This is a genomic window from Croceicoccus bisphenolivorans, from assembly GCF_001634625.1.
Lineage (GTDB): Bacteria > Pseudomonadota > Alphaproteobacteria > Sphingomonadales > Sphingomonadaceae > Croceicoccus > Croceicoccus bisphenolivorans.
In genome coordinates, this window is sequence record NZ_LRSE01000006.1 from 1 (window position 1) to 56532 (window position 56532).

At 62.0% G+C, this 56532-nt stretch carries 54 protein-coding genes and 1 tRNA gene (1 of these 55 only partly in view); 39 read left to right on the forward strand and 16 right to left on the reverse strand.

Annotation, left to right across the window (positions count from 1 at the left end; all coding sequences use genetic code 11):
• Positions 1-167 precede the first annotated feature (167 nt).
• From A7A77_RS07895 to A7A77_RS07910, 4 genes are all read left to right on the forward strand, one after another.
• A complete protein-coding gene (locus A7A77_RS07895; RefSeq protein WP_066556103.1) occupies positions 168-2189 on the forward strand; it encodes a hydantoinase/oxoprolinase family protein in 2022 nt (673 codons plus the stop codon).
• 11 nt (positions 2190-2200) lie between these two features.
• Complete coding sequence (locus A7A77_RS07900) at positions 2201-4003, forward strand: hydantoinase B/oxoprolinase family protein (protein ID WP_066556105.1); 1803 nt, start codon at positions 2201-2203, stop codon at positions 4001-4003.
• Positions 4004-4119: 116 nt separating this feature from the next.
• Complete coding sequence (locus tag A7A77_RS07905; protein WP_066556107.1) at positions 4120-4560, forward strand: GNAT family N-acetyltransferase; 441 nt, start codon at positions 4120-4122, stop codon at positions 4558-4560.
• A gap of 64 nt (positions 4561-4624) precedes the next feature.
• On the forward strand, positions 4625-6826 hold the full coding sequence (locus tag A7A77_RS07910; protein ID WP_082836003.1) for a molybdopterin-containing oxidoreductase family protein: 2202 nt from the start codon (positions 4625-4627) through the stop codon (positions 6824-6826).
• Between the two features lie 38 nt (positions 6827-6864).
• Here the strand turns inward: A7A77_RS07910 and A7A77_RS07915 are convergent, their stop codons facing one another.
• Positions 6865-7518, reverse strand: a complete 654-nt coding sequence (locus tag A7A77_RS07915) for a hypothetical protein (protein WP_245638426.1) — start codon at positions 7516-7518, stop codon at positions 6865-6867.
• A gap of 268 nt (positions 7519-7786) precedes the next feature.
• Between A7A77_RS07915 and A7A77_RS07920 the strand changes: the two genes are divergently transcribed.
• Entirely contained in the window at positions 7787-8143 is a 357-nt protein-coding gene (locus tag A7A77_RS07920) for an AraC family ligand binding domain-containing protein (protein WP_066556111.1), read from the forward strand.
• The gene (locus A7A77_RS07925) at positions 8140-10098 is read left to right on the forward strand and encodes an oxidoreductase (protein ID WP_066556118.1); all 1959 of its coding nucleotides are present in this window, start codon (positions 8140-8142) and stop codon (positions 10096-10098) included. The genes A7A77_RS07920 and A7A77_RS07925 overlap by 4 nt, the downstream gene beginning before the upstream one ends.
• A 29-nt stretch (positions 10099-10127) precedes the next feature.
• On the opposite strand, the gene A7A77_RS07930 is transcribed toward A7A77_RS07925, so the two are convergent.
• On the reverse strand, positions 10128-11126 hold the full coding sequence (locus A7A77_RS07930) for a GlxA family transcriptional regulator (protein ID WP_245638435.1): 999 nt from the start codon (positions 11124-11126) through the stop codon (positions 10128-10130).
• 77 nt (positions 11127-11203) lie between these two features.
• Here A7A77_RS07930 and A7A77_RS07935 point away from each other — a divergent pair, with 77 nt between their 5' ends.
• From A7A77_RS07935 to A7A77_RS07985, 11 genes are all read left to right on the forward strand, one after another.
• Complete coding sequence (locus tag A7A77_RS07935; protein WP_066556120.1) at positions 11204-12457, forward strand: sarcosine oxidase subunit beta family protein; 1254 nt, start codon at positions 11204-11206, stop codon at positions 12455-12457.
• 13 nt (positions 12458-12470) lie between these two features.
• The gene (locus A7A77_RS07940; protein WP_066556122.1) at positions 12471-12722 is read left to right on the forward strand and encodes a sarcosine oxidase subunit delta; all 252 of its coding nucleotides are present in this window, start codon (positions 12471-12473) and stop codon (positions 12720-12722) included.
• On the forward strand, positions 12719-15676 hold the full coding sequence (locus A7A77_RS07945) for a sarcosine oxidase subunit alpha family protein (RefSeq protein WP_066556124.1): 2958 nt from the start codon (positions 12719-12721) through the stop codon (positions 15674-15676). The genes A7A77_RS07940 and A7A77_RS07945 overlap by 4 nt, the downstream gene beginning before the upstream one ends.
• On the forward strand, positions 15669-16172 hold the full coding sequence (locus tag A7A77_RS07950) for a sarcosine oxidase subunit gamma (protein WP_066556127.1): 504 nt from the start codon (positions 15669-15671) through the stop codon (positions 16170-16172). Before A7A77_RS07945 ends, A7A77_RS07950 begins: the two co-directional genes overlap by 8 nt.
• A gap of 21 nt (positions 16173-16193) precedes the next feature.
• Positions 16194-17051, forward strand: coding sequence for a formyltetrahydrofolate deformylase (gene purU, locus A7A77_RS07955; protein WP_066556129.1), 858 nt, complete (start codon positions 16194-16196; stop codon positions 17049-17051).
• Positions 17052-17054: 3 nt separating this feature from the next.
• The gene (folD, locus tag A7A77_RS07960; protein ID WP_066556131.1) at positions 17055-17954 is read left to right on the forward strand and encodes a bifunctional methylenetetrahydrofolate dehydrogenase/methenyltetrahydrofolate cyclohydrolase FolD; all 900 of its coding nucleotides are present in this window, start codon (positions 17055-17057) and stop codon (positions 17952-17954) included.
• Between the two features lie 559 nt (positions 17955-18513).
• Positions 18514-19305 (forward strand): class II glutamine amidotransferase domain-containing protein, encoded by a 792-nt coding sequence (locus A7A77_RS07965; protein ID WP_245638427.1) that lies wholly within the window; start codon positions 18514-18516, stop codon positions 19303-19305.
• Positions 19305-19994, forward strand: a complete 690-nt coding sequence (locus A7A77_RS07970) for a GltB/FmdC/FwdC-like GXGXG domain-containing protein (RefSeq protein ID WP_066556136.1) — start codon at positions 19305-19307, stop codon at positions 19992-19994. Before A7A77_RS07965 ends, A7A77_RS07970 begins: the two co-directional genes overlap by 1 nt.
• Positions 19995-20004: 10 nt before the next feature.
• Positions 20005-21336 carry an FMN-binding glutamate synthase family protein gene (locus A7A77_RS07975; protein ID WP_066556137.1) on the forward strand — a complete coding sequence of 444 codons (1332 nt, stop codon included), beginning with the start codon at positions 20005-20007 and terminating at the stop codon, positions 21334-21336.
• Between the two features lie 104 nt (positions 21337-21440).
• Entirely contained in the window at positions 21441-22739 is a 1299-nt protein-coding gene (gene glnT / locus A7A77_RS07980) for a type III glutamate--ammonia ligase (protein WP_066556138.1), read from the forward strand.
• Positions 22740-22882: 143 nt separating this feature from the next.
• Positions 22883-24415 carry a thioredoxin family protein gene (locus A7A77_RS07985; RefSeq protein WP_066556139.1) on the forward strand — a complete coding sequence of 511 codons (1533 nt, stop codon included), beginning with the start codon at positions 22883-22885 and terminating at the stop codon, positions 24413-24415.
• A 152-nt stretch (positions 24416-24567) separates the two neighbouring features.
• On the opposite strand, the gene A7A77_RS17790 is transcribed toward A7A77_RS07985, so the two are convergent.
• Positions 24568-24954, reverse strand: a complete 387-nt coding sequence (locus A7A77_RS17790; RefSeq protein WP_156500479.1) for a hypothetical protein — start codon at positions 24952-24954, stop codon at positions 24568-24570.
• 406 nt (positions 24955-25360) lie between these two features.
• Here A7A77_RS17790 and A7A77_RS07995 point away from each other — a divergent pair, with 406 nt between their 5' ends.
• The gene (locus A7A77_RS07995) at positions 25361-25594 is read left to right on the forward strand and encodes a hypothetical protein (RefSeq protein ID WP_066556142.1); all 234 of its coding nucleotides are present in this window, start codon (positions 25361-25363) and stop codon (positions 25592-25594) included.
• Positions 25595-25672: 78 nt separating this feature from the next.
• On the opposite strand, the gene A7A77_RS08000 is transcribed toward A7A77_RS07995, so the two are convergent.
• The gene (locus A7A77_RS08000) at positions 25673-26857 is read right to left on the reverse strand and encodes an acetyl-CoA C-acyltransferase family protein (RefSeq protein ID WP_066556144.1); all 1185 of its coding nucleotides are present in this window, start codon (positions 26855-26857) and stop codon (positions 25673-25675) included.
• Between the two features lie 296 nt (positions 26858-27153).
• Here A7A77_RS08000 and nadB point away from each other — a divergent pair, with 296 nt between their 5' ends.
• Entirely contained in the window at positions 27154-28764 is a 1611-nt protein-coding gene (gene nadB / locus A7A77_RS08005) for an L-aspartate oxidase (protein ID WP_156500480.1), read from the forward strand.
• Between the two features lie 147 nt (positions 28765-28911).
• Positions 28912-29751: a GGDEF domain-containing protein gene (locus tag A7A77_RS08010; RefSeq protein ID WP_066556146.1), complete on the forward strand. Its 840-nt coding sequence runs from the start codon at positions 28912-28914 to the stop codon at positions 29749-29751.
• Positions 29752-29773: 22 nt separating this feature from the next.
• Here A7A77_RS08010 and A7A77_RS08015 read toward each other — a convergent pair whose 3' ends face one another.
• On the reverse strand, positions 29774-30013 hold the full coding sequence (locus A7A77_RS08015; RefSeq protein WP_066556478.1) for a GlsB/YeaQ/YmgE family stress response membrane protein: 240 nt from the start codon (positions 30011-30013) through the stop codon (positions 29774-29776).
• Between the two features lie 828 nt (positions 30014-30841).
• Between A7A77_RS08015 and A7A77_RS08020 the strand changes: the two genes are divergently transcribed.
• On the forward strand, positions 30842-32713 hold the full coding sequence (locus A7A77_RS08020) for a ribonucleoside-diphosphate reductase subunit alpha (protein ID WP_425388557.1): 1872 nt from the start codon (positions 30842-30844) through the stop codon (positions 32711-32713).
• Between the two features lie 80 nt (positions 32714-32793).
• Here the strand turns inward: A7A77_RS08020 and A7A77_RS08025 are convergent, their stop codons facing one another.
• Entirely contained in the window at positions 32794-33492 is a 699-nt protein-coding gene (locus tag A7A77_RS08025) for an SDR family NAD(P)-dependent oxidoreductase (protein ID WP_066556148.1), read from the reverse strand.
• A gap of 230 nt (positions 33493-33722) precedes the next feature.
• Here A7A77_RS08025 and A7A77_RS08030 point away from each other — a divergent pair, with 230 nt between their 5' ends.
• From A7A77_RS08030 to A7A77_RS08040, 3 genes are all read left to right on the forward strand, one after another.
• On the forward strand, positions 33723-34247 hold the full coding sequence (locus A7A77_RS08030) for a PAS domain-containing protein (RefSeq protein ID WP_172799869.1): 525 nt from the start codon (positions 33723-33725) through the stop codon (positions 34245-34247).
• Positions 34248-34275: 28 nt separating this feature from the next.
• Entirely contained in the window at positions 34276-35034 is a 759-nt protein-coding gene (locus A7A77_RS08035) for a Crp/Fnr family transcriptional regulator (protein ID WP_066556150.1), read from the forward strand.
• 90 nt (positions 35035-35124) lie between these two features.
• Complete coding sequence (locus tag A7A77_RS08040; protein ID WP_066556151.1) at positions 35125-38577, forward strand: CheR family methyltransferase; 3453 nt, start codon at positions 35125-35127, stop codon at positions 38575-38577.
• Positions 38578-38718: 141 nt separating this feature from the next.
• On the opposite strand, the gene A7A77_RS08045 is transcribed toward A7A77_RS08040, so the two are convergent.
• Together A7A77_RS08045 and A7A77_RS17795 are read right to left on the reverse strand one after the other, a co-directional pair.
• Complete coding sequence (locus tag A7A77_RS08045; protein ID WP_066556156.1) at positions 38719-38940, reverse strand: DUF2171 domain-containing protein; 222 nt, start codon at positions 38938-38940, stop codon at positions 38719-38721.
• A gap of 212 nt (positions 38941-39152) precedes the next feature.
• On the reverse strand, positions 39153-39326 hold the full coding sequence (locus A7A77_RS17795) for a hypothetical protein (RefSeq protein WP_156500481.1): 174 nt from the start codon (positions 39324-39326) through the stop codon (positions 39153-39155).
• Between the two features lie 230 nt (positions 39327-39556).
• Between A7A77_RS17795 and A7A77_RS08050 the strand changes: the two genes are divergently transcribed.
• Positions 39557-39946, forward strand: a complete 390-nt coding sequence (locus A7A77_RS08050; RefSeq protein WP_066556157.1) for a PepSY domain-containing protein — start codon at positions 39557-39559, stop codon at positions 39944-39946.
• A 65-nt stretch (positions 39947-40011) separates the two neighbouring features.
• Here A7A77_RS08050 and A7A77_RS08055 read toward each other — a convergent pair whose 3' ends face one another.
• Positions 40012-40272: a DUF2171 domain-containing protein gene (locus A7A77_RS08055; protein ID WP_066556159.1), complete on the reverse strand. Its 261-nt coding sequence runs from the start codon at positions 40270-40272 to the stop codon at positions 40012-40014.
• Positions 40273-40673: 401 nt separating this feature from the next.
• Here A7A77_RS08055 and A7A77_RS08060 point away from each other — a divergent pair, with 401 nt between their 5' ends.
• The 5 genes from A7A77_RS08060 to A7A77_RS08075 all read left to right on the forward strand — a co-directional run bounded on the left by A7A77_RS08060 (position 40674) and on the right by A7A77_RS08075 (position 44269).
• Positions 40674-41723, forward strand: a complete 1050-nt coding sequence (locus A7A77_RS08060) for a ribonucleotide-diphosphate reductase subunit beta (protein ID WP_066556164.1) — start codon at positions 40674-40676, stop codon at positions 41721-41723.
• Between the two features lie 96 nt (positions 41724-41819).
• Positions 41820-42323, forward strand: coding sequence for a Panacea domain-containing protein (locus A7A77_RS17450; RefSeq protein WP_082836006.1), 504 nt, complete (start codon positions 41820-41822; stop codon positions 42321-42323).
• A gap of 12 nt (positions 42324-42335) precedes the next feature.
• Complete coding sequence (locus A7A77_RS17800) at positions 42336-43019, forward strand: hypothetical protein (protein ID WP_156500482.1); 684 nt, start codon at positions 42336-42338, stop codon at positions 43017-43019.
• 35 nt (positions 43020-43054) lie between these two features.
• Complete coding sequence (locus A7A77_RS08070; protein WP_066556170.1) at positions 43055-43345, forward strand: excalibur calcium-binding domain-containing protein; 291 nt, start codon at positions 43055-43057, stop codon at positions 43343-43345.
• An 87-nt stretch (positions 43346-43432) separates the two neighbouring features.
• Positions 43433-44269 (forward strand): class I SAM-dependent methyltransferase, encoded by an 837-nt coding sequence (locus A7A77_RS08075; RefSeq protein ID WP_066556172.1) that lies wholly within the window; start codon positions 43433-43435, stop codon positions 44267-44269.
• Positions 44270-44468: 199 nt separating this feature from the next.
• Here the strand turns inward: A7A77_RS08075 and ppk2 are convergent, their stop codons facing one another.
• Together ppk2 and A7A77_RS08085 are read right to left on the reverse strand one after the other, a co-directional pair.
• Positions 44469-45242, reverse strand: coding sequence for a polyphosphate kinase 2 (gene ppk2, locus A7A77_RS08080; RefSeq protein WP_066556174.1), 774 nt, complete (start codon positions 45240-45242; stop codon positions 44469-44471).
• A 12-nt stretch (positions 45243-45254) separates the two neighbouring features.
• Positions 45255-45662: a hypothetical protein gene (locus A7A77_RS08085; RefSeq protein WP_066556176.1), complete on the reverse strand. Its 408-nt coding sequence runs from the start codon at positions 45660-45662 to the stop codon at positions 45255-45257.
• 157 nt (positions 45663-45819) lie between these two features.
• Between A7A77_RS08085 and A7A77_RS08090 the strand changes: the two genes are divergently transcribed.
• The 4 genes from A7A77_RS08090 to A7A77_RS08105 all read left to right on the forward strand — a co-directional run bounded on the left by A7A77_RS08090 (position 45820) and on the right by A7A77_RS08105 (position 48600).
• Complete coding sequence (locus tag A7A77_RS08090) at positions 45820-47472, forward strand: lysine--tRNA ligase (protein ID WP_082836007.1); 1653 nt, start codon at positions 45820-45822, stop codon at positions 47470-47472.
• A 2-nt stretch (positions 47473-47474) separates the two neighbouring features.
• The gene (locus A7A77_RS08095) at positions 47475-47867 is read left to right on the forward strand and encodes a metallopeptidase family protein (RefSeq protein WP_425388551.1); all 393 of its coding nucleotides are present in this window, start codon (positions 47475-47477) and stop codon (positions 47865-47867) included.
• 57 nt (positions 47868-47924) lie between these two features.
• The gene (locus tag A7A77_RS08100; RefSeq protein WP_066556179.1) at positions 47925-48380 is read left to right on the forward strand and encodes a MaoC family dehydratase; all 456 of its coding nucleotides are present in this window, start codon (positions 47925-47927) and stop codon (positions 48378-48380) included.
• Between the two features lie 143 nt (positions 48381-48523).
• Positions 48524-48600, forward strand: a tRNA-Asp gene (locus A7A77_RS08105).
• A 67-nt stretch (positions 48601-48667) separates the two neighbouring features.
• On the opposite strand, the gene A7A77_RS08110 is transcribed toward A7A77_RS08105, so the two are convergent.
• The 4 genes from A7A77_RS08110 to A7A77_RS08125 form a co-directional block, all read right to left on the reverse strand.
• A complete protein-coding gene (locus tag A7A77_RS08110; RefSeq protein ID WP_066556181.1) occupies positions 48668-48895 on the reverse strand; it encodes a DUF2842 domain-containing protein in 228 nt (75 codons plus the stop codon).
• Positions 48895-49479 carry a 5-formyltetrahydrofolate cyclo-ligase gene (locus tag A7A77_RS08115; RefSeq protein WP_245638428.1) on the reverse strand — a complete coding sequence of 195 codons (585 nt, stop codon included), beginning with the start codon at positions 49477-49479 and terminating at the stop codon, positions 48895-48897. The genes A7A77_RS08110 and A7A77_RS08115 overlap by 1 nt, the downstream gene beginning before the upstream one ends.
• Positions 49480-49823: 344 nt before the next feature.
• Positions 49824-50144: a cell division protein ZapA gene (locus tag A7A77_RS08120; RefSeq protein ID WP_066556183.1), complete on the reverse strand. Its 321-nt coding sequence runs from the start codon at positions 50142-50144 to the stop codon at positions 49824-49826.
• Positions 50144-50353 carry a hypothetical protein gene (locus tag A7A77_RS08125; RefSeq protein WP_216635563.1) on the reverse strand — a complete coding sequence of 70 codons (210 nt, stop codon included), beginning with the start codon at positions 50351-50353 and terminating at the stop codon, positions 50144-50146. Before A7A77_RS08125 ends, A7A77_RS08120 begins: the two co-directional genes overlap by 1 nt.
• A 273-nt stretch (positions 50354-50626) precedes the next feature.
• Here A7A77_RS08125 and tkt point away from each other — a divergent pair, with 273 nt between their 5' ends.
• The 5 genes from tkt to A7A77_RS08150 are packed head-to-tail and all read left to right on the forward strand — an operon-like array spanning position 50627 to position 56270.
• On the forward strand, positions 50627-52648 hold the full coding sequence (tkt, locus tag A7A77_RS08130; protein WP_066556490.1) for a transketolase: 2022 nt from the start codon (positions 50627-50629) through the stop codon (positions 52646-52648).
• A 17-nt stretch (positions 52649-52665) separates the two neighbouring features.
• A complete protein-coding gene (gene gap, locus A7A77_RS08135) occupies positions 52666-53673 on the forward strand; it encodes a type I glyceraldehyde-3-phosphate dehydrogenase (protein WP_066556189.1) in 1008 nt (335 codons plus the stop codon).
• Between the two features lie 19 nt (positions 53674-53692).
• Positions 53693-54166 (forward strand): MOSC domain-containing protein, encoded by a 474-nt coding sequence (locus A7A77_RS08140; RefSeq protein ID WP_082836009.1) that lies wholly within the window; start codon positions 53693-53695, stop codon positions 54164-54166.
• Entirely contained in the window at positions 54163-55362 is a 1200-nt protein-coding gene (locus A7A77_RS08145; protein ID WP_066556192.1) for a phosphoglycerate kinase, read from the forward strand. Before A7A77_RS08140 ends, A7A77_RS08145 begins: the two co-directional genes overlap by 4 nt.
• A 35-nt stretch (positions 55363-55397) precedes the next feature.
• Complete coding sequence (locus A7A77_RS08150) at positions 55398-56270, forward strand: fructose bisphosphate aldolase (RefSeq protein WP_066556194.1); 873 nt, start codon at positions 55398-55400, stop codon at positions 56268-56270.
• 56 nt (positions 56271-56326) lie between these two features.
• On the opposite strand, the gene A7A77_RS08155 is transcribed toward A7A77_RS08150, so the two are convergent.
• A protein-coding gene (locus A7A77_RS08155) for a hypothetical protein (protein ID WP_066556196.1) crosses the window boundary here: on the reverse strand, positions 56327-56532 show its end. It continues 211 nt past the right edge of the window; 206 of the gene's 417 nt are visible here — the last part of the coding sequence; the start codon falls outside the window, past its right edge — the gene reads right to left on this strand; its stop codon occupies positions 56327-56329.

Genomic DNA, 56532 nt, shown 5'->3' on the forward strand with positions numbered 1-56532 from the left:
GGAATGCGGTGGCTTGCGGTTTGTGATTGTTGTCCGCTGCCTTGTTGTGAACGGATATGGAGGGGTGCAATCATTGTCAATAGTTTTTCGTGTGAGGAAAAAAATGATTGCACGGGGGATGCAACTGTGAAAGTCTGAATGGAGACGTTGTGTATGGAGTTGATACGATGTGGCGAGTTGGGGTTGATGTTGGTGGCACGTTTACGGATCTCTTTGCGTGGGAAGATGGCGGGGAGCAGCGGACGGCCAAGGTCCTGACCACCAAGCCGGACCGTTCCATCGGTGTGCTGGAGGCGATTGCGAAGGCGGAGATTCCCATCGCTCAGATCTCGCATCTGATCCATGGCACGACGACGGGCACCAATGCGCTGATCGAGCGATCCTATCCGGACGCGGGATTGATCACGACCGAGGGGTTTCGCGATACGATCGAGATCGGACGCCAGCACCGCGAGCATCTTTACGATCCCTATCAGGCCAAGCCGCGCCCGATCATCCGTCGCCGCTTTCGTTTCACGGTTCCCGAACGGACCAATGCCCAGGGCGAGTCGGAACGGCCGCTCGACGTTGAAGCGGCAAGGGCGGTGGCGCTCCGGATCAAGGAGGCCGGCCTCAAGGCCGTCGGCATCGGCTTCATCAATTCCTACAAGGACGGCTCGCACGAAGAGCAGATGCGCGACATTCTCAAGGAGGTCTGTCCGGACATCTATATCGTCCTGTCGAGCGAGACCCGGCCGATCTTCCGCGAGCACGGCCGCTTCGTGACCACCGCGGTGCGCGCTGCGCTGATGCCGGTGATGGGCCAGTATTACGACCAGCTTGAGGATCGGCTGCGCCAGTACGAGTTCAGCGGGACCACGCTCATCCTGAAGAGCAGCGGCGGGGTCATGACGCTGGATCTGGCGCGCGAGCACCCCGAAGAGCAGCTGGAATCCGGGCCTGCGGGCGGGGTTGCCTATGCCAGCTATCTTGCGGGCCAGGAAGGGTACGACCGGATCATCCATTCCGACGTCGGCGGCACCAGCTTCGACGTGTCCATCGTGGAGGACGGCAAAGGCCTGGTTACCCGCAGTCACGAACTGGAATGGGAAGTGCCGATCATCGTGCCGATGCTCGACATCCACAGCGTCGGTGCCGGTGGCGGTTCCATAGGATGGGTCGATGCCGGCGGTTCCCTGCGCGTCGGCCCGCACAGTGCCGGGTCGCTGCCCGGCCCTGCCTGTTATGGACGGGGCGGCACCGAACCGACCATCACGGACGCCAACCTGCTTCTGGGCCGGCTCGAGCCGACCTTGAGCGGCAAGATGCAGCTTGATGTCGAAGCGGCGCAGAAGGCCATGGAAGGGCTGGCCGAGAAGATCGGGCTGAGCGTGCTGGAAACGGCCGAGGGCATGATCGCGATCGGCAGCGAGAACATGGCTGCGGCGGTGAAGCGCGTCCTGATCTCCCGCGGACGCGACCCGCGCGATTTCGTTTATGCCGCCTTTGGCGGCGCGGGCGGGCTCCATGCCGCTTTTGTCGCCGAATCGCTGAACATTCCCAAGGTCATCGTGCCGCCCAACGCCGGCGTCGCGTCGGCGTGCGGCGCCGTCACCATGAACTTGCGCCAGGACCTCGAGGCATTCCTCTACAGCCCGGTCGAGACAGCGGACCTCGATGCGGTCAATGCCGTGCTGGCCTCGCTTGAGGAACGGGGCCGCGAACTGCTGGCGCGTCAGGGCGTGACGGATCCTGCCAAGATCCAGGTCATCCGCAGCGCCCAGATGCGCTATGTCGGCCAGTCCTACGAGGTCGAGACGCCGATCCCGAACGGCAAGATCGAACAGGAGCACCTGGCGAGCATCATCCAGGCTTTCCATCACGCGCACGAACAGGAGTTCGGCGTTTCCTCCGACGATTTCGCCCCGGCTTTCGTGTCGCTCAGCGCGGCTCTGGTCGGCGAACTGCCGCAACCCTCGTCCTTGCGCCCGCCGGAACTGAGCGGACAGGCCGTGGCGGGCAGCCGCAAAGTCTATTTCGGCGGCAACTGGCTGGAATGCAAAGTATACAACGGCGATGTCCTGCCCAACGGCTACGGCATCTCCGGCCCGGCCATCATCGACTACGAACACGCCTGCACGGTCATGCCGGCAGGCAGCAAGGCCGAAGTCAGCGACACAGGCGCACTCGTCATCGACCTTGCAGCATAAGGAGAAGAGCAATGGGTATCGCAGAAGTAACCGCCGCAAACCAGGCTCGTCAGGCCGGCATCGATCCGGTCACCTTCGAGGTTTTGCGCAGCGTTTTCGAATATGCTTGCGACCGGATGGCCACCGGCCTGCAGAAGGCTTCGTTCTCGCCGATCCTGGCGGACATGGTGGATTTTTCGAACGCCATCTACGATTCCGAACTGCGCCTGCTGGCACAGGCCGCGAACTGTCCGGTGCACCTGGCGGCCATGAAGTTTTCCGCCGAGGCAGCGGTCGAGAAGTACGGGTTCGACGGCATCAGCGAAGGTGACGTGCTGGTCGTCAACGACCCCTACAAGGGCGGCACGCACATCCCCGACATCTCGTTTATCATGCCGATCTACTACGAAGGCGAACTGATCGGGTTCGGCGTCAGCCGCGGGCACTGGATGGACCTTGGCGGCGGTGCCGGCGGCGGCCTGACTTTCGGTACGCATATCGCGTCCGAAGGGCTGCGCATCCCGCCGCTCAAGATCTATCAGAACTACGAGGTCAACCAGGACCTTCTGGCGATCATTCTCAACAACACGCGCACACCCCATTTCGTTCGCGGCGACCTGCAGGCCCACTTCGGGGCGCTGCGCGCCGCCGAACAGGAACTGCAGAACGCCTGCACCCGCTATGGCCCGCGCGTGGTGAAGGAAGCCATGAAGGAACTGCAGGCCTATACCGAACGCATGGTGCGCAAGGCGATCCGGACCATTCCCAACGGCGTCTACGAAGGCGAGGATTACGCCGATACCGACGGCATCGGCGATGCCCCGCTCAAGATCAAGGTCCGGCTCGAGGTCAATGACGAGGATATCCTCGTCGACTTCACCGGGACCGATCCGATCTGTCCGGGCGCGATCAACTCGCCCAAGGCCAATACCATGTCGGCGACGCTCTATTCGCTGCAGTTCTTCCTGTCGCCCGATGCACCGCAGAACCAGGGCATGTTCAATCCCATCTCCGTGAACCTGCCCAAGGGATGCTGGCTCAACGCCGAATGGCCCGCGCCGACGATCGGTTGCACGACGCTCACGTCATCCAAGATCACCAGCGCGATCTGGCAGGCGCTGGCCAAGGCCATTCCGGACCGCATCACCGGATCGACCTCGGCCGACTGCAACTGGTTCGTGGCCAGCTGCTTCTCGCTCGACGGCGCAGCCGACGTCTTTTCGGATCTGCCCGCGGGCGGTTGGGGCGGCACGCCCTATGGCGATGGCATGCATGTCACCGAAGATCCGCTCGGCAACTGCATGAACATGCCTGCCGAAGTGGCGGAACTGATGTTCCCGATCGCCTACGAGGCTTTCGATATTCGCCAGGATTCCGCCGGTGCCGGTCGTTATCGCGGCGGTGCGGGCGCGAACTTCAAGGTCCGCTTCCTTGGCGGCGGCGAACTGGGCATGGAAACCTCGCGGACGCTTGCCGGAAGCCCCGGCGTCAACGGCGGCAGCCACAGCGCGGTCCAGCGCTCCACCCACGTGTTCCCCGACGGCCGGGCCGAAGTCATCGGCGGCTACGGCCCCGACGGCACCTGGAAGAACCCGCTGCTGGCCGGCCACCGCTTCCGCCAGAACGAAACCTTCTGGTTCGAAAGCACCGGTGGCGGCGGTTGGGGCAACCCGATCGATCGCCCCGTCGCCGAAGTGCTCGACGACGTCCTCGATGAATACATCAGCGTCGAAGCCGCAAGGCGCGACTACAAGGTCGTCATCGATCCCGACACCCTGAAAGTCGACGAACAGGCAACCGCAACCCTGCGCGAACAGGCCATGCAAACCGCCTGACAAAACAACAAGAGGCGGGGCAACGCCCCGCCTCATACAAACAAAATACAATCATGGCGTAAGATGGGATATCCCGGTTCATGGAAAATATATAATGGAGGAACAGGATTGACATCATGATACGACAAGCTTGCTTGAATGATCTTGATGCAGTTGTCCCGCTTTTTGACGCATACCGCGTATTTTATGGGCAGGAATCCGACCCGCAATTGGCGCGCGCATTTCTGCTGGATCGATTTAGAAACCGGCAATCCGTAATATTCATTGCCGGGGCGGATGAGGTTCTGCTCGGTTTCACCCAGCTTTATCCGTCATACTCTTCGGTGCGTTGCGCGCAAAAGCTTATCCTGAATGACCTGTTCGTGGCCGTTGATGCACGCGGCAAAGGGGTGGCGCAAGAATTGATAAAGGCTGCGGCCAATTACGCGAAAAGCATCGGGGCCATTGGCTTGTCGTTGATTACGGCGAATGAAAACCTTGAGGCGCAGCGTCTCTATGAAAAAACCGGTTGGATCCGGGAAACCATATTCCAGTCATATAATCTTGAAGTGAAATGATTTCACTCATGTCGATGGAAAATTGAGGGTTACATCGTTCGATATTTAAGATCGGATATTGCACATGTCTGACACCGTGGAGAAACGTGCGATCTGCTTTACGTGCGCACAACAATGCGGACACGTCGCGACTGTGCGTGATGGCATGGTTGTTCGATTGCACGGAGATCGGGACCACCCCCGTACAGCCGGCTTTATCTGTCCGAAAGGTGCGCAAGCGCACGACCTGCACCATTCCCCGGATCGCCTGCATTCGCCGATGAAACGCCGCGGTGCGCGGGGAAGCGGCGACTGGGAACCGATCTCGTGGGATCAGGCACTGGACGAGATTGCCGACCGCCTTCAACAGCTGGCAAAGGCGCATGGGGCGGAAACGGTTGCCTATACGTTCGGAACGATCCGCGGTTCGGATTATTCGATCGGCACCCGGTTCATGAACCTGTTCGGCAGCCCCAACAGTGTGGGACAGGACAAAATTTGTCTTGGTCCGATCACGCTGGGCGAATTTCTGACATATGGTTTCGGACCGTCGTCCCCCGATTTGCAACCCGGAGTCACACGGTCACTCGTATTGTGGGGCGCACGACCTTCTCAATCCGCGCGCCCGGCGTGGCATACCATGGAAAAGGTGCTCGACGCCGGTGCGAAATGCATTGTGATCGATCCGGCACGTACGGAAGAAGCGGGCAGGGTAGACATCTGGTTGCGACCGCGGCCGGGGACCGATGCTGCGCTTGGCCTGGCGTTGCTGCACGAGGTGATTGCCGCACGCCCTGACGACAGCGACTTCATTTCGCGCCATACGGTGGGCTTTGAAGAGCTGAAAGAGCGTGCCGCGAATTATGCGGCAGATCGGGTGGCATCGATAACCGGTTGTGCCGCAGAGGATATTCGCGCAGCCGGGAAAATACTGTGCGAGGACGGGCCAACAGCTTTCGTCGCAGGCAACGGACTATGCCAGACCGGTGTCCGCACGGTGCAGCACGGCCGGATACTGGCCTGCCTCGTCGCCCTCACCGGCAATCTCGAAAGAAAGGGCGGGCAGGCTTTGCTTGGGCCGCCGCGCGACATTCTCGCAAACGGCGATTTTATGGCAAGGGATGCGCTGGACATCGCGCAACGTGCAAAGGCACTGGGGGCCGAACATTTTGCAAGCATTGCGCATTATGACCAGATCGACGAGACGGTGGCACGCGCATGGTACGGCAAGCGCGGAATTCCGCACTGGCTTTCCACCGCGCATGAACCGACGCTGTGGCAGGCGATCCTCGATGGACGGCCCTATCCGGTAAAGGCTCTGATCATTCAGGGTCATAACCCCGTTGGCGGCAGCGCGAACACCGGGGAAGTACGCGAAGCGCTTCTCGGCGACGGGCTTGAACTGCTCGTTGCGCACGATCTCTTCCTCAATGCCACATCATGCCTTGCCGACTATGTACTGCCTGCGGCCCACTGGCTGGAAAAGCCGCACTTTTCGATGGGGGCGGCGTCGCTGGCGTGGAGCGGCGATTATGTCGAGGCAGGCACTGCCGTAATCCCTCCGCAGTACGAACATCGCAGCGATTACGATCTGTTCAAGGGGCTGGGGGAGCGTTGCGGACAAGCCGAACACTGGCCTGAGCGGGTGGAAGATTTCTATGACATGATGTTGGCGCCGGCCGGCATGACATTTGCGGAACTTGCCCGAAATAACGGGCCGCTAAGCGGGGATGCCGCGCGCAAGCCGGCCAGCGAAGCCGCCGCCATGCCGCGCGGCGAGGTTTTTGGAACCCTTTCCGGCAAGATCGAACTGCGCAGCGATATGCTGGCGGCATGGGGGCTGGATCCACTGCCGGATTTCCGCCTGTCGGGAATTTTCGCCCGGCAAGATGAATTCCCCCTCGTGCTCGTAACAGGCGGGCGCAAGATCGAAGGGTTTCACCAAAGCTCACAGCAGACCCCGGCGTTCCGCCGCAAGAACCCCGATCCTGTCGTGACACTGCATCATGACCTTGCCGCATCCGCCGGTATTGCCGAAGGCCAGTGGATCGCCATCGAAACACCCGTGGGAACGGTGCGGCAAAGGGCGCACATCGACGATATCTACCCGTCGAAGGTCGTCCACGCCGATCGGTGGTGGTATCCGGAACGGGCCGGCCCGTCCTCCGATCCGTTCGGCGTGGCGGAAACCAACATCAATATGTGCACCAGCAATTCACTGGAAGATTCCGACCCGATCATGGGATCATGGCTGATGCGCGGACTGCCATGTCGAATAGTGCCGTGACCTGAGACGGGGCGACGGGCGATCCGCGGATAATCGCGCTACCGCCCGCCATCCCCGCCGCGCAGATCCCCTTGCGCCATCCGGTCCGCCGCCTCCATCCTCTCCCGCATCAGGTCCAGCTTGCGGTTGATGGAGGCAATGATCGCATCCTCGTCATGCTCTTCCTCCACCCGCCGCTCCGTTTCGGAGCCATAGCGGTGCGCGCGGCGGTGGCGCAGCATGAACATCGTCAGCGCGTCGTTGTGGCGGCGATAGTGGGCCACGACCTTGCCGCCGCTGACGACGGGGCGCAGCTCGCCCTCTATCGCGCGGATAAGCGCGGCATCCTCCAGCCTTGCCATGCCCAGATCGACCGCCTTGTCCCACGCCGCCGCAAACCCTTGCGCCCCGCCACGCCCGCGCAGGCGATAGAGCGCCTCCAGACTGGCCCCGATCTCGCGCGCGGCCTGCGTGACAGAGCCTGTGGCCGCCAGCGCCGCGATGAAGGCGCGCTGGCGCACCGGCGTTATCGAGTTCCGGCGCGGCGCCGCGTGGATATAGGGCGCAAAGCCCAGCAGCGGATCGTCCTCGTCCGGCGGATCGGAATAGAAGGCGAGATAGGACGTCCGCCGCGAAGGGCGCGGGGAAGCACAGGTGAGGGGAGGGGGAGGGCACCTGTTTTCCGATCCGGAGAAATTTCCGGATCGGGTCACCTCATCCGGGCGGAAAACCGGTTCCCACTTTTCCTGATGAGGTTCCGGCCTACCCCGCAACCGCCGGTTTTTCCGCGCCGCTTGCGCCCGGGGAGAGCGCCGCGCCGCATCCCACGCCGCGCGAAACCCTTCCGCCCCTTTCGCATAACGCAGCTTCTCCAGCGCCGCGACCGAAACCCCGACCCGCAGCGCCGCNTACTAACATGGCGTAAGATGGAATTCATCGCGTGCGCCCAAAAAATCCAATCATAATAATGGGAATTGCCGCATGTCCGGTGTGAAACTGTATCGCAAGGGGGAGATGACATTCGAACCCTATGGTGATGTGATCGAACGATCCGCCATCAGCCGTCTGGCCGGAACAGAGGTCAGCAATACGATGGGCGCTGGCATCGTGCGTCTCGACGGCGCTTCTATTTCCTGGACCGTGCTTTATGACGAATTCATCGTCACTCTCGAAGGCAACTTTCGTCTTCGCGTAGGGGACACGGTGTACGACACGGGTCCGGGCGATGTTCTATGGATACCAGAGAATACCGCGCTGCATTATGAAGGCGACGGCGCGACAGTATTCTATGTGCTGTATCCGGTTGACTGGAAAGAGCGTTCGGGAGGTAGTAAATGACTTCCAGTCTTTTTCCGCGCCTTTTCACACCCATCACTATCCGCGGCAAGACAATCCGCAACCGCATACTTTCCACCGGGCACGATACGACGATCCCGACCGACGGAACGGTGAACGATGCACTGATCGCCTATCACCGCGCACGCGCCAGGGGTGGTGTAGGCCTCATCGTTTCTCAAGTTGCGGGCGTCCATCACACGGCACACTATTCGTCGCACATGCTCGATGCGACGGATGATCGCTGCATCGAGGGCTATCGACGCCTGGCCGAGGCGGTTCATGCCGAGGGCGCCGTGCTTTGCTCGCAATTGTTTCATCCCGGGCGCGAGATAATGGAATCGGCAGACGGGCTGCTGGCGGTGGCTTATGCCCCTTCGGTGACGCCCAACGGCCGGTTCCACGTCATGCCGCGTGAATTGGACAAGGCGATGATCGCCGAGATTGTCGCGGGCTACGCGGCGGCGGCGCTAAGGATGCGCAAAGCCGGGCTCGATGGTGTCGAGTTCGTCGCCAGTCACGGTTACTTGCCTGCCCAGTTCGCGAACCCGCTCGTCAATCGCCGCACCGATGAATATGGCGGTAGCCTGGAGAACCGGCTGCGCTTTTCGCGCGAGGCGCTTACGGCTATTCGAAGCGCATGCGGCGAGGACTTCATCGTTGGCGCCCGCATCAGCGCGGATGAGCGTGACGATACGGGACTGGAAGCAGAGGATACCCTTGAATACGTCAGGCATCTGGAGCCCTGTCTGGACTATGTCAACGTAACGGTCGGCACGTCATCCACCTACCGCGGGGCAATCCATATTGCGCCGCCTATGGCGCTGGATAGCGCCTATACCGCCGGTGATGCCAAAGCCGTCAAGGATGTCGTGTCCATCCCCGTGTTCGTTGCCGGCCGGATTAACCAGCCGCATGAGGCCGAGGCGATCATTGCCAGCGGCGCTGCCGACATGTGCGGCATGACGCGTGCGATGATCTGCGATCCGGAAATGCCGAACAAGGCAAATACCGACCGACCGGACGACATTCGCGCCTGCATTGGTTGCAACCAGGCCTGTATCGGCCACTTCCATCGCGGTTTTCCGATCTCGTGCATACAATACCCGGAATCAGGGCGGGAATTGCAGTATGGTTCGCCTACGCCCGCGGCAAAGGCGAAACGCGTAATGGTCGTGGGTGGCGGCCCCGCCGGGATGAAGGCCGCTGTTACCGCTGCCCGCAGGGGGCATGTGGTAGAGCTGTACGAAGCCGAGAGGCAGTTGGGCGGGCAAGCGAAACTCGCACAGCTCCTGCCAAGAAGGAGCGAATTCGGCGGCATCGTTACCAACCTCGCCCGCGAGCTTGAGCTGCTGCAGGTAACATTGCATCTCGGCACGAGGGTCGATCGCGCCCTGGTGGAAAAGCTGCAACCGGATGTGGTTATCGTGACGACAGGGGCAGCCCCCTATATCCCCGAGATCCCTTCCGACGGTTCGGTGCAGATCGTTGACTGCTGGCAAATACTCACTGGCGCGGCGCGGGCTGGCGGCAAGGTGCTCATCGCCGATTGGCGTAGTGACTGGATCGCGGGCGGAATCGCAGAAAAGCTGGCCAAGGAGGGTAGCAGCGTAACCGTGGCAATCGACGGTCCCCATATCGCCGAAACCCTGCCGTTCTATGTGAGAGACAACCTGGTCGGGGAACTGCACAAGCTGGAGGTTCAGATCATGCCGAACGCGCGGCTGTTCGGGGTCGATGAAGGAACCGTCTACATGCAGCATGGCACGAATGGCGAGCCGATCGTATTTGAAGATGTCGATACGCTGGTGCTGAGCATGGGCCATCGCCCGATCGACGAGCTGTCCCGATCGCTGCAGGGCCTGCCGGTTGAAATCCACATGGCCGGTGATTGCCTTGCCCCCCGCACGGCCGAGGAAGCAGTCTTCGAGGGTCTCAAGGCCGGTGTGAGCGTGTAGGAGGCAAAGCCGGGATACGGATCGTCGTATTACGCTGGTGAAAATGGTGGTCGGCGCCTGGCATCGTTGGGGCACATGTCGAAATGCTGCTTGTATATCCGCGAGAAATGACTGGCGCTGGCAAAGCCGCAAGCGAGGCCCGCTTCGGTGACGCTGAGGCCGGTCGTGCGCAGTAGTTGCTCCGCCTTTTCAAGCCGGATACGCAAATAGGCGCGCGTGGCGGATTGGTTGAGAGCCGATTGGAAAAGGCGGTCCAGTTGCCGGGGAGAAACGCCGACCATGCGCGCGAGCAATTCGCGGGGCACGGGCGCTTCGATCTCCGCCTCCATGACAGCGAGCGCGCGCAGTACCGTATCGTCGTTGACCCGATAACGGTCGCGAAGGCTCAGCCGTTGTGGCCGTTCTGCCGTCCGCGTTTCCGTGCGGATGAACCATTCGCTGACTTGGGTGGCAAGCCCAGAGCCCTGATCACGCTCGATCAGGTCGACCGCGAGGTCGAGCCCGGCCACGCCGCCCGCGCAAGTCAACCGCCGCCGGTCGATCACATAGAGGCTGGATTCCAGCACCAGCAGGGGAAACTCGTCCGCCAGTCGCGCTTCGTGTTCCCAGTGGATCGTTGCGCGATATCCGGATAGCAGGCCCGCCCGCGCCAGCAGGTAAGGGCCGCCGGAAATACCGGCGATCCTGACGTCTTCGCGGGCAAGCTTGCGCAACCATGCGAAAGTGCGGTCGTCCCTGAAGGCGGCGGGATCGCCAGCCGCGAAAACGAACAGTGTGTCGCAGGCAAGGGGATCTCCGACCTTGCGATCCGCCAGGATGGTTGCGCCGTTCGATGCGGCGACCGGGGCTCCGTCGACGGAGATGTGGACCCAGTCGTAAAGGTCTTCACCGGACAGGTCGTTGGCCGCGCGAAAGGGTTCGATCAGCGAGGCATAGGACATTAATGCAAAGCCATCGATCAGCAGAAGGCCCAGCGTGCGGCGCGGCTTTTTCGACATGTCGTCCATATTGGTCATGACAATGACCATATCAGACAAGCGAACCTCTTAAAGAAAAAATATTTCGTAAAGGGCAATTTGATTCGACGGAGGCTGCGGGAAGGCTCATGCGCTTTTCCATTTTCAACTTGGCGCTCAACGCCTTGTCCGGCCACCGGCACTGGGGCCGCAACTGGCGCGATGCATCGCCGAAGGACGGCTACGATATCGTCATCGTAGGCGGGGGCGGGCATGGCCTGGCAGCGGCCTACTATCTGGCCCGGGTCCACGGCATCACCAATGTTGCGGTATTGGAACGCGGCTGGATCGGCGGGGGCAACGCCGGGCGGAACACAACGATCATCCGCTCCAACTATGGCCTTCCGGGTAACGAGCCGTTCTACGAATGGTCCATGAAGCTGTGGGAAGGGCTGGAGCAGGAGCTGAACTACAATGTGATGGTCAGCCAGCGGGGCATCCTGAACCTTTATCACAGCGATGGCCAGCGCGATGCTTATGTCCGGCGCGGCAATGCCATGATCATGCATGGCGCAGGTGCGGAACTGCTGGATCAGGATGCGGTTCGCCGGATGGCGCCGTTTCTGAACTTCGATTCCGCGCGCTTCCCAATTCAGGGCGGCCTGTTGCACCGGCGCGGCGGCACGGCTCGCCATGACGCGGTTGTCTGGGGTTATGCCCGCGCGGCGTCGGCACTGGGTGTCGACATCATCCAGAACTGCGAGGTGACGGGTTTTCTGCGCGACGCCAGCGGTGCCGTTACCGGCGTGGAAACCAGCCGGGGGGCGATCCGGGCCGAGAAGGTGGGTATGTCCGTGGCCGGTCATACATCGGTCGTAGGTGCAATGGCCGGATTGCGCCTGCCCATCGAAAGCCACGTCCTTCAGGCCTTCGTCACCGAAGGGCTCAAGCCTGTCATACCGGGCGTGATCACTTTCGGCGCAGGGCATTTCTATATCAGCCAGTCGGACAAGGGCGGGCTGGTCTTTGGCGGTGATATCGACGGTTACAACACTTATGCCCAGCGCGGGAACATGCCCGTGGTGGAGGACGTGTGCGAAGGCGGCATGGCGATCATGCCCATGATTGGCCGCGCCCGGGTGCTTCGTTCGTGGGGCGGCATCGTCGACATGAGCATGGACGGTTCGCCGATCATCGATCGCACGGATGTGCCGGGCCTCTATCTGAACGGAGGGTGGTGCTATGGCGGCTTCAAGGCGACGCCCGCTGCCGGCTGGTGCTTTGCCCACCTTCTTGCCACCGATTCCGCGCACGAAACTGCCAGCGCCTATCGTCTCGACCGGTTCGAACAGGGCTGGCTGATCGACGAAAAGGGCGTTGGCGCCCAACCCAACCTGCATTGAGGACAAGCAGACGATGCGTATCCCCTGTCCCTATTGCGGCGAGCGTGACGCACAGGAGTTCGTCTATCGCGGCGATGCATCGCCGCGCCGCCCGGACGACGATGCCGAATTCCACGCCTATGTCTATCTGCGCGACAATCCGGCAGGCCCGATGCGCGAACACTGGTATCACGCGCAGGGCTGTCGTAACTGGATCGAGCTGATCCGCGACACCCGCACGCACCGTATCGATGGTGCCGTGCTCGCCAAGGGGGCAGGGCAGTGAGCCGCGCACCGTCAGGCGGTTTGATCGACCGCACGCGCCCGCTCGGCTTCACTTTCGATGGCCGCGCCTATTGCGGTTTTGAAGGGGATACGCTGGCTTCGGCCCTGATTGCGAACGACGTGCGGCTGGTGGCTCGTTCGTTCAAATATCACCGCCCACGCGGCATATTGACCGCAGGCAGCGAGGAGCCGAACGCGCTGGTCACGTTGCGCACCGGCGCCCGTGCAGAGCCGAACACCCGCGCGACCACTGTTTCGCTTTACGAAGGTCTGGAGGCGACCAGCCAGAACCGCTGGCCCGGCCTGCGTTTCGATGCGCTGGCGATCAACCAGCTGGCCGCGCCGATTTTCGTCGCCGGGTTCTATTACAAGACTTTCATGTGGCCCCGCGCCTTTTGGGAAAAGGTCTACGAACCGCTGATCCGGCGCGCAGCCGGCCTTGGCAGTCTGTCGATGCTGCCCGATCCCGATACTTACGATCGCGACCACGGTTTTTGCGACCTGCTGGTGATCGGTGGCGGTGCAGCCGGGTTGGCAGCCGCGCTGACGGCCGGTCGTACAGGCCTGCGCGTTATCCTTGCCGACGAGGATGCGCAGCCGGGCGGACGCTTGCTGAGCGAGCGGCACGAGATCGACGGGATCGATTGTGTCAGTTGGGCAGAACAGGCGGCGGCCGAACTGGCAGCGCTGCCCAATGTTCGCATCCTGCGGCGCACGGCGGTTTTCGGTGTTTACGACGGCCACGAATATGTCGCGGTCGAACGTGTCAGCGATCATCTGGCGACAAGTCCGCATGGCCAGCCCCGACAGCGCCTTTGGAAGATCGTGGCCCGCCACGCCGTTCTGGCGACAGGCGCGACAGAGCAGCCGGTGGTGTTCGGCGGGAACGACCGTCCCGGCGTGATGACGGCATCCGCGGTATCGACATACGTCAATCGCTATGCCGCGCTGCCCGGGCAAAGGGCGGTCGTCTTCACGTCCGGCGACAGCGGCTGGGCCAGCGCGCTCGACATGCTGCGCGCGGGCATCGAAGTCGCCGCCGTGGTCGACCACCGGGCAACGCCTCCGGCACATGCCGAAGACTTGCGCCGCCAGGGTGTCGAGATCCTGATGGGCGCCGTGGTCACGGATGCGCGCGGCGCACCGGTGCGCAAGGTGGATATCAGGCTGGCCGACGGGACCCGTCGCACGATCCGTGCCGATCTGGTCGCAATGGCGGGCGGATGGCGACCATCGATCGGGCTTGGCGGTACGCTTGGCGCGAAGCCGGTCTGGTCGGAGAAGCATCAGGCATTCCTGCTTGGCGAAACCCCGCCCGGACTGGTGGCCGCCGGAGCCGCCGATGGATGCTATCGCATTGAAGAGGCTCTCGCCGACGGTGCGCGCAAGGGCCATGCCTGTGCGCTTCAACTTGGCAAGTCAGGGGCAAATCTGCCCGTATTCCGCGCCAGTACCGAAAGCGATGAGGCCAGCCCGATATGGCATGTGCCCGGTGCGAAAACGAAGGCATTCGTCGATTTCCAGAACGACGTGACCGACAAGGATGTGAGTCTTGCGGCAAGCGAAGGTTTCGTCTCCGTCGAACACATGAAGCGTTATACGACGCTGGGGATGGCGACCGATCAGGGCAAAACCAGCCAGGTCAACGGCCACGCCCTGTTGGCTGCGGCCACGGGTCGTTCGATTTCGGAGGTAGGCACGATCCGCACCCGTGCCCCCTTGCAGCCGGTCGCCATCGGCGTGCTTGCCGGACACCACCGTGAAGAACATTTTCGCCCCGAACGCCGGACGGCCAGCCATGACTGGGCGGTGGAACGGGGGGCAACCTTTGTCGATGCCGGGCAGTGGAAGCGGGTGCAATGGTATGCCCGCCCCGGTGAGCGGGACTGGCTGGAAACCGTGAACCGCGAGGTTTCCATGACACGGGGCGGGGTTGGCATCTGTGACGTTTCGACCCTCGGCAAGATCGATGTTCACGGGCCGGATGCAGGCGTCCTGCTCGACCGGCTCTACATCAATACGTTCTCGACGCTTGCGGTGGGCAAGGCCCGCTATGGCGTGATGCTGCGCGAGGATGGCATCGTGATGGACGATGGCACGACCACACGCTTTGCCGAGGATAGTTTTTTCGTCACCACGACGACGGTAAACGCCGCCCGGGTGATGCAGCATATCGATTATGCGCGTCAGGTGCTGTGGCCGGATCTTGACGTGCAGGCCACATCGGTAACCGAACAATGGTCGACTTACGCCGTGGCCGGCCCGCACTCGCGCGCGCTGCTTCGGCAGGCCTTTCCCGCTCTCGATCTGTCGAATGAAGCGATGCCCTATATGGGTGCCGCCAAGTTCCGCTGGCAGGGGGCCGAGGCGCGTATCTATCGCCTCTCGTTCTCCGGCGAACTGGCTTATGAAATCAGCGTTCCGGCTGATCTGGGCGGGCTGTTGATCCGTTACCTGTTCGATCTGGGCGGGGCCTTCAATGCGGTGCCTTACGGGACAGAGGCTTTGGGCGTGATGCGGATCGAGAAGGGGCATGCAGCCGGCAACGAGTTGAACGGGCAGACAACGGCGGGGGATCTGGGCCTTGGCCGGATGATGTCGCGCAAGAAGGATTTCATCGGCCGCGTCATGGCCGCGCGTCCGGGCCTGACCGACCCCGCACGGCCGGTGCTGGTCGGCTTGAAGCCTGTCGACCCTCGCGATGTGCTGCGTGGCGGCGGGCACCTCATCGCGCCCGGTGCGGTGCCGACGCCGGAGAACGACGAGGGCCATGTCACATCCGCGGCATGGTCGCCCACGCTCGGCCATTCGATTGCGCTTGCCTTGCTTTCGCGCGGGGCGGAGCGGCACGGCGAACGCGTCATCGTCCATGACCCGGTTCGCGGCGCGGATATCGAAGTGGAAGTCTGCAATCCCGTCTTCTACGATCCGGAAGGAGCACGAGTCCGTGGCTGAGCAGATGAACGTCGAGAGCCTGACCGGGCTCGGCGTGGCCGCCATCATGGCACGCAAGGGGCACGATGCCGTGTCGGTGGGTGCGGCCCTGGGGGCGGACCTGCCTGACGGGGCGAAAGTCGTGCGCAAGGGCGATCTGGCCATTTTGGGCACCGGTCCGGGCACGTGGCTGGCCATTATGCCGAATGCCCTGCCGGATTTTGCCGAAGGCCTTGGCGGCAAGCTCCATGGTGTGGCGTCGGTATCGGACCAGTCGAGCGGCTATGCGATCACGCGCTTGTCCGGCCCCGGCGCGCGAACGGCTCTGCAGCGCGGCGTTGCCATCGATCTCCACCCTGATTACTTCCCGGTCGGCACGGCCGCCAGCACGGTGATCGCGCATATCGGGGTGATCGTCTGGCAAGTCGACGACGCGCCGACTTACGACATCGCCACGTTCCGCAGTTACGCCAGCAGCTTCCGGCACTGGCTGGATCAGGTGGCGGCTGCGCTTTGATCTCCATCGTTTGAGGATGCAATGACCACTTCCTATTTGCTGACGCTATCCTGCCCCAACCAGCCGGGCATCGTGACGCGCGTGACCGGCGCGATGTTCAACCATCAGGGCGACATCAAGGAGGCGCACCAGTTCGACGATGTCGAGACGAACCGTTTCTTTGGCCGGATCGTATTCACCCTTCCCGACGGGGATGCCGCGAGCGCGTTCCGGCAGGCCTTCATGTCCCTTGCCGGGGAATTCGGCATGGACTGGTCGTTGCGCCAGCTTGGCGAACGCCGCAAGGTGCTGATCCTCGTTTCGAAGTTCGATCATTGCCTTGTCGACCTGCTTTACCGCAACCGGATCGGCGAACTCGCCATGGACGTGGTCGGGATCGTCTCGAACCATCCTCGCGAGACATATACGGGCATCGATTTCGGTTCCGTGCCGTTTCATCACCTGCCGATCACGAAGGATACGAAGCCGCAGCAGGAAAACGAGATCAAGCGCATCGTCAAAGAGACCGGGGCCGAGCTCATCGTGCTTGCGCGTTACATGCAAATCCTGTCGGACGATCTGGCCGCTTTCCTGTCGGGTCGTTGCATCAACATCCATCATTCGTTCCTGCCCGGCTTCAAGGGAGCAAAGCCCTATCATCAGGCACACGCGCGCGGGGTGAAGCTGATCGGTGCGACAGCCCATTTCGTCACTGCCGATCTCGATGAAGGGCCGATCATCGAACAGGACGTGGAACGGATCGGCCATCACGACACGCCCGACGCGCTGGTCCGCAAGGGTCGCGACATCGAGCGGCGCGTATTGGCCCGTGCCGTTTCGTTCTTCCTGGAAGGACGGGCCCTGCCCAATGGCTCGCGAACCGTCGTCTTCCGGGACTGAGCCATGGCCGATCTGATCGATGGCGAGAGTATCGCCGCCCGATTGCGTGCGCGCGTGAAATGCGAAGCGACCGAACTGGCGGCAAGGGGAACGCCGCCGGGGCTTGCGGTCGTACTGGTGGGGGAGGATCCCGCGAGCCAGGTCTACGTCCGTTCGAAGCTTCGCCGCACGGTCGAGGCGGGCATGACTTCATTCGAACACCGGCTGCCGACAAGCGCCAGTCAGGACGACCTGCTGCAACTGATCGCGCGATTGAATGCGGACGATCGCGTGGATGGCATACTGGTTCAGCTGCCACTGCCCGGGCATATCGATTCCGATCTCGTGCTCGATGCTATCGATCCGCTGAAGGATGTCGACGGTTTCCACCCGGTCAATGTCGGTCGCCTGTCGGCGGGAACCGGCGGGCTGATTCCATGCACGCCGTTGGGTTGCATGATGCTCCTCGACACCGTGATCGACGATTTTCGCGGTTTGAAAGCGGTGGTGATCGGCAAATCGAACATCGTGGGAAAACCGGTCGCGATGCTGCTTCTGGAACGGGAATGCACCGTTACCGTCACGCATATCGCGACAAGGAATTTGCCCGAAATCGTACGCGGCGCCGACATTTTGGTCGTGGCCGCCGGCCATGCCGGGCTTGTGCGAGGGGACTGGGTAAAGCCGGGTGCGGTCGTGATTGATGTGGGAATCAATCGGATCGTTGACGGCGAAAAGCGGCGCATCGTTGGCGATGTCGCCTTCGACGAGATGGATCACGCCGGTTCGGTCACCCCCGTTCCGGGGGGCGTGGGACCGATGACGATCGCTTGTCTGCTTGAAAATACCGTCCGCGCGGCAAGGCGCCGGAGAGCAGAGCCGATGGTGGCTGGCGATGAGGCAGTTCATGCCGGTTCGGCATGACATCGCCACCATAGCGAACCCTGTCAGGACCGATCGATCGCACCTTCGGGATTTCTGATTTTCTAACATATCACGTTGAAAATCAATGATATGACAAGAACTCTGACGTGCGAGCCGGATGGAATTCCGGGCCCTTGCTGCATCTGATCCAACCTGCGCAACGTTACATCAGATAGTATTACGGCATCACTGCTATTACTATGGGTATACGCTTTGCGCAGGTATTCTTTTACATCAAAACTATATTTCTTAAAAAAGTGATTGCGCGGTTACTTGACGATCAATTTGCTGCTGTTTGAAAGCACTGCGGATCGCTGAACGGATCGCACGAATTGCCGGGAAAGAGGTCCGCTACTTCGCGGACGCCATATACTCCATAGCTCGTGTTTCCTAATGGGAAAATAATATTCTTTTAAGTTGACGGAATCGCAGCGGCTTCGTATCGCCATCGCATCAGACGTGAGGTGAATCGGCCATGTGTGGCATTGTTGGACTCTTCTTGAAGAATAGCGAGCTTGAGCCCCGGCTTGGGGCGATGCTTGAGGGAATGTTGACCGTGATGACCGGGCGTGGCCCGGACAGCGCGGGTTTCGCGGTTTACGGGCAGGGCGGAGCCGGCAAGATCAAGATGACCGTGCGCGGCAGCAAGCTGGACAGCGTTGCGGCCGAAATTGGTGAAGGTGTGACCGGGATCCTGCGGGATACCCATCTTGTCCTGACCCTGCCTTCGACCGAAGAGGAACGCGTGCGCCAGTGGCTGGCGCTCAATCGACCCGACCTGACCGTTACCGGCGTGGGCCAGCGGATAGAGCTCTACAAGGAAGTCGGTCTGCCCGCAGACGTCGCCCGTCGCTTCTCCCTTGCCGGGATGAGCGGAACGCATGGTATCGGGCATACGCGCATGGCTACGGAAAGCGCGGTAACGACTGCGGGCGCCCACCCGTTCTCGACCGGTGCGGACCAGTGCCTGGTGCATAACGGTTCGCTTTCCAACCATCGCAGCCTGCGCCGGATGCTCGAGCCGGAAGGCATCGGCTTTTCCACCGACAACGACAGCGAAGTCGCGGCCGGATACCTGACCTGGAAGATGCGCAAGGGCGCTACCCTGGCCCAGGCGCTGGAGGCCAGTCTTGACGACCTCGACGGCTTTTTCACGTTCGTGGTGGGAACCGAGACCGGTTTCGCGGTGGTGCGCGATCCGATCTCCTGCAAGCCCGCGGTGATGGTCGAAACTGACGACTACGTTGCCTTCGGCTCCGAATATCGGGCGCTGGTCGGATTGCCGGGCATCGAAAACGCCCGCGTCTTCGAACCCGAACCTGCCCGCGTCTATGCCTGGGAGCGTAACTGATGCACGTCGTCGATCTTGCAACAACTACCCGCCGGGAGCTCAACCAGCAGCTTCATGCGCTTGCGGCCGATACCAACGACACGCACTGGCGCATCGACAATCCCGAAGGCCAGCACGCCCTTGTCGCGGGCCTTGATGCGCCTGTCACCGTAGAGATCATGGGCCACGCCGGATACTACTGTGCAGGCATGAACAAGCTGGCAACCGTGATCATCGGCGGCAATGCGGGCGTTGGCGTGGCCGAAAATATGATGTCGGGCACGGTCCACGTCAAAGGTGACGCCAGCCAGTCCGCAGGGGCCACCGCGCACGGCGGACTGCTGATCATCGACGGCGACGCTTCGGCGCGGTGCGGCATCTCGATGAAGGGGGTCGACATCGTCGTGAAGGGGTCGATCGGGCCGATGAGCGCGTTCATGGCGCAGTCCGGAACCATCGTCGTCCTTGGTGACGCCGGAGAAGCGCTGGGCGATTCCATCTACGAGGCGCGCCTTTTCGTGCGGGGCGAGGTCAAGAGCCTGGGTTCCGACTGCATCGAGAAGGAAATGCGGCCAGAGCACAAGCAGGGTCTTCGCAAGCTGTTGCAGGACGCCGGCGTCTCTGAAGAGGTGAGCGTGGACGAGTTCCGTCGCTACGGCTCTGCCCGCCAGCTCTACAATTTCCACGTCGACAACGCTGCCGCTTACTGAGAACGGACATATGGACGCAGAGAATATCCCGCAGACCCTGCCGCGCATGTCGGCGACATTCGATCCTCATTCACTGGCGGAAATTCGCCGGGCAGCCGCCACCGGCATTTATGACATCCGCGGCGGCGGAACCAAGCGCAAGCTGCCCCATTTCGATGATCTGCTATTCCTCGGCGCATCCGTTTCGCGTTACCCGCTCGAGGGCTATCGCGAGAAATGCGCGACCGATGTCTGGCTGGGCACCCGCTTTGCCAAGAAGCCGATCCACCTTAAGATCCCGGTAACAATCGCGGGCATGAGCTTCGGCGCACTGTCCGGTCAGGCGAAGGAGGCCCTTGGCCGCGGCGCGACGATTGCCGGCACTTCCACGACAACGGGCGACGGCGGCATGACCCCCGAAGAACGGGGCCAGTCGGAAACGCTGGTCTATCAATATCTCCCCTCCCGCTATGGCATGAATCCCGATGACCTGCGCAAGGCCGACGCGATCGAAGTCGTGGTGGGGCAGGGCGCGAAGCCCGGCGGTGGCGGCATGTTGCTTGGTCAGAAGATTTCCGACCGCGTCGCAGCGATGCGCAACCTGCCCATGGGCATCGACCAGCGTTCGGCATGCCGTCATCCCGACTGGACCGGGCCTGACGATCTTGAAATCAAGATCGAGGAGCTTCGCGAAATCACGGATTGGGAAAAGCCGATCTACGTGAAGGTCGGCGCGACGCGGCCGTACTACGACGTTGCTCTTGCCGTGAAGTCGGGCGCGGATGTCGTCGTGCTGGACGGTATGCAGGGCGGCACTGCCGCGACGCAGGATGTGTTCATCGAACATGTCGGCATCCCGATCCTTGCTGCCATACGCCCTGCCGTGCAGGCGCTTCAGGACCTTGGCATGCATCGCAAGGTGCAGCTCATCGTCTCGGGCGGGATTCGCAACGGGGCGGATGTGGCAAAGGCGTTGGCCCTTGGCGCGGACGCGGTTGCCATCGGTACGGCGGCGCTGGTCGCCCTGGGCGACAACGATCCGGTGCACGAGGCCGAGTATCAGGCGATGGGCACGACGGCGGGCGCCTATGACGACTGGCACGAAGGGCGCGATCCGGCAGGTATCACCACGCAGGACCCGGCACTGGCTTCCCGTCTGGATCCGGTTGTGGCCGGAAGGCGGCTGGCCAACTACCTGTCGGTCTTGACGCTGGAGGCTCAAACGATCGCCCGCGCTTGCGGCAAGAGCCACCTGCACAATCTGGAGCCGGAAGATCTCGTCGCCCTCAGTATCGAGGCCGCGGCCATGGCGCGGGTGCCTTTGGCGGGAACCGACTGGATACCAGGGGGGCAGGGCCTCTGACGATCACTGCTTTGGGGGACAAGGCAACAGGGAGTGCTCGTTGCCCGGCTAATTGAAAACTTGGATGGCAGGCTCGGCCCGCCGCTGACGAAAGGATTTGCATGATGACAATCGAGCTGGCGGATCTGGCGAAAGAAAAGGGGGTCAAGTACTTCCTGATTTCCTACACTGACCTTTTCGGAAACCAGCGTGCCAAGCTGGTGCCTTCGTCGGCCATTGCCGGAATGCAGAAGTCGGGTGCGGGGTTCGCAGGGTTTGCCAGTTGGCTGGACATGACCCCGGCCGATCCCGACACGTTCGGCAAACCGGATCCCGCCAGTTTCATTCAGTTGCCGTGGCATCCCGAAGTTGCCTGGGTAGCGGCCGATCTGTGGATGGATGACAAGCCGGTCGAAGCCAGCCCCCGAGTGGTATTGAAGCGGCAGATCGCCAAAGCGGCTGAACTCGGGCTGGTCATGAAAACCGGGGTAGAGTGCGAGTTCTTTCTCATTTCAGCAGACGGAACCGCGATTTCCGACGATGCGGATACCCAGTCGAAACCCTGTTACGATCAACAGGCGCTGATGCGTCGTTATGACATCATTACCGAAATTTGCGACAGCATGCTGGAGCTCGGCTGGCAGCCGTACCAGAACGATCATGAGGACGCGAACGGACAGTTCGAGATGAACTGGCATTTTGACGATGCCTTGATCACGGCGGACCGGCAGGCATTCTTCAAGTTCATGGTCAAGTCGATCGCCGAAAAACACGGCTTGCGTGCAACTTTTATGCCGAAGCCCTTCGTTCATCTCACGGGCAACGGGTGCCACATGCACGTGTCGATGTGGAATGGCGATACCAACGTCTTCGAAGACGCCGCGAGCCCAAGCGGTTTGTCGGCTGACGGGCTGGCTTTTATTGGCGGCGTCATTCATTCGGCCGATGCCCTTGCTGCGTTCACCAACCCGACTGTCAACAGTTACAAGCGTATCAACGCGCCGCGCACGACTTCGGGGGCCACCTGGGCGCCCAATTCGGTGACATGGACGGGCAATAACCGCACGCACATGGTGCGCGTTCCCGAAGGCGACCGCTTCGAATTCCGTCTAGCCGACGGGGCGGCGAACCCTTACCTCCTGGCGGCGGGTGTGCTTGCTGCAGGCCTTGACGGGCTGGCGAACCGGCGCGATCCGGGCCCGCGCCAGGACATCAACATGTACACGGACGGCCACTTGCTGACGGAAGCAAAGAAACTGCCGCTCAACCTGCTGGACGCTCTGCGAGCACTTGAGGGTTCTTCGGTCCTCGCGGATTCACTTGGTGCGCTCGTACCCTCGTATCTGAAGCTCAAGCGCACGGAATGGAATTCCTATTGCCGCCATCTCACTTCGTGGGAGCGGGAGACGACGCTGGATTGCTGAGGAAGGCGGGGGCAAGGCAGGCCGGTTTCCACCTGCCTGCCGGTTCATTCGCAACCGGGCTCCGGGCCTGGACACATCACAGGGTTGCCAGCGCGTGTTACTTGGTCGATGACAGGCGCAATCGTTTCCGGGGAAACCAAGTGATGAAAAAGCTCCCGTTCCTCGCGGCTGTCGCATCGATCGCATTCGCCACTGCCAGCTGCAACCAGTCGGCCGAGCCGCCCGCCGCACAGCAGGCGCAGGAGATCGCCTGGCGCCATGGCGATGTGGAGGATGCGCTGGCCGAAGCGAAGGAAACCGGCAAGCCCGTGCTGCTTTACTGGGGTGCGGAATGGTGCCCGCCCTGCGCGCAGATGAAGGCGACCCTGTTCAAGGATCCGGCCTTCATCGCCAAGACGGAGGGTTTCATTCCCGTCTACCTCGACGGGGATACGCAAGGGGCGCAGAAATGGGGCGAGCATTTCGGCGCCAGCGGCTATCCAACCGTCATCGTGCTTAGCCCGGCGGGCGAGGAAATCACGCGGCTGGCCAGTTCGACGATGGCATCCGAACTGCCCGCATTGCTGACGCTCGCCGCCGGGCGAACCCGTTCGATCGATGCGGTGATCGCCGATGCAAGGGCGGACCCGAACGGCCTTTCGGCAGAGGACTGGCGCATCCTTGCCGGGTTCGACTGGGGCAACGATTCCAAGCGTTTCGAAAAGCCGGAGGATGAAACGAAGCTACTGGCCGCACTGGCCAAGGCCGCGCCCGATCCGGCGCTGAAGCGGCAATTCGCGCTGGCGGTCGTGCTGCGAGAGGCGGAAACCGATGACGAGGACCGGCTGGTCCTGACCGCGCAGCAGGCCACAAAGGTTGGCGATATCCTGTCCACCGTGCTGGCCAGTCCGGCAGAAACCGGGGCGAACGCCACGCTGCTGGCCTTTGCCGGGTCGGACCTCGTCGGCGGCCTGCCCAAGGGTGAGCAGCGCGAGAAGCTGACCGCGCTGCTGACCGGCGTGCTGAACGCCATGCAGCAGGACAAGGACCTTTCGCTGGTCGAGCGCACGGCGGCACTGCGCAGCGAAGTGGACCTTGCCGAACGCGAGGGTGATGTCCCCGCCGCGCTGAAGGACAAGGTGCGCAAATGGGTCGCCACGATCGACAAGGAGACGAGCGACGAGATCGCGCGCAAGTCGGTGCTGTCCTTCGCCGCCGGTGCGCTGCGCCAGATCGGCGACGATGCGGCGGCGAAGAAGCTACTCTTGGCCGAGATCGGGAAGTCGTCCACGCCCTATTACTACATGTCCAGCCTTTCGGACATGGCCGAGGAAGAGGGCGACAACGCAGCGGCGGTCGATTGGGCGCGCAAGGCCTATGAAGCATCGGAAGGTCCGGCCACCCGCGTGCAGTGGGCGGCGATCTATTCGCGCACGGTCATGAACCTGACGCCCGATGACGACGATGCCGTCCGCACAAGTGCAGAGGCCGTGCTTACCGAACTCGGCAAGAGCCCGGACAGCTATTACCAGCGCACCAAAGCGATCGTAGACCGGTGGAGCAAGGCGCTGATCGCGTGGAGCGACAAGAACGGGGGCGATGCGGTGCTGGACGCGCTGCAAGGGCAGCTGGCCAAAGTATGCGCAGGGCAGGGCAAGGACGCCGGAGCCTGCGGGTCTTTGATGAAATCGGCCTGATTTTTCGTCAGGTCATTTGCGACCAGCAGTGGCCGGACGGGCCCGTCCGCACAAACGGCCCCGCCCGGCCGGTCGCGAACGCCTCATGCCGCCGCGGGGCAGGGGCCCCGTCGCGGCGGGCGTACGCTCCCGTCGGAATAGTCCGTTCCCTATCAGTCCACCCGGCAGATCATTACCCCGCGGCCACCGGGCGAGACGAGCAATTGCGTGTCTTCGGTGCGCTTGTTGGTGATGAAATCCCGGCAACCGAAGCCGGATGCCTTGCGCTTGCTGTCGGGTACCAGCGCTTCGGGAACATCGAAGTGGCAGATCACCATGATCTGGCCGCTTCCCAGTTCGACCCGCTGAACCTTGGCGTCTGTTGCGGTGAAGGCCGAAGTGATTTTGCCTGCTTCCGTCGGCACGGCGGTCAGGCAGGAATCCTTGTGGATCACGGTGGCGGCATTGTCGTTGTCGCTATCCGCCATCACGGGTTGCGAGGCGAGGGCGAGCGCACCGATGGCGGTGACTGCTGCGACCCGGCTCAGGCAAGTTTTCATCTTTCTGCTCCTTGCATTCTGGTGTCGGGGCGACCGCTCGCGTGCGAAGAAAGCGATTACGCCGTTGGTGGAAGGCGCGGGGGCGCGAACCGGATATGGCTTTGGCGCGCCCGGCGGCGCGACCCCATCGTCTTCCAGCCCGCAGTGTAAGCGGCCAATCGCTGCATCGGCCTTCCCGGTCGCGGTAAGCACCGGGTTAATACCGATGGTGAATTTCACCTTGCCGCGAACGTGCCCCGAACCGTCCTGAATTGCGGTTACCCTTGGCTTCCAATGCGTTAATGCAAGAGTCTGGATTTTTAGCGTCAGATGACTGATGATCGCCTTGCAGGATCGATCCGCGGTCCTGCACCGGACGTGTAAACGAATTAGGCGGTTTCGCCGCCCCGCAAGCGGAGAGCTTAGGATGGCCAAGGATACCGATTCTGCGACGGAAACCCCGATGACCGATGCCGGCCTGCCGCTTCTGGCCAGCTGGGTGGAATTCTGGATGATGCCGATGACGATGACCGCGCGGATGATGGGGTTTTCCAGCCCCGTCGGCGATGACGAGCCGGAAATCGATCGCAAGTGCGGTCACATGCAGCTTCCGGTGCCGAATGCGCACCAGAAGGATATGGATCACGACCTTTTCGCCTGATCCGTTCCCATTACGCATCAACGAAAAAGGGCGACCCCGCGGGGCCGCCCTTTCTTGTTTCGATGATCCGGTACGGGCTTAGCCGACGTTTTCCCAGATCGTGGCAATGCCCTGACCGCCGCCGATGCACATCGTGGCAAGGCCGTACTTGCCGCCGGTGCGCTGCAGTTCGTAGACCAGCTTGGTGACAAGGATCGCGCCCGTGCCGCCGATCGGGTGGCCCAGCGAGATGCCCGAACCGTTGGGGTTCACCTTGTCCGGATCCAGACCGAGCTGCTTCGACACGGCGCAGGCCTGCGCGGCGAAAGCCTCGTTCGATTCGATCACGTCCAGCTGGTCCTTCGACAAGCCCGACTTGGCGATCGCGTTTTCGCTGGCCGGAACCGGGCCGATGCCCATGTAGGCCGGATCGACGCCTGCGTGGCCGTAGGAGACGAGACGCGCCATCGGCGTCCAGCCGTTCTTCTTCACCGCTTCCTCGCTGGCGAGGATGACGGCGCCGGCGCCGTCGTTGATGCCCGATGCGTTACCGGCGGTAACCGTGCCGCCGTCCTTCTTGAACGCGGGGCGCAGGCCGGACAGCTTTTCGGCCGTCGTGCCCGGCTTCACGTGTTCGTCGGTGTCGAACATCACGGTTTCGCGCTTCACCTTCACTTCGACAGGTTCGATCTGGTCCTTGAAGTAACCGGCTTCGATCGCGGCAGTGGCGCGGCGCTGCGATTCGGCGGCGAAGGCGTCCTGCTGTTCGCGGGTGATCTGGTACTTCTCGGCCACGTTTTCCGCCGTGATGCCCATGTGATAGCGGTGGAACGGATCGTGCAGCGCGCCCAGCATGCCGTCCATCATCGGCGCATCGCCCATCTTCAGGCCCCAGCGCACGCCCATCGCGAAATAGGGGGCGCGGGTCATCACTTCGGCGCCGGCGCCGACGGTGACGTCATGATCGCCCAGCATGATGTGCTGCGCCGCCGAAACGATTGCCTGCATGCCCGAACCGCACAGGCGGTTGACCGTAAGCGCGGGGGCAGGGTGCGGAATGCCCGCCTCCACCGCCGCGATGCGGCTGACGTATGCGTCGCGCGGTTCGCAGGGAACGACGTTGCCGACGATGGTGTGCTGAACCAGTTCAGGATCGACCCCGCCGCGCGCCAGTGCGCCCTTGATGGCGACAGCGCCGAGCGAGCCGGGGGAATAGTCCTTCAGCGCGCCGCCGAATGTGCCGATGGCCGTGCGTGCTGCGGAAACGAGGTAGACTGCGCTCATATCGGGTCCTTTCAAATCCTCTTGGCTCAAAACGGTCGCCTTGCCCCGTGGTAAGGCGCATTGCCGTTTAGTGTGCGAGTGCGAAATAGGGCGGAATGCTACCGGCGTCCACCCCCGCCAAAGTCCCATGTCGCGGCATTTGCGAAGTTCCCTTACGACATGGGCGGATAGCGCCGCCAACGGGCAGTCGGTTTCGGCAATGTTGCGCTTGTCGCCTGCCGTGCATGATGGCAATGGCATGACAAAGCGGGGCGGGCGCGATCTGCCCCCCGATCACGAGTGGTACCGAAAGAGCCCTGCAAGCAATGTCCGATGCGCACCAGTTCGACGTAATCATCGTGGGTTCGGGCGCCGCGGGGCTGACCGCCGCGCTGGTCCTTGCCGAAAGGGCGCGGGTGCTCGTGCTGTCGAAAGGATCGCTTGACGCGGGCTCGACCTCGTGGGCGCAGGGCGGCATCGCGGCTGTGCTGGATGCAGGCGATACGTTCGAGGATCATATCCGCGACACGATGGTCGCAGGCGCAGGGCTGAACCGGCGCGAAACGGTCGAGTTCGTGATCGAGCACGCACCGCAGGCGATCCAGCGGCTGATCGACCTTGGCGTTCCGTTCAACACCGAAGAAGGCGCACTGCACCTGACGCGCGAGGGCGGGCATTCGCATCGCCGTATCGTCCATGTCGACGATGCGACCGGCTGGGCAGTGCAGACCGCATTGCTGAAGGCGGCGAGCGAGAACCCCAATATCACGATGCGCGAAAACATGGTCGGCATCGACCTTATCCGCGATCGCAATGCCGTCGATCCGGAGGGCGGGCAGGCGGTGTGGGGCGTCTATGCGCTGGATAGCGAAAAGGGCGGAGTAGAGGCGCTGACCGCCAAAGCCACGATCCTTGCCGCTGGCGGGGCGGGGCGGACCTACCTCTTCTCCACCGCACCGCGCGGCGCGACCGGTGACGGCATCGCCATGGCGTGGCGCGCGGGCTGCCGTGTGTCGAACATGGAATTCATGCAGTTCCACCCGACCTGCCTGTATAACCTCGAAGTGAAGAACTTCCTCATTACAGAGGCCGTTCGCGGAGAGGGCGGCATTTTGAAGCTGCCGCCGGAGGCCGGACCGGAAGCGGGCAAGCGCTTCATGCCCGAATTCGACGAACGGCTCGAACTCGCGCCGCGCGACATCGTTGCCCGCGCGATAGACCACGAGATCAAGCGCCTTGGCCTCGATTACGTGCATCTGGATATCAGCCACCGCGAACCCGAATTCGTGCGGGAACATTTCCCCACGATCTACGAACGGCTGCTCGGCCTTGGCATCGATATGACGAAGGAACCGATCCCCGTCGTTCCCGCCCAGCATTACACGTGCGGCGGCATTCGCGTGGACCTTGACGGGCGCACCGACCTGCCCGGCCTCTATGCCATCGGCGAATGCAGCGAGAGCGGGCTGCACGGGGCGAACCGGCTTGCCTCGAACTCGCTGCTTGAATGTTTCGTGTTCGGGGACAGCTCGGCGCGCGACATTCTCTCCCGCCTCGATACCGCGCCCGCGCCGCCGCAAATCCGTCCATGGGACGAAAGCCGGGTCACGGCGGCGGACGAGGAAGTGGTCATCAAGCAGAACTGGACCGAGATTCGCCGCTTCATGTGGAACTATGTCGGCATCGTCCGCACCGACAAGCGGATGGAGCGCGCCGCCAACCGCATCCGTCTGCTGCTGGAAGAAGTCGACGAGTATTACGGTAACTTTCGGGTGACCAAGGATCTCATAGAATTGCGCAATCTGCTGAAAACCGCCGATCTCATCGTGCGCAGTGCCAGAAAGCGCAAGGAAAGCAGGGGCTTGCATTACAACGCCGATTATCCGCAGGCGGATGCAGTGGCGCGGGATACGATCCTCGTCCCCTGACCGGCTTGCCGGTTGTGCAAAATTGTTTGCGCAGAGAATGTACCGAAATACGTATTTTGAGGTCCGGTTTACCATCATTTGATGGCAAAGCTTTCACTCGCCCATACCTAGGCTGACGCATCAACATCGCTCTTGGCGAGGATTTCGATGCGTTTCTACAATGCCACCCGATTCCTGTTTCCCCACAGCTATTCGCTTCGCGTCTTTGCCGTGTGCTTCGCATCGGTCCACGTGCCGATCATCGGTTTCGGCCTTGTCGAAGTCGCGCTGGGCGAATGGCAGTGGTCGATCTTCCTGCCGCTGCTGTTTGCGACCGTGCTTGGCACCGGCGTCGGTATCGCCGGTCTTCATGGCCTGATGGCGCCGCTGCGGCTGGCCACGCGCGATCTGGAACGGCTGGAACGCGGGCAACTGGTGCAGGACGTGCCCGAGGGAGGCCCTGACCTTGCCGGCAAGCTACTCCACGCCGTGGCCCGCGCCGCGCGCGAGACGGTATCGCGCATGGATGAATTGCGCACCGAAGCGGGCACCGACATGCTGACCGGCCTGCTCAACCGGCGCGGGTTCGAGGAAACGGTCGCTGCCGTGCTGCGCGGCGGTGGCGGCGGTACGGTCGCGATCCTCGATGGCGACAGGTTCAAGGCGGTGAACGACGAGCTTGGCCATGCAGAGGGCGACCGCGTGCTGTGCGGGCTTGCCCAGCGCATGGTGGGCAACATGCGCGCCGGCGATGTCGCGGGCCGCTGGGGCGGGGACGAGTTCGTGATGTTCTTCCCCGGCCTTGGCGAAACCGCCGCGAACGAGATCGTGCGCCGCATCTTCGACAACGTGCTGCGCGATCCCGATGCCCGCGTCGGCGGAGAACCGGTGACGTTTTCGTGGGGCGTCGCCTCTATGGAACGACGCCGCGGCGACACGCTCGAAACGGCGATGAAGCTGGCGGACGAGCGGCTTTACGAGCTGAAGGAGACGCGCCGCGCGGCCTGATCCGCCGTGCGCGCCTTTCGGTTCAGCCCAGCAGCAAGCGTCCGGCCAGGATCAGCACCATCGCGCCCAGGATAGAGGCGAGGCAGCCAGGGCGGGAAAATTCCGAACGCCCTCGGCTGGTGATCAGTCCGGCAAAAAGCGAGCCGCCGATGCCCAGCGCGATCGTGGCGAAAAAGCCGAGGTCGACCTCTCCGGGATAGAAGAATCGGGCAAGGATCCCCACCACGAGTCCCGAAACGATGGCGCCGACGATGTTGAGCATGAACTTGTTTCCCGATCCCTTGCGGTTTCCTGACTTCATCAACCCATAGCAGCTGGATTCGCTCCCGACATGACGGGAATCGCGATTCCGGCAACGCGAAATATGGTTTGTCAGGCTTTTATTAGGGGGTTGCACCTACCATATCCGGTATCTGCGCCGCGTTGTGGGCCGCCAGTCAGCGAACTGGGGAAAAGTTTTTTTCTTGTCCGCTCCCCCCTTGCGTCATGCGTGGGCCAAGCTTGGTCCACGCGTCGCCGCGTTGCGGCATGGGCCGGCGGATAGTTCGGTGGATAAATTGCGCTTGCGCGGGGCCAGCTTTGGGGCACTATCCCTAGCGGTCGGTTCGACGGGAGGACCGCAAGACCTTGGGTTTGGCGTTGGGCGGAAGCCCTGACCGGATAACCGGTAGGACGCGGCATTCAGGGGACTTGCAATGGGGGCCGTGGACGACCGGCGGGGCTCGATTGCAGCAGGATTTCCGGCTTGTGTCGGGCCCGCCGGTCGTCTGGTCCGGCGCGAAACGGTCCGGATGTTTCGGACGATGCGTGCCGGAACGGGGTCCGACTGTGGATCATAGGTCGGGACCTGCGGGTTTCCGGGGGCAAGTGGGGCGGTAGACATATGGATTTCAGGAACGGGGACGACGGCCGGGTCGGCACGACGGACGTGACGGCTGATGATGCGACCGGCGACATGTTCGCCGAAACGACCACGACGAATGCAGATACCGGCGGAACCCCGCCCAAGGAGACGAAGACAGTGCAGGACAAGGTAAGCGGCAAGAACGCGGGCGACGAAGCGCCGGTGGCAGACGCTGTTGCCGAGGCGATGGGCAATGCTGTGGCAGAGGGGCTGAAGGCCGCTGCTGCGCCGAAGCTGTCGTCGAAGGACATCCAGCCGCGCCGCTTCACCATCGTCACCGATGCGACGCGCGATGCCAAGCTGACCGATTTCGGCAAGGACACGCTGCAGGACCGTTACCTGCTGCCGAACGAGACCTATCAGGATCTCTTCGCCCGCGTGGCCGATGCCTATGCCGACGATCAGGAACACGCGCAGCGGCTCTACGACTACATCTCGAACCTGTGGTTCATGCCGGCAACGCCTGTCCTGTCGAATGGCGGCACCGGACGCGGGCTGCCGATCTCGTGCTACCTCAACTCGGTAGAGGACAGCCTTGAAGGCATCGTCAACACCTGGAACGAGAACGTGTGGCTCGCATCGCGCGGTGGCGGCATCGGCACGTACTGGGGGCAGGTGCGCGGCATTGGCGAACCGGTTGGCCTGAACGGCAAGACCAGCGGCATCATTCCCTTTGTGCGCGTGATGGATTCGCTGACCCTCGCCATCTCGCAGGGTTCGCTGCGTCGCGGTTCGGCGGCATGCTACATCGACGTTTCCCACCCGGAGATCGAGGAATTCCTCGAAATCCGCAAACCTTCGGGCGACTTCAACCGCAAGGCGCTGAACCTGCACCACGGCGTTCTGCTGACGGACGAGTTCATGGAAGCCGTTCGCGACGGTGCCGAGTTCGAGCTGAAGAGCCCGCGCGACGGTTCGGTGCGCAAGTCGGTTGATGCGCGCGCGCTGTTCCAGAAACTGGTCGAAACCCGCCTTGCGACCGGCGAGCCCTACATCGTGTTCAACGACACGGTGAACCGCATGATGCCCGCACATCACCGCGAACTGGGGCTGAAGGTTTCCACCTCGAACCTGTGCAGCGAAATCACCCTGCCGACGGGCCGCGACCACCTTGGCAACGACCGTACGGCGGTGTGCTGCCTCTCATCGCTCAACCTTGAGACGTGGGACGAGTGGAAGGGCGACAAGCTGTTCATCGAGGATGTGATGCGCATGCTCGACAACGTGCTGCAGGATTACATCGACCGCGCGCCGGACGAGATGGCCCGCGCCAAGTATTCCGCGATGCGCGAACGCAGCGTCGGCATGGGCGTGATGGGCTTCCACTCGTTCCTGCAGTCGAAGAACATCTCTTTCGAAAGCGCGATGGCCAAGGCCATGAACCTGCAGATGTTCAAGCACATCAACGCCAAGGCGAACGAGGCGTCGATGATGCTGGCCAAGGAACGCGGACCGTGCCCCGATGCCGAAGACGTCGGCGTGATGGAGCGTTTCAGCTGCAAGATGGCGATCGCGCCCACGGCGTCGATCTCGATCATCTGCGGCGGCACCAGCGCCTGCATCGAACCGATCCCCGCCAACATCTACACGCACAAGACGCTGTCGGGTAACTTCGTCGTGAAGAACCCCTACCTTGAAAAGCTGCTGCGCGAAAAGTCGAAGGATTCCACCAACGTGTGGAACTCGATCCTTGAACACGGCGGTTCTGTCCAGCACCTCGACTTCCTGACGGCGGAAGAAAAGGCGACTTACAAGACCAGCTTCGAGATCGACCAGCGCTGGCTGCTCGAATTCGCGGCGGACCGCACGCCATTTATCGACCAGGCGCAGAGCCTCAACCTCTATATTCCGGCCGATGTCGACAAGTGGGACCTGATGATGCTGCACTTCCGCGCATGGGAAATGGGCATCAAGTCGCTCTATTACCTGCGGTCGAAGTCGGTGCAGCGCGCCGGGTTCGCCGGCGGGGTAGAGGCCGACAACACCAAGGATGCGGCGCAGTTCAACCTCTCCGCCAACGGAGAGACGGACTACGAGGAATGTCTAGCCTGCCAGTAAGCGGCAAGCGCAGCCCAAAAAACGAAAGGCCGGGGGATGAACCCCGGCCTTTTGCATTCCGGCCCCTTGCTCCGGACGGTTCAGCCGCCCTTGGTTAGCGGCACCAGCGCACCGGTAATGCCGCGTGCCTGATGCGAGGCGAGGAAGACGATCGCATCGGCAATTGCTTCGGGTCGTACCCACGCCCCGAAATCGGCATCGGGCATGTCGGCACGGTTGGTGGGCGTGTCTATAATGCTGGGCAGGATGGCATTCACGGTAATTTTCGTGCCCGCCAGCTCAGCGGCAAGGCTCTCGGTCAACTTGTGGACCGCGGCCTTTGACGCGGCATAGCTGCCCATACCCGCATCGGCCTTTACCGCGCCGCCCGCGCCGATGTTTACGATTCGCCCTTCCGCCGCCTCGCGCAGCGCGGGCAGGGCGGCCTGCGTCATGTTCACGCAAGTCAGCGCATTCAGCGCGAACATGCGTTGCCACGTGTCCGCGCCGCCATCTTCCAGCGTTTCCCAGACGAAGCCACCGGCCACGTTCACCACGACGTCGATGCCGCCCTGTTCGGAAACGATCCGCTGGGCAAGGGCCTGTGCCGCCGCAAAGTCGGACAAGTCGACGCCGCCGATATCGATTGCGCCCTCCACCTGTTCGCGCGCCTTGTCTGCATGGCCGACCCGCACCACGGTATCGCCCGCAGCCACCAGTGCCCTGGCCGTGGCGGTGCCGAGCACGCCAAAGCCCCCGGTTACCACGGCGACCCTTGCGCCCGCCGATCCTGAACTCATCTCGCTACTCCGTCCTGTCCGAATCGATTGATTGTCCGCGCCTTCAATATCAATGGCATCCCGCGATCAAGGCCAAAGGGGGCGACAAAAGTTCCGGCAGATCAGGACTTTTTCACGGTTCATCGCATTTTGTCGGAACCGGATCGACCTTGCGACTTTAACAAATGAGAGTCTGTGTGCCGTGCGACCATGCGGGAACATGCTCAGCCATTCGGCATGGGGGCCGCGCGATGAAGATACCGGAAACGATGCAGGAATTCCTGGACAAGAGCGGCATTTCGCTGACCGTTGCCGATGCGACGGCGCCCGATTTTCCGCTGTTGTCGGCAAATCCGGCGTTTCTTGGCCTTACCGGGTATGAGGCGGAAGAGGTCGTGGGGCGCAATTGCCGGTTCCTCCAGCCGCCCACCGGGGCGGGCCCGGTGCGCCAGCGCATCCGCGATTTCCTGCACGATCCGGCCCAGCGTGAAAACCGCTTCCTCCTGCCGAACCAGCGCAAGGATGGCTCGCCGTTTCTCAACCTTCTCTACATGACGAAGATCCGCAAGGACGCCGGCGACGCGATGATTATCGGTGCGCAGTTCGACTTTTCCCGGCACGACCGGCGCGGACAGGATGGTTACGACCAGACCTTGCGAGAGGACATCCGCGAACTGGGGCGGCTGACTGGCGAAATGGGGATGGTGACACTGGGCACGTTCCAGTCGCTGGCAACAAGCGCCGCGATCATCGCCGAAGCGAAGTTGAGCGAGTGATGGCCGAAATACGAATGGCGACCACCTGATGGCACTCACGGATTATCCACGAACCGGCCGTTTCATGCAGGGCCGGGTGCGCCAGGCAATGCGCCAGCGCGAACAGGACCTGCTGGAAAGCATGGTCGAAACGACAGAGCTGTTTACCGCACCCAATACCATCATCCGGCGTGGAGAGGTGGCCCAGCGCAGCACGATGCTGATCGACGGTTTCATCGCGCGCAGCATCACACGCGATGGCAAGCGGCACATCATCGGTATCCATGTGCCCGGTGATTTCGTGGACCTGCATGGCTTTGCGTTGAAACGGCTGGATCACGATATCGTGACGGTGGGGCACACGCTTGTCGGCTATGTCCCGCATGAACGGCTGGTCGCGGTAATGCGGAACGAGCCGCACCTTGCCCGGCTGCTGTGGTTTGCAACCCTGCTCGATGCTGCGATCCACCGCGAATGGATTTTGAAGCTGGAGCAGTTGAATGCCGACGGCAGGCTTGCCCATCTGATCGTGGAACTGTGGCACCGCCTCGATTTCGTGGGCCTTGCCGAACCGCTGAGCTGCGCGATGCCGCTGACGCAGGTGGAACTGTCGGATGCCTGCGGCACGACCGCGATTCACCTCAACCGCACCGTTCGCGCCATGCGGGAAGACGGTTTGATCGATTTTTCTCGTGGACGGGTGATGATCCCGGACATGGAACGTTTGAAATCGGTGGCCCGGTTCGATGGCTCTTATCTCTATGGGGATGGGGACCTTTTCATCGGAAAGGCCCTCGATGCGATGTAATGGCTATAACAATTGATGTAGGGTTAAGGTGATAAACCACGGAATTATTTCGATTGTCTGACTGGTCGACGAAGGTTATCTGTCCGCGATATGGGTACGCAGAGTTCGACGAAGGGTAACGAACCCCTCGACTTTCCGGTCGTGGGCGTTGGCGCGTCGGCGGGCGGGCTGGAAGCATTGCGAGAGATGCTGGGCGGGCACAGCGGCTCGCCGGGGATGGCTTTCGTCATCGTCCAGCACCTCGATCCCAACCATGAATCGCTGATGGCGCAGCTGATCGAGCGGTATACCTCGATGCCCGTTCGCCAGATCGAGGGTGGGGAAACGGTCGAGATCGACAATGTCTACGTCATTCCGCCCGGCTCCGGCCTGTCGGTGGAAGACGGCGTGCTGCGGCTGACGGAGTTCACCGATCCGCGCGGGATGCGCCGCCCGATCGACGATTTCTTCGAAGCGCTGGCCATGGATCTTGGCGAACGGGCGGCCTGCGTCATCCTGTCGGGCACGGGCGCCGACGGCAGCCGCGGCCTGCGCGCGATCAAGGAACACCACGGCATTTCCGTGGCGCAGGAACCGCATGGCGCACGCTATGACGGAATGCCGCTTTCGGCAGTGGGCACGGGGCTGGTCGATTTCATTCGGGAATCGTCGGAAATCATCCCGTGCCTGCGCGAATACTTCGACCGTATCGCCAATGGCGGAGAGGTCGACCCTGCCTCACTTGTCGCCGACAACATTGATGACTTGTGCGATGCGCTGCGCGACCAGATCGGGCACGACTTCACCGGTTACAAGCGCAGCACGCTGGGCCGGCGGATCGAGCGGCGGATGCAGGTTCTCGGCACCGACGATCTTGGCGGCTACCTCACCCGCATTCGCCACGATCCCACCGAATGCCAGGCGCTGTTCCGCGACCTGCTGATCAACGTCACCCGCTTTTTCCGCGACGACGATGCATTCGAGGCGCTGACCGAAAAGGTGATCCGCCCGCTGGTACGCACTGCCGATGAAACGAACGGCATCCGCGTCTGGGTGCCGGGGTGTTCCAGCGGAGAGGAAGCCTATTCCATAGCCATCCTCATCGCGGAGGAAATGGCCGCGCAGAAACGCCAGCTGCCGGTGCAGGTGATCGCCAGCGACATCGACGACCAGATGTTGCGCATCGCGCGCGAAGGCATCTATCCCATCGCCAGCATCGCCGACATTCCCGAACCGATGCGCAGCAAGTACACGGTCGGCCACGGCGATACTTTCGTGATCTGCGCCGCGATCCGCGAAATGGTGCGATTTACACTTCACTCGGTGATCAAGGACCCGCCGTTCTCGCGCATCGATCTCATCTCGTGCCGCAACCTGCTGATCTATTTCGATGACAGGTTGCAGCAGGCCGTGCTGCCGCTGTTCCACTATGCCCTGCGGCCCGAAGCATGGATGTTCCTTGGCCCGTCGGAAACGATCGGCCGCTATGACGACCTGTTCAACACGCTGGATGCCCGCCACCGCATCTTCCAGCGCAATTCGGCATTTCCCAGCTATCCGCTCGAACTGCCCAGCGTGGGGAAGGCCAACCGCACGCGCCGCCCGGTGGAGCGTGCCAGCCGGATGCGCGAGCCGAGCTGGATGGAAGGGGAGGCGCTGCGCAAGCTGACGACATCCTATGCCCCCCCAACGCTGCTGGTTGACCGGGAGGCGATGATCGTCACCACTTGGGGGCCGGTGGGCCGCTATTTCGATTTCACCGCCGATCGTGATCGCCGCATCCATGCCACTTCGCTGGCCAAGCCGGGCCTGCGTGAAGTTGTCGGCGTGCTGGTGCGACAGGCGATGGAGGGCAACCAGCGCCATGTCGCGCGCGATGTCGTGGTGAAGACGGACTTCGGTGAGCAGCTGGTGCAAGTCGTCTGCGATCCTGTGCGTGACGGCACTTTCCTGATCGTCATTCGCGAAACCGCGCCATTCCAGCCGAGCGAGGGCGATGATTTCATCGAGCTGGCCGAAGTGGACGACCAGGTCCAGCTGCTTGAAGACGAACTGCGCATGACGCGCCACCGGCTGCGTTCGACAGTGGAGGAACTGGAGACCGCGAACGAGGAACTGAAGAGTTCCAACGAAGAAATGATGTCGATGAACGAGGAGCTCCAGTCCACGAACGAGGAGCTGACCACGGTCAACGACGAGTTGAAAAACAAGATCGACCAGGTGCTCGTCGCCAAGTCGGATCTCGAAAATTTCTTCGATTCCACGCAGCTTGCGGTCATCGTTGTCGATGCCGACATGCGTATCCGCAGTTTCACGGACGCGGCATGCGAGTTGTTCCCGTTCCAGCCCGGTGACCGGGGGCGGGTTCTGGCCGACGTGACGTCGCATTTGCATAGCAACGAGTTCCTCGAACTGGCGCGAGGCGTGGCGCGTACCGGCAACATCGCGGAATCGCATGCGCGCAACCCGGCGGCCGGGCGCGATTATTCCCTGCGCGTCCTGCCCTATCACCGGCCCGACGGCACGGTCGATGGCGCAACGATGGTGTTCACCGACATCACCTCCGCCCTCACGATGGAACGGGAGCTTGCGGAACAGCGCGAACGGCTGGAACTGGCCATCCGCGTCGCCCGCATCGGGGTGTGGGAATACGATCCGGCGACCGGCAAGACCGAACTGGACGAAGCGGAGAAGCGCCTGCTCAACGTGTCCGACGAGGATGCGGAGGAGATGGAGGCGATCCTCAAGCATGTCCACGAAGAAGATCGCGACGCGGTGAACGCATCGTTGCGTCGCGCGATGGATGGGACACAGGATTACGACCAGACGTTCCGTATCACCACCGACGACGGCCGCGACCGCTGGTTGCACGGCCTGGCCCGCCGCGTGCGGATCGGCAACGACCACCGTTTCATCGGGGTGACTTACGATATCTCGCAAGAGCGTGAGGCGCTGGCAGAGCGCGACCTGCTGCTGCGGGAAATGAACCACCGCATCAAGAACCTGTTCGCTGTCGTCGGTGCCATGGTCGGCATCTGCGAACGCGATGCCAGCGATGTCAGCGAATTTGCCGCTGAACTGAAGCGCCGGATCGCGGCGATGGGCCGCGCCCATGCGCTGACCCAAAGAAGGAATGTGGACGACCCGATCACTATCCGCGAACTGGTCGAAACCGTGATCACGCCCGCGCGTGGGTCGCAGGATATTGCGATCAACGGACCGGACGTGATGGTTTCGGTCAGCAAACTGACGCCCCTTGCTCTCATCTTCCACGAATGGGCGACGAACGCGGCGAAGTACGGCGCGCTGGCTTCCGACAATGGCACCTTGACCATCGATATCTCGCTGAACGGTGATGAAGCCACGATCGAGTGGAAGGAAACCACGCCGGATCATCACGAAGTCGTCGAGGCGAAGGGCTTCGGCACACGACTGGTTCAAGCGTCCGTCCGCCAGTTGGACGCCGATCTTGACGGGCGCGAGACGGAAACCGAATTCGTGCGCCGCTTGACGCTTGGCGGAGTCATTGTGGGCGATGTCATCGGAGCGGTAGAAGAAGCCTGATTGCGTGTCAGTCGCTCGGTAGTCCAGTTCAAAAACGGAAAAACCCGGCGTCGAGGGGGTCTCCGCCGGGCTTCCCGCATACCGCGTTTGACGGCATGGTCATGATCGTGGGCCATACAGGCCGGTAAAGGGATTCGGTGGTCAGCCGACGCCTTCGGGGATCATGGCATCCTGTTTCAGGTAGATGCGGTTGTCGTCGATACGGTCCACGTCTTCCAGCTTCAGGAAGTGGTGCATGTTGTCGCTCGAATCCGTGCGGGTCAGCTTGATGCGTTCACCCTCGACCTCGTCTACGGTGCCGACGTGTTGGCCCGTGGAATCGGTGACTTCCATGTGTTCCTTGATGCGTAGCTTCTCGAACATGTCTGCTCCTATCTGTCTGTTTTCACATAACTAACGGACAGGGCAAGCGATCGGTCCACGACCTGGCGGGCGTGCTGAACGCCTCATGGAAACCACAGGGAAATCATCCCCCGCCTACCTTCGGTTCGCGCCCGCGCGCCTTGGCGGCGGCGGTGCCGGCATGAACCTTCGGATAGGGGGAGCGGCGGGGGATGCGCCCGTTTGCCGGGTCTTCAGGAAACCGAGAGATAGATGCCGCTGGGCTCCACCATGTTGATGTGGTTCACGCTGTAATCCTTGCCGCCGGCGGTGAAATCGTCGCCGGAAATGCTGTCGACGCTGCCCACCGGGCGACCGGCGACATCGAACACGGCCATGCCGTTCTTCACTCCAAGTTTCTCAAGCATAGCAAACTCCTCTGGTCTCGCGCGGTGGAGGTCGCGCAGTGCGAAGAATGCCGTATAAATTGCGAACGCGATGCAAATGGGCGTGGTTGCCCTGAATTTGACAGAGTGTGCTTACCGGTCGGTTTACCTTCGCAACCGTTACAATCTGCGACGCAAGGTGACTTGGCCCGTGCGTGTCGTTCCCCTACCCGCCGACCGATTGTCGGATTTTTACACAAAAGGGGAAACAAATGCGCAAATGGCACCGCTGGCTGTCGGTCCTGTTCGGAGTATTCCTGTTGTGGATCGCCATCACCGGCGTGTTGAGCCAGGTCGCCGTGCTATGGCCTGCCGGAAGCGATCCTGCCGCAGCCGCCGCAGCCATACCGCCCGAAGGCTTCGTCTGCCCCGAAGGCTGGCGCTGCATGCCGCCACGCCCCGATGCCACCGGCATTCGCGGCATGGTCGGCCTGTTCCACCACTTGCATTCGGGGGAGACGTTCGGCCCCGTCGGCACCGCGATCTCGGTCCTGTCGGGCCTTGCCATGATCTTCTTCGGCTTTTCCGGCATTTGGCTCTACGTGCAGATGTGGCGCAATCGTAAGCGCCGCAGCCTTTCGTCCAGGCTGTTCTGGAAATAACGAAAAAGCCCCCTGCCGCGTGATGCGGGCAGGGGGCTTCCGGTTCACCCGACGGAAGGAAAACGTCAGGCTTCCTGCGTAAACAGTTCCGCCGCATTGGCGCCGGTGGCCGACAGGCGCACCTTGTCGCCCTCTACACCGGCGACAAGGCCTAGCGGCAGGTAGTGGTGGTGGCCGTGGTGGCTTTCCTGTTCGAAGCCGGCGTCGCTGCTGTCCTTGGTCAGCTTGATGCGTTCGCCCTCTACCGCGTCCACGGTGCCGACATGGGCACCGTCCGCGCCGATCACTTCCATGTGTTCGCGGATGCCGTTTGCGATGTCGTTCATTGCTCTGCTCCCATGTTGGGGTCATCTATCGGGTACCGCCCGGGGCGAAGGGGAATAAGTCCCCGGGCGGCTCGTATGGTAAACGACCCGCAACCCCCTCGCGTTCCACCCGAAATGCCCGATTTCGGCCCCATTCAGCCTTATTCGGCCACACCCGCGACGAGCGGCGCAGCGCTTGCGGCCAGCCGTGCGAAAAGGCCCGATATCTTTTGCGCGCGCGCCGCCGTCCCCATATTATCAACAGGGCGATGCGCCGTTTTGCGTTCAGCTGCCATTCCGCGCTGGGGAAAAGCCTTCCAGCGCTAGCGGCCCGCAGGCCTGCCCCATGCTATATCTTGTGGCTCGTGCTGGTGAATCGCGCACCTGCGCCAAATGCTCAAGACGAACGGAGAACACCGCCCATGTCGCTGCTCGAAGCCCGCAAGACCTACAAGCCGTTCGAATACCCCTGGGCGTACGAGTTCTGGAAGCGGCAGCAGCAGGTCCACTGGATGCCGGAGGAAGTCCCTCTGGGCGAGGATTGCCGCGACTGGGCGCAGAAGCTGTCGGATCACGAACGCAACCTGCTGACGCAGATCTTCCGCTTCTTCACACAGGCCGACGTGGAGGTGCAGGACTGCTACCACGAAAAGTACGGCCGCGTGTTCAAGCCGACAGAGGTGAAGATGATGCTGGCCGCGTTCTCCAACATGGAGACGATCCACATCGCCGCCTATTCCCACCTGCTGGATACGATCGGCATGCCCGAAAGCGAGTACGGCATGTTCCTCGAATATTCGGAGATGAAGGACAAGCACGACTACCTTCAGCAGTTCGGCGTGGACAGTGACGAGGATATCGCCCGCACGCTGGCCATGTTCGGCGGCTTTACCGAAGGGCTGCAGCTTTTCGCCAGCTTCGCCATGCTGATGAACTTCCCGCGCTTCAACAAGATGAAGGGCATGGGCCAGATCGTGTCATGGTCGGTGCGCGACGAATCGCTCCACTGCGAAGGGATCACGCGCCTGTTCCACGCCTTCGTCGCCGAACGCGGCTGCCTGACCAAGGCGGTGAAGGAAGACATCATCGACTGCTGCCAGAAAACGGTGCGGCTCGAAGACGCCTTCATCGACCTTGCCTTCGAACAGGGGCCGGTTCCGGGCATGAGCGCGAAGGAAATCAAGCGCTACATCCGCTATATCGCCGACTGGCGCCTGGGCCAGCTGGGCCTGCCCGAAATCTACATGATCGAGGAACATCCGCTGCCGTGGCTGACGCCGCTGCTGAACGGGGTGGAGCACGCCAATTTCTTCGAAACCCGCGCGACCGAATATTCGAAGGGCGCAACGCGTGGCAACTGGCAGGACGTGTGGTCCAACTTCGACAGCCGCCGCAAGGCGAGCAAGGGCGAAGAAGCCAACGACGCCGAGGACGAAGGTCCGGGTTTGTTCGGAGAAGAAGCGGCGGAGTGATTTGATAAATTCGTAGCTTGCTGCTAAGGAACGAATACGGAACAAAGTTCAGTTGGTTTCATAACGACAGCCAACCAATCGTTAAGGACGTTCATCATGTATGATGTGCGGGATGTGGCGAACTTTACGCTTGATTATGCCGATGAACATAACTTCGGTATCACCAATCTAGCGCTTCAGAAGTTGCTATATTTTGCTCATGGATGGTTCTTTGCAATATTCGAAGAGCCCCTGATCAAGAACAAGTTCGAAGCATGGCAATATGGTCCAGTTCAGAGAGTGCTATATGATCAGTTTAAAGCGCTAAAGGATAGGCCGATTAAAGGTTTAAGGGCTACTTATATTGATCCATTAAATGGAAATCCGCATTATAAAACTCCAAAAATCTGCGATGATCATGCTTCCGTGATACGAGCGGTTCTTCAGAAGTATCAGCGTTATTCTGCTGGAGAACTAGTCACGGAAAGCCATGTCGAAGATAGCCCTTGGGAATTTGTTTGGCAGCAAGCGGAAGATGCAATTTATCCGGGCATGAAAATTCCTGATGCCTTGATCCTTGACCACTTCAAGCGGCTTAATCCAATTTTAACCTTGCACTAAGGAGCGAAGGCAGTGCCACGTGTCGTTAACTTCATGGACGCAGCGCGAATGACTGCGAGTACGTCCCGTGAAACGGCGTACCGGGTAAGCACATATTTTGGAGAAGCTGGTCCATTCAGTTACGGCAAGGTGCGTGCACTTACAGGTCGGTTGCTTGCTGGCGAACTTCCATTCCGTGTCCTGACTGCAGGAATTGAAAAGGTTGCATTCGAGCTTTCTCGTAAGTGCAATCTTGATGTCGCTAAGCTCCTTTACGCATGCACAGCATTTCGCAATTGCCCTTCCTATCAACTCAAGCGGGCACTCTATCCGATTGATCGTGATTTCGCTCTTGGTGTGCGTCCTGAAACGGTCGTCGTTGTCGATGGCGTCCCAAATCTTGTCTTTCTTCAACCTCGCAAGAATCCTGTTCCTTGGGCTTTCAATGCGCCGTTCATGCGCAGACTCCTTGAAGAATTGTTCGGCGATTACTTCGATGAATTTCGCTTGTGGCTTGTCGATACTGAAGCCGATGATGGGGATGAACGAACCTTAAAGTTAGTGGATCTTCAGGCGGTTTCGCCGATGCCTGAGCGTGAATTTATTAGGCGTATCGCATCATTGCGAAATGCTTGGAGGCTTCATCTCAAGGCACCTGCAAAACGCAAAGAGCGCCGAAAGGATCAAGATGATGGGCAGGCTGATCTGTGGTCTTAACCCCAACCTAACCATATTCCCCTAACCTCCGGCGCATGAACGCACTCGTTCGCCGTTTGCCCATTCCCCTGATCGTGGGGACTTTCCTGCTGCTGACGCAGACGGGATGGTTCGATGGCGTCATCAAGGTGCGCGGGGGTGACGATCCGGTCTACATGTCCGAAGACAACCCCTGGGCCATTTCCGGAGAGGCGCGTTCGACCGAGGCTGCCGTCTGGTTCGGCACGTGCGGGGATGCGAACCGGCGCGGCCATTCCGCCATCGCGCGGGGCGAGCCCGGCTATCGCGACGAACTAGATCCGGATGGCGACGGCATCGCCTGTTAGGCGCGCCGCCCGCCTCACACCCTCCATCTTTGTAATCCGGCCCCGCAAGGCGTAGGGTCCTGCCTGCAATTGCGGGGAGTGCGCGTGATGGTCGAAGCCACAGACAGCAAGCCCAGGGATACCAGACCGGCCGGCGATACCGTTTTCGCAGGGTCGATCCCCGCGACGTATGACGAATGCCTCGTCCCCACGCTGTTCGCGCCCTATGCCCGCGATCTCGTCGCCCGCGCGGTAGCCTGCCGCCCGAAACGTGTGCTGGAAATCGCCGCCGGAACCGGTGTCGTCACCCGCCTGCTGGCTGATGCACTGCCCGATGCGAAGATCGTGGCGACGGACCTTAACGCCGACATGCTGGCCATCGCCTGCGAAAACGGGGAAGGGCGCAACGTGCGTTACCGCGTGGCCGATGCGCAGGCGCTGACTTTCACGAACGCCAGTTTCGATCTGGTCGTGATCCAGTTCGGCGCGATGTTCTTTCCCGATCGCGTCGCCGCCTATGCCGGAATGCGCCGCGTGCTGGGCAAGGGCGGCACGCTGCTGTTCAACGCATGGAACACGCTGGAGAGCAATCCGGGCAGCCATGCGGTGCAGCGCGCGATTTGCGACATTTTGCCCGATCCCGGGCCGACGTTCCTGCCGCGCACGCCCTTCGGTTATCACGATGCCGATCTGATCGCGCGCGAACTGGATGCGGCGGGCTTTGCAGAAGTTGCCGTGGAACAGGTCGCCTTGCGCTCCCCGCCCGCGAGCGCTGCGATGCTGGCGCGCGGCTATTGCCTTGGCACGCCCGTTTCCGGTGAACTGGCCCGCCATCCAAAACGCTTGCGCGATGCAGCACTGGCCGCCGCCATTGCAGAGGCGCAGCGGACGGAACCGGAAGACGGCTTCCCCATGTCCGCCCACGTCGCGACGGCAAGGGTTTAGGGGCGCAGGTTAGCGCCCCCCGCCAAACCGTTTTCCTACACGCGGCGATCCTGCCATCGTTGCCCCGAACCGCTCACGCCGGTGGGCAAGGGCGGGGCGGGCGGAAATGTGTAACCCTGTCGCGCAGGGGCGAAGGCCAAGGGTTTGTGCGGGTTTGCGGGGGCTGGGGGAGGGTGACAGGGTGTAACCTTTGTCACCTTCAGTCGGGATCGGGGTAATCCTCGATCGGGCGCAAGATCTTCAATTCCTCGCCCAGCGGTTCGTGGCCCAGATCGGGCCAGTCGATCGCCTCCGGCTCGACATGGGTGTCGGGCAGCCGGTCCAGCAAGTGGCGGATCAGCGTCAGCCGCCCGCGCTTCTGGTCGTTGAAATCGACCACGGTCCACGGCGCCCATGCCGAATGGGTCGCGGCAAAAATCGCCTCCCGCGCGGCGGTATAGTCGGCATATTTCGACCGCGCGGCAACATCGGTGGGGGAAAGTTTCCAACGCTTCAGCGGATCGTCCAGCCGCTCCCTGAAGCGTTCCTCCTGGCTCTGCTGGCTGGCGGAAAGCCAGTACTTGAACAAGCGGATGCCGTCATCGACGAGCATCTTTTCGAAGATCGGCGCGGCGCGCAGGAAATGGGCAACCTGCTCCTCGCTCGCCCAGCCCATCACCCGCTCCACCCCGGCGCGGTTGTACCAGCTGCGGTCGAACAGCACGATTTCGCCGGCAGCGGGCAGGTGGGCGGTATAGCGCTGGAAATACCACTGCGTCTGCTCGTCAGCGCTGGGCTTGGGCAGTGCGGCGATGCGGCACTGACGCGGATCGAGGTGGTTGTGAATGGCCTTGATCGCACCGCCCTTGCCGGCGGTGTCGCGCCCTTCGAAGACGACGACAATGCGCTCGCCCTTCGCCCGCGCCCATCGCGCCATGCCGACAAGTTCAAGCGCCAGATTTTCAAGCGCGTTCTGGTAGTTGCCGTTCTTCACTGAATGATGTCGTCAATGCGCGGATTCGATCGGAGCGATGGTGGCAAGCTGGCTACCCCCGCAGCCGACAATGACGCTGGAATATGCGGGCAGGGCCGGCTTGATCTCCAGCCGCACCTGCTCCCACCCCGATGCGCGATCAGCCGGCGCAATCGTCAGCGCGACACGCTGACCGGGCGGCATCATCCGGTCGGTCGGCTCCGCCGCCAGTGTCGCTGTGGCGTTTTCGGGCAGTAGCACTTCGCCGGTAACGATCAGTGTCGGCACGGCATCGGGGCCGGGCATGGCATTGATCCAAGCTGCCCAGCCGCGCGTTTCGGTGGGGCAGACCGGCAGCGCCTCCGCCTCGCCAGTCGTGGCGCACCCTGAAAGAAGCACGCCGAACCCCGAAGCGACGATGGCCAACCACGATTTGCGCATGATCCGGAATACTCCCCAAAGACTTGCCGTGCGGCAAGGATACAATGCCAAGGATACAATGAATGCACGCAAAGCCAACCGGATCGTGTAGCGGGAAGACGGGGCAGTCCTCCATCCCCCTTGAATATTGCGTCCGCGAAGGCCAAAGCGCGCAACCATGAACACGATTACCGACGCCCAGATACAGGCAGCCGCCGCATCCTCCAAGGCATGGCCTTTCCAGGAGGCGCAGCGCCTTGCCAAACGCTTTCCGAACGGCAAGCGCGACGCGGACGGCAATCTGGTGCCGGTGCTGTTCGAAACCGGCTACGGCCCATCGGGCCTGCCGCATATCGGCACGTTTCAGGAAGTGCTGCGCACCACCTTCGTGCGACGCGCCTATGAAGTTCTGACCGGTGGCCATCCCACCCGTCTTGTCGCGTTCTCGGACGATATGGACGGGCTTCGCAAGGTGCCCGACAATATCCCCAATGCAGGTGTGCTGGCCGAAAACCTCGGCAAGCCGCTCAGCCGTATCCCCGATCCGTTCGGCACGCATGAAAGCTTCGCGCATCACAACAACGGACGCCTTTGCGACTTTCTCGACCGGTTCGGGTTCGACTACGAATTCGTTTCGGCCAGCGATCGCTACAATTCGGGCGCTTTTGACGATGCGTTGAAGAACGTCCTGCGTCACTATGATGCGATCATGGGCGTTATGCTGCCCACCCTGCGCGCAGAGCGGCAGGCAACATATTCGCCGGTCCTGCCGGTCAGCCCGACCAGCGGCATTGTGCTGCAGGTGCCAATCGAGGTTGTGGATGCCGAACAGGGCCTTGTCCGCTTTACCGACGAAGACGGGACGAGCGTCGAGCAGTCGATCCTTGGCGGCAAGGCCAAGCTGCAGTGGAAGGTCGACTGGGCGATGCGCTGGGTGGCGCTGGGCGTTGATTACGAGATGTGCGGCAAGGATCTGACCGACAGCGTCACGCAATCCGGCAAGATTGCCAAGATCCTCGGCGGTCGCAAGCCGGAGGGCATGATTTACGAGCTGTTCCTCGACGCGAATGGAGAGAAGATATCCAAGTCGAAGGGCAATGGCCTGACGATCGAGGAATGGCTGACCTACGGCAGCGAGGAGAGCCTTGGCTTCTACCTGTTTCGTGAACCCAAGAGCGCCAAGCAACTCCACGTCGGCATCATCCCCAAGGCGGTGGACGAATACTGGCAGTTCCGCGAAAAGCTGCCGGCCCAGCCGCTGGAGCAGCAGCTGGGCAATGCAGCATGGCACCTGCTTGGGGCCAATGGCGGCCATCAGGGTTTGGACCTGCCAGGTGCGGGTGACAGCCTGCCGGTAACCTACGGCTTGTTGCTCAACCTTGTCGGCGTGCTTGGCGCCGGGGCCAACCGGGAGCAGGTCTGGTCCTACCTTGGCAACTATATCCACGATCCCGACCCGGCGGACCATCCCGATCTCGACGTGCTGGTCGATCGTGCGCTGGCCTACAATCGCGATTTTGTTGCGCCAACACTGGTGAAGCGTGCGCCGGAGGCGAACGAGGCGAGGGCGCTGGATGCGCTCGACAGGGCGCTGGCCGGATTCGATGCCGATACCCCTGCAGAGGAGCTACAGACCGCGGTCTACGAGATCGGCAAGCGCGAGGAGTTCGCGTTTGGGAATCTGCGTGACTGGTTCAAGGCGCTTTACGAAACGCTGCTTGGTTCCTCTCAGGGCCCGCGCATGGGCAGTTTCATCGCGCTCTACGGCGTGGAGAATTCGCGCCGACTGATCGCTGACGCGCTCATGCGCACGAGTGCGGAGCAGGCCTGACTTTGAGCGGAGCGCCGCCCAGTGCCGCCACATTCGAGGCGCTGGCGGTAGCGGCATTGAACCGGTTGCCGGAGCCGTTTGCACAGCATCTGCGCGATATCGTCATCAGGGTCGAGGAATTCGCCGACGCGGAAACGCTGCAGGCGATGGATATCGAAAGCGAATGGGATCTGACGGGGCTTTATCACGGCTTGCCGCTGACCGATCAGTCGGTGTGGAGTTCGGGTGACATGCCGCCGCAGATCGTACTTTATCGCCAGCCGTTGCTGGCGGAATGGTGTGAGACCGGCGTCGCGCTGGAAGCGCTCATCACCCATGTCGTAGTCCATGAAATCGGCCATCATTTCGGCCTGAGCGACAACGACATGCACACGCTTGAACAGCAGGTGATCTAACCGGGTTCCGGATAGAGGAAACCGATCGCAATCAATGGCAAATCGGAGGGATAAGATATGGCCGGTGTTTGGTTCGACGAGATGGAAGTGGGGCAGGTCTTCCAGCATGCGATCCGCCGTACGGTGACGGAAACCGACAATGTCATGTTCACCTGCATGACGCACAACCCCGCCTATCTTCACCTCGACGAAGAATACATGAAGGGCACTCCGTACGGTCAGCGGTTGGTCAATAGTTGTTTCACGCTGTCGCTCATGGTCGGAATCTCGGTGAACGAAACGACGCTTGGTACCGCGGTTGCCAACCTTGGTTGGGATGAAGTGCGCTTTCCCGCGCCGGTGTTCCACGGGGACACGATTCGCGTGGAAACCGAAGTGCTCGAACTGCGCGAATCCAAGTCACGGCCGGATCAGGGAATCGTTACGTTCCAGCACCGCGCCTATAACCAGCGTGACGAACTGGTGGCCAGTTGCAAGCGCGCCGGGCTTCAGCTGAAGAAGCCGAAGGAGTGAGCGGGAGCGGCGGGTTTTCCACGCGGAATCGGGCTGTCGCGAAAAATTCATAAAATCCGCTTTGATGGGCGTTGACAGGGCGCGCGCCCTCCCATAGATGCGCGGCTCCCCAAGGGGTGCACGCCATCGCAAGCGTCAAGTTAGCGGGTGTAGCTCAGTTGGTTAGAGCGCCGGCCTGTCACGCCGGAGGTCGCGGGTTCGAGCCCCGTCACTCGCGCCACTTGGAGGAAAAGACAAAGGCCCGCGCAAGCGGGCCTTTCTCGTTTCTACCTTTCAGATCTGAAGCTCTATTCCGGCGGTGAGAAGCGGCCAGTCTCCATCCAGATCAGGAATCGCTTCAACGGCAGCAGCCATACGATTCCCAGAACCAGATAGACCGGTACCTGCAACAGCACGTGCCAGCGTGAAATCGGTTCGATGACCGTCACAACAGCCATGATGTAAAGGCCCATCGCGATCATCAGCGCCAATATGCCAACGGGCTTGCGCCAGGTCGGTTGCCAGTCGGGTCGCATCAGGGTTCGTGCCTTTCGAAGGGGCCATAAAGCCGCGTGGGCGTAACGATCGCAGCCAGAAGCCGGTCATGCGGTTCCAGCGGCAGCATGTCGACCTTCTGAACGTCCCAGGCAAGCCCGATCGGTGTTGCCTGCGGATTGGCGGCAAGCCATCGGTCGTAATGTCCGCCGCCCTGGCCCAGCCGCGCGCCGCTTTCGGTGAAACCGATCAGGGGGACGAACAGGACATCCGGCGTTACCTGCGGCGCATCGGCATCGGGCTGCAAGGAACCGTGTGGCGCGACCACGAGGTCACTGTCGCCATAAGGATCTTCCCAAGCGGCGAAAGTCATCTGTGCGCCGCGATCGGCAAAGCGCGGCAGGGCAAGGCGAAAGCCTTCCTCCTGAAAAAACCGCGCATAGCCGCCGGTCGGCGCTTCGGTCGGAATCGGGTGATACAGCGCAATCGTTGCACCATTCGGCACAAGGTCGAGAACCGGTCGCGGCGGACGCCGGAACAGCAGCGCGCGCGTACTGTCGTCAAGGCCCGCCACATGGGCCCGCCGCTTTTCCCGCAACCGCTTGCGCAACCTTGACTTGTCCAAGTCCGTTCTCCACCGGCCATTCAACAACGACTGCACCGGATTTTCGGTCAGGCCGATGCCGAAAATGGAGGAAGGCGAGAACCGGAGCGGAGCGACCGTCTGGTCGTGAGCACCGGAAGCGCAGACAGCCGCCATTTGCAGGCCGGCATGGGCGAAAAGCCGGTGTAGTCGGTGACGGGAACCACCGTGGGTCGTTTGCCGTGTGAAATCCTCTGACGCCTAAGCATCAGGTGGAGGCCGTTTCAGCCGGCCCACGAGCCAGCCAAGGGACAGCCCCCTAGGATTGGTTATAGCCTCAGGGATGTTCTGTCGGCTCGTGCCGGGCAGAACCCGTCGCCCATCATCTAGGCGTGGTGGTCCTCGCCCTCAAGGTGGCGGACGATATTTTCGATGCGCGAAGTGATGGAATCGATCCGTTTCGCGATGGCCTTGTCCTCGTCCCGGTCGATTGCGGGGCCGGTATTGCCTTCGCGCATGGCGTGCAGCTCGTCAGCCAGCACCAGCGCGCCGAACAGCAGCATGCGCGGTTCGGACTGTCCCACTGCGCCTGCATCGCGCACGCGGGTGTCGATCATCCGGCCAAGCAGGGCGATATGCGATTCCTCGCCCGGCTTGCAGGAGATGGCAAAGCGCCTGCCGCCGATTTCCAGATCAAGGTTCGCCATCAGCCGTGCTCCCCGAATTCTTCCAGCAGGACGTCGAGGTCTGCCAAGGCGTGGCCGACTTTTTCGCGCATGGCTTCGTGTGCGACCTTCAGTGATCGCAATTCGTTTTCCGCCGGATTGGGGCGCACCACGGCCTTTTCGAGCCTTGTCAGCATCGCATCCAGCCGCTCGAGCGCTCCGTCGAGTTCCAGTTTATCCGGTTCCGCCATTGTCTTGCTGTCTTCCCGTGCCTGATTGCCACCGATCACTAGCGCCCGTTGGCCAAGTCTGGCGCAGGTCGCAAACCGGTGATCCCCGTAAAAGCGATATGCGGACGCTGCTCTGCGATGATCGGCGCTGCAAGCGGAATAACGGTCCACATATGCAAGGGCATCTTCCACCTTCCAAAGGGAGCCTACCTTGACGCAGCCGCAGCATCCTCGCAATGCGTCGCCGCAAACGAATCACCCGCACCCGCGCGCTCAACGGGGAAACGCCTGATCATGACGACCACGACCACCAGCCTGGCAGGGATGGCCAACGCCATTCGTGCCCTTTCCATGGATGCGGTTCAGGCCGCCAATTCCGGGCACCCCGGAATGCCGATGGGCATGGCCGATGTCGCCACGGTCCTCTTCAAGGAATACCTGAAGTTCGACCCTGCCGCGCCGAAGTGGGACGATCGCGACCGTTTCGTGCTGTCGGCGGGCCACGGCTCGATGCTGATCTACTCGCTGCTCCACCTGACGGGTTACGCGCACCCGACGATGGACGAGATCCGCAATTTCCGCCAGCTCGGCAGCCCCTGCGCCGGACACCCCGAAAACTTCCTTCTCGACGGCGTGGAATGCACCACCGGACCGCTGGGCCAGGGCCTTGCGATGGCCGTCGGCATGGCGATTGCCGAACGTCACCTGAACGCGAAGCACGGCGACGAGCTTGTCGATCACCGCACCTGGGTGATCGCGGGCGACGGTTGTCTTATGGAAGGTATCAACCACGAAGCGATCGGCCTTGCCGGCAATCTCGGCCTTGGCCGCATGATCGTGCTGTGGGACGACAACAACATCACCATCGACGGCAAGGTCGAACTGTCCTCGAACGAGGATGTCGAGGCGCGTTACCGCTCTGCCAACTGGCACGTTGTGCGCTGTGACGGCCACGACGCCGCCGACATCCGCCGCGCGATCGACGAGGCGATTGCCGATCCGCGCCCCTCGCTGGTTGCATGCAAGACCGTCATCGGCAAAGGCGCGCCCAACAAGCAGGGCACCAGCGCCACGCACGGCTCGCCGCTTGGCGCGGACGAAGTCGCCGCAGCGCGCGCGGAACTGGGCTGGACAGCCGAACCGTTCGTTATCCCTGACGATATCGCCGCCGCATGGAAGGCGACGGGCGAACGCGGCAAGCAGGCCCATGCCGATTGGCAGGCCCGTATCGATAGCGATGCCGATCGCCGCGCGAAGTATTACGCTGCCTCGATGAAGGGCGATTCGGTCGCCTCGGCCGCGCTCGAAGGCTACATCGCCGATCTCGTCGCTAATCCGAAGAAGGTGGCGACCCGCAAGGCAAGCGAAATGGCGCTGGAGGTGCTGACTTCCGCGATCGACACGATGATCGGCGGTTCGGCTGACCTTACCGGTTCGAACAACACGAAGACCAAGTCGACCGATCCGCTCACCGCGGAAAACTATGGCGGCCGCTATGTCTATTACGGCATCCGCGAGTTCGGCATGGCTGCGGCGATGAACGGCATGGCACTGCATGGGGGCGTGATCCCCTATGGCGGTACGTTCCTGATCTTCTCCGACTATGCGCGCAACGCCATCCGCATGTCGGCGCTGCAGCAGACCGAAGTGGTCTATGTGCTTACGCACGATTCGATCGGCCTTGGCGAAGACGGCCCGACCCACCAGCCGGTGGAACAGGTCATGTCGCTGCGTCTGATCCCGAACCTCAACGTCTATCGCCCCGCCGACGTCATCGAAACGGCGGAATGCTGGGCGCTGTCGCTTTCCACGCCGGGCAAGTCGTCTGTTCTCGCGCTCACCCGCCAGAACCTGCCGCAGCTGCGCGGAGAGGGCGATGCGGACTGGAGTGCGAGCAGCAACCGTTCTGCCCGCGGTGCCTATCGCCTCGTTTCGGCAAGTGCGGCTCGCAAGGTGATCCTAATCGCCACCGGTTCCGAAGTCGAACTGGCCGTAAATGTCGCCAAGGCGCTTGAAGCGGACGGTATCGGTGCCGACGTGGTGTCGATGCCTTGTCAGGAGCTGTTCGACGCACAGGACGCAGCTTATCAGGCCGACGTGCTGGGCCACAACGATGCGGCGCGGCCCCTTCGCGTCTCGATCGAAGCCGGCGTCACCATGGGTTGGCAGAAGTACACCCACGCGGGCGCAGGGGTGATCGGCCTCAACATCGGCCTCGACCGCTTCGGCGCGTCTGCTCCCGCAGAGCAGCTTTTCGAGAAATTCGGCTTCACAGTCGATGCCATCGTGCCGCAGATCAAAGAGAAACTGAATTAAAGACAGGAGTTTAAGTCATGGCGACCAAGGTTGCGATCAACGGTTTCGGACGTATCGGGCGGCTTGTGGCCCGTGCCATCCTGGAGCGTGACGACCACGATCTCGAACTCGTTGCGATCAACGACCTTGCCAGCGTGAAGGCCAATGCGCTGCTGTTCCAGTACGATTCGACGCACGGCCGTTTCCCCGGCACCGTCGAAGCTGGCGAAGACAGCATCACCGTGAACGGCAAGACCATCGCCGTGACGTCAGAGCGTGAGCCCGGCAAGCTGCCGCATGCCGCCATGGGCGTCGACATCGTGCTCGAATGCACCGGCTTCTTCCAGTCCGACGAAGCGGCCCGTCCGCATATCGCCGCTGGCGCCAAGAAGGTGTTGATCTCGGCCCCGGCCACCGGCGTTTCGAAGACGATCGTGTTCGGCGTGAACCAGGGAACGTTGACGGCGGAAGACGATGTCGTTTCCAACGCATCGTGCACCACTAACTGCCTTGCCCCTGTTGCCAAGGTCCTGAACGACACCGTCGGCATCGAGCGTGGTTTCATGACCACGATCCACTCGTACACGAACGACCAGCGCATGCTGGACCAGATGCACTCCGACCTGCGCCGTGCGCGCGGCGGTGCGCAGAACATGATCCCGACCACGACCGGTGCTGCCCGCGCTGTTGGTCTCGTCCTGCCCGAGCTGAAGGGCAAGCTGGACGGTTCGAGCGTGCGTGTGCCGACGCCGAACGTCAGCCTTGTCGACCTGACCTTCGTGCCGAAGAAGGACACGACTGCCGAGGAACTGAACGCGGCGCTGAAGGCTGCTTCGGAAGGGGCGATGAAGGGTGTGCTTTATTACACCGATCAGCCGCTGGTTTCGTCGGACTTCAACCACTTCCCCGCCAGCTCGACGGTCGACAGCCTCGAAACCGCGGTTCTCGAAGGCAAGCTGGCCCGCGTCGTGTCGTGGTACGACAACGAATGGGGCTTCTCGAACCGCATGATCGACACTGCGGGCGTGATGGCGAGCTTCCTTTAAGAGAGAGCAAGCACAGGTCATGGGAAACAGCGGACGATTGGGCGGCATAGCGCGGCACGATCGTCCGCGTGGCCCCATGGAACTGATTGACGAGGCGCAAGTCACGCTTCGTGAAGGCATCGCGGGCGATTATCGCGGCGCGATGAAGCCGGACGGCCCGCGCAAGCGGCAGGTTTCACTGATAGAGGCCGAAAGCTGGGCTGCCGCCATGGCCGAACTCGGCATGGCGGCCGACACGATCGGATGGCAGGAACGCCGCGCCAACCTGCTGGTTGAGGGGTTGGCCCTCCCGCGGGAGGAAGGTGCGCGCATTCACATAGGGAGCGACGTCGTGATCGAGGTCGTTCAGGAATGCGACCCGTGCAGCCGCATGGAAGAAATCTACACCGGTCTGAAGGCCGCGCTTTCCCCCGATTGGCGGGGCGGAGTTTTGGGCCGCGTGCTTGCCGAAGGCACGATCCGCACCGGTGACACGATAAGGATCGAGAAATGAGCAATTTCCGCACGCTGGACGACATCGGCGATGTCGCCGGAAAGGTCGTGCTGGTTCGCGTGGATCTGAACCTGCCGATGAACGGCGGCTCGGTCACCGACAATACGCGCGTTCGTGCCTCCGAACCGACGATTCTCGAACTTGCCGATGCGGGCGCGAAGGTCCTGTTGCTGGCCCACTTCGGCCGGCCCAAGGGCGCGCGCAATTCCACGATGAGCCTTTCGATGGTCGTCGACGCGGTACAGGACGTGCTGGGCCGCGAGGTTATGTTCGTACCTGAAGTCGCCGGCGACATCGTCGCGCAGGCCATAGGCATCATGCGCAACGGCGATGTGTCCATCCTTGAAAACACCCGCTTCTGGCCGGGCGAGGAAAAGAACGACCCCGAATTCGCCAGGGCGATCGCGGCCAATGCCGATTTCTACGTTAACGACGCGTTTTCCGCAGCACACCGCGCCCACGCGACGACGGAAGGGCTCACGAAGTACCTCCCGTCCTTCGCCGGCCGCTCGATGCAGAAGGAGCTGGAGGCGCTGGACAAGGCGCTTGGCAACCCGGAAAAGCCGGTTGCGGCCGTTGTGGGTGGAGCAAAGGTTTCGTCGAAGCTGGACGTGCTGCGCCACCTTGTCGGACAGGTCGATCACTTGATCATCGGCGGCGGCATGGCCAATACCTTCCTTGCCGCGCGCGGTGTCGATGTCGGCAAGTCGCTTTGCGAGCATGACCTGACCGGCACGGCCGAAGCGATCATGGAAGCGGCGGATGCGGCCGGTTGCACGGTCCATCTGCCCTACGATGTGGTTGTTTCCAGGGAATTTGCGGCCAACCCGGCAAGCCTGCGTACGTGCAACGTTCACGAAGTCGCGGCTGACGAGATGATCCTTGATGTCGGCCCGATGGCTGTGGAGGCATTGGGCGACGTGCTCAAGACATGCCGCACACTGGTCTGGAACGGGCCGATGGGCGCGTTCGAGACAGAGCCCTTCGATGCGGCGACCGTGGCGCTGGCCCGCACTGCGGCGGCCCTGTCGAAGGAAGGCTCGCTCGTTTCCGTGGCGGGCGGCGGGGATACCGTTGCCGCGCTGAACCATGCGGGCGTGGCGCAAGATTTCACTTATATTTCAACTGCCGGCGGCGCTTTTCTCGAATGGATGGAAGGTAAGGAACTGCCCGGTGTTGCCGCCCTGTCGCTCTAACGCGGCGGCATTATTCAGAGAGGGTTTTTGAACTGATGGACATGAAGAAGCAGATCGCCGACTCGCAGGGTTTCATCGCTGCGCTGGACCAGTCGGGCGGTTCGACGCCAAAGGCGCTGCGCGGATACGGCGTGGAAGACAGCGAGTGGTCCGGCGACGAGGAAATGTTCGCCAAGATCCACGAAATGCGCAGCCGGATCATAACCAGCCCGTCGTTCTCGAACGGCAAGGTGATCGGTGCGATCCTGTTCGAAAAGACCATGGACGGTCAGGTCGAGGGCAAGCCGACCCCGCAGGCGCTGATCGATCGCGGCATCGTGCCGTTCATCAAGATCGACAAGGGTCTGGAGGACGAGGCCAATGGCGTGCAGATGATGAAGCCGATGCCCGAACTTGGCACCCTGCTGGCTCGTGCGAAATCGCTGGGCGTGTTCGGTACCAAGGAACGCTCGGTCATCAACGAGGTCAATCCCGAAGGGATCGCCGCCATCGTTGCCCAGCAGTTCGAAGTGGGCCGGCAGGTCCTTGCCGCCGGCCTCGTCCCGATGCTGGAGCCGGAATACAACATCAAGGCCGAGGGCCGCGCCGAAGGTGAGAAGATCCTGAAGGCCGAGATCCTCAAGAACCTTGAGAGCATGGACGAGCAGGTCATGCTCAAGCTGTCTATTCCGGTTGAGCCGAACCTCTACGCCGATCTGATCGCGCACCCCAAGGTGCTGGCCGTCGTTGCGCTTTCGGGCGGTTACTCGACGGACGAGGCTTGCGAGAAGCTGGCCGAGAACAAGGGTATGATCGCGAGCTTCAGCCGCGGCCTGCTGCAGGACTTGCGCGCCGGGCAGTCGGATGAGGAATTCGACGCGGTACTTGGCAAGGCGATCGACCAGATTTACGCGGCCAGCGTCGCCTGACCTGATCGGACATTGATCCGAAAAGGGCCGCTCTCCATACCGGAGGGCGGCCTTTTTTACAGGTGATAATCCATCGTGTAGCGGAAGCGGTAATCCTGCATCGGGATACCATCCTGAGGGCGCCGGGCAGGCAGCACTTCGATGAGAAGAAAGTCGTGACCGCGGACGGTCTGCCGCTCGCCGGAAACGAGGTTCACCGTCTCTCTCCAGCTCGGCGCGTCAATTTGCGTGGTGACGACTACCCGCCCGCCCCAGACGCATT

Bases quoted from the DNA above. Each gene is read 5' to 3' on its own strand.
- A7A77_RS07895 (WP_066556103.1), top strand. From the start codon at position 168: ATGTGGCGAGTTGGGGTTGATGTTGGTGGCACGTTTACGGATCTCTTT.
- A7A77_RS07900 (WP_066556105.1), top strand. From the start codon at position 2,201: ATGGGTATCGCAGAAGTAACCGCCGCAAACCAGGCTCGTCAGGCCGGC.
- A7A77_RS07905 (WP_066556107.1), top strand. From the start codon at position 4,120: ATGATACGACAAGCTTGCTTGAATGATCTTGATGCAGTTGTCCCGCTT.
- A7A77_RS07910 (WP_082836003.1), top strand. From the start codon at position 4,625: ATGTCTGACACCGTGGAGAAACGTGCGATCTGCTTTACGTGCGCACAA.
- A7A77_RS07920 (WP_066556111.1), top strand. From the start codon at position 7,787: ATGTCCGGTGTGAAACTGTATCGCAAGGGGGAGATGACATTCGAACCC.
- A7A77_RS07925 (WP_066556118.1), top strand. From the start codon at position 8,140: ATGACTTCCAGTCTTTTTCCGCGCCTTTTCACACCCATCACTATCCGC.
- A7A77_RS07930 (WP_245638435.1), bottom strand. From the start codon at position 11,126: ATGGTCATTGTCATGACCAATATGGACGACATGTCGAAAAAGCCGCGC.
- A7A77_RS07935 (WP_066556120.1), top strand. From the start codon at position 11,204: ATGCGCTTTTCCATTTTCAACTTGGCGCTCAACGCCTTGTCCGGCCAC.
- A7A77_RS07940 (WP_066556122.1), top strand. From the start codon at position 12,471: ATGCGTATCCCCTGTCCCTATTGCGGCGAGCGTGACGCACAGGAGTTC.
- purU (WP_066556129.1), top strand. From the start codon at position 16,194: ATGACCACTTCCTATTTGCTGACGCTATCCTGCCCCAACCAGCCGGGC.
- folD (WP_066556131.1), top strand. From the start codon at position 17,055: ATGGCCGATCTGATCGATGGCGAGAGTATCGCCGCCCGATTGCGTGCG.
- A7A77_RS07965 (WP_245638427.1), top strand. From the start codon at position 18,514: ATGACCGGGCGTGGCCCGGACAGCGCGGGTTTCGCGGTTTACGGGCAG.
- A7A77_RS07970 (WP_066556136.1), top strand. From the start codon at position 19,305: ATGCACGTCGTCGATCTTGCAACAACTACCCGCCGGGAGCTCAACCAG.
- A7A77_RS07975 (WP_066556137.1), top strand. From the start codon at position 20,005: ATGGACGCAGAGAATATCCCGCAGACCCTGCCGCGCATGTCGGCGACA.
- glnT (WP_066556138.1), top strand. From the start codon at position 21,441: ATGACAATCGAGCTGGCGGATCTGGCGAAAGAAAAGGGGGTCAAGTAC.
- A7A77_RS07985 (WP_066556139.1), top strand. From the start codon at position 22,883: ATGAAAAAGCTCCCGTTCCTCGCGGCTGTCGCATCGATCGCATTCGCC.
- A7A77_RS17790 (WP_156500479.1), bottom strand. From the start codon at position 24,954: ATGAAAACTTGCCTGAGCCGGGTCGCAGCAGTCACCGCCATCGGTGCG.
- A7A77_RS07995 (WP_066556142.1), top strand. From the start codon at position 25,361: ATGGCCAAGGATACCGATTCTGCGACGGAAACCCCGATGACCGATGCC.
- A7A77_RS08000 (WP_066556144.1), bottom strand. From the start codon at position 26,857: ATGAGCGCAGTCTACCTCGTTTCCGCAGCACGCACGGCCATCGGCACA.
- A7A77_RS08010 (WP_066556146.1), top strand. From the start codon at position 28,912: ATGCGTTTCTACAATGCCACCCGATTCCTGTTTCCCCACAGCTATTCG.
- A7A77_RS08015 (WP_066556478.1), bottom strand. From the start codon at position 30,013: ATGCTCAACATCGTCGGCGCCATCGTTTCGGGACTCGTGGTGGGGATC.
- A7A77_RS08020 (WP_425388557.1), top strand. From the start codon at position 30,842: ATGGGCAATGCTGTGGCAGAGGGGCTGAAGGCCGCTGCTGCGCCGAAG.
- A7A77_RS08025 (WP_066556148.1), bottom strand. From the start codon at position 33,492: ATGAGTTCAGGATCGGCGGGCGCAAGGGTCGCCGTGGTAACCGGGGGC.
- A7A77_RS08030 (WP_172799869.1), top strand. From the start codon at position 33,723: ATGAAGATACCGGAAACGATGCAGGAATTCCTGGACAAGAGCGGCATT.
- A7A77_RS08035 (WP_066556150.1), top strand. From the start codon at position 34,276: ATGGCACTCACGGATTATCCACGAACCGGCCGTTTCATGCAGGGCCGG.
- A7A77_RS08040 (WP_066556151.1), top strand. From the start codon at position 35,125: ATGGGTACGCAGAGTTCGACGAAGGGTAACGAACCCCTCGACTTTCCG.
- A7A77_RS08045 (WP_066556156.1), bottom strand. From the start codon at position 38,940: ATGTTCGAGAAGCTACGCATCAAGGAACACATGGAAGTCACCGATTCC.
- A7A77_RS17795 (WP_156500481.1), bottom strand. From the start codon at position 39,326: ATGCTTGAGAAACTTGGAGTGAAGAACGGCATGGCCGTGTTCGATGTC.
- A7A77_RS08050 (WP_066556157.1), top strand. From the start codon at position 39,557: ATGCGCAAATGGCACCGCTGGCTGTCGGTCCTGTTCGGAGTATTCCTG.
- A7A77_RS08055 (WP_066556159.1), bottom strand. From the start codon at position 40,272: ATGAACGACATCGCAAACGGCATCCGCGAACACATGGAAGTGATCGGC.
- A7A77_RS08060 (WP_066556164.1), top strand. From the start codon at position 40,674: ATGTCGCTGCTCGAAGCCCGCAAGACCTACAAGCCGTTCGAATACCCC.
- A7A77_RS17450 (WP_082836006.1), top strand. From the start codon at position 41,820: ATGTATGATGTGCGGGATGTGGCGAACTTTACGCTTGATTATGCCGAT.
- A7A77_RS08070 (WP_066556170.1), top strand. From the start codon at position 43,055: ATGAACGCACTCGTTCGCCGTTTGCCCATTCCCCTGATCGTGGGGACT.
- A7A77_RS08075 (WP_066556172.1), top strand. From the start codon at position 43,433: ATGGTCGAAGCCACAGACAGCAAGCCCAGGGATACCAGACCGGCCGGC.
- A7A77_RS08085 (WP_066556176.1), bottom strand. From the start codon at position 45,662: ATGCGCAAATCGTGGTTGGCCATCGTCGCTTCGGGGTTCGGCGTGCTT.
- A7A77_RS08090 (WP_082836007.1), top strand. From the start codon at position 45,820: ATGAACACGATTACCGACGCCCAGATACAGGCAGCCGCCGCATCCTCC.
- A7A77_RS08100 (WP_066556179.1), top strand. From the start codon at position 47,925: ATGGCCGGTGTTTGGTTCGACGAGATGGAAGTGGGGCAGGTCTTCCAG.
- A7A77_RS08110 (WP_066556181.1), bottom strand. From the start codon at position 48,895: ATGCGACCCGACTGGCAACCGACCTGGCGCAAGCCCGTTGGCATATTG.
- A7A77_RS08120 (WP_066556183.1), bottom strand. From the start codon at position 50,144: ATGGCGAACCTTGATCTGGAAATCGGCGGCAGGCGCTTTGCCATCTCC.
- A7A77_RS08125 (WP_216635563.1), bottom strand. From the start codon at position 50,353: ATGGCGGAACCGGATAAACTGGAACTCGACGGAGCGCTCGAGCGGCTG.
- tkt (WP_066556490.1), top strand. From the start codon at position 50,627: ATGACGACCACGACCACCAGCCTGGCAGGGATGGCCAACGCCATTCGT.
- gap (WP_066556189.1), top strand. From the start codon at position 52,666: ATGGCGACCAAGGTTGCGATCAACGGTTTCGGACGTATCGGGCGGCTT.
- A7A77_RS08140 (WP_082836009.1), top strand. From the start codon at position 53,693: ATGGGAAACAGCGGACGATTGGGCGGCATAGCGCGGCACGATCGTCCG.
- A7A77_RS08145 (WP_066556192.1), top strand. From the start codon at position 54,163: ATGAGCAATTTCCGCACGCTGGACGACATCGGCGATGTCGCCGGAAAG.
- A7A77_RS08150 (WP_066556194.1), top strand. From the start codon at position 55,398: ATGGACATGAAGAAGCAGATCGCCGACTCGCAGGGTTTCATCGCTGCG.